This is a genomic window from Micromonospora phytophila (assembly GCF_023656545.1).
Lineage (GTDB): Bacteria > Actinomycetota > Actinomycetes > Mycobacteriales > Micromonosporaceae > Micromonospora > Micromonospora phytophila.
Genome location: NZ_JAMOKF010000001.1, coordinates 1 through 57,435 on the forward strand (window position 1 = coordinate 1; position 57,435 = coordinate 57,435).

Consider the following 57,435-nt stretch of genomic DNA (forward strand, 5'->3'; position numbering starts at 1 on the left):
CATCACCGGCGACACCGAGACCGCCGCGGCCGCCCTGGCGGGTGCGCTGGGTCCGCCCGGCACTCCGGCCCTGCCGGTGCACGTGGTTGCGGTCGAGGCCCTCGCCGACCTCGACGCGGTGCCAGCGTCAGCGGCCGACCGCCTCCGCGAGTTCCGCGACTCGGCCCGGCGGCTCGTCGGCACGGACGCCTGGCCGGTCGACGTCCCGCACCCGGACGAACGGCTCCGCGACGCCGCCCGGCGCGCGCTGCGCCAACGGTGAATCGCCCCGGCCGGCGGTGCGGTGCCGGCCGTGGCGCGGGGAGTCGAGGGAGCGGTCATGTCCGCCAGCGGTTGCGCTGGACGGAGGGCAGTCGCTCACGTACCCGCGACACCGTCGCACGCGCCCACCAGGCGGCCCGCTGGCCGCGGCATACCGCCGAGACCTCCACTGTGTCGGGGTGCCCGCCATCTGAGCGAATGCCGACGTGGGCTGCTAAGATCATTTGCTCGGATCTGCCGCTGACCGCGCGTCCGTCCGGTGACCTGATCTATTGAGTTGCGTGTGTAGAGCCGTGCTCATCGACCGAGTCCCGCTGCGCCGGGCAGCGCTCCAACGGGCGTCAGGCAATCCGCTCAGCACCGTACCCATTGCGCATCCGGAACTTCATCGGGTCGGTCCCGGTGGCCGTCACGTGCGCGATCAGCAATGACCTTAGTGACTCCGGAATCTCGGCGCGCTGCGAACGAGTCCACTCAAGGGACGTGAACAGTTCTGCGGCACCGTCGAGCTGGTCCGGCGTCAGGGACGCCGACGCCATAGCGTTGAAGATCGACTCAGTTGGCTCGGCCAGCAGCAACCGCTGGGGTGCCAGCTCATACCATGGCGTGCCACCCGTCGTGGTCGTGTGGCGAGGCGGGAAGCCAGCCCATGACGCGAGGGCTCGGATGCGTTCGAGGGCATCGGGGTATCGCCGGGCCACCAGGTCGGCGAGCCGTTCTTCGGCGCCAGTTTCTCGGCGCGACGCTGCCTTCGCAGCCCGGACAAGGGTCGGCGGCGCGGCCTTCACCCATTGGACACGGCGCTCCTCGTTTTCAACCGCTTGACGGGCCAGCATCTGCTGGACCTCGCGCGATCCGGTCAAGCCGTGCTCAGCCAACCAGCCGGTGAGGCCAGCGCCATCACGGAGCTCGGCGTCACAACTTCCGAGACCCCTTATCGCGGTCTGGTGGTGCAGGGTCCACCGGGCGAGCTCGCGGCCGGTTACGTCCAACACGAGGATCGTTGGCCAGCCCAGGCACAGGCAGCGGTCTGCGGTGCCGCCGTCTACGACAGCCAGTAGCCGGGCCAGCTCGGCGATCTCCTTGCCCGAGAGCACAATCCGTGCCGCGTCAGTTCGGTCGAGTTCGTCGCCGGATGCCTCGATGATCAGCACTTCAGCGGCCTTGGCGAGAACGCGTTCCACCAGCGCTGTACTGGGAGCCCCGTCGTCGCTGCGGGTTGTCGGCGCGCTAGTCACAGCGGCGAGCGTATCGTCCGCTCACCTGTCGGGAATGCCCCCAGCGCGGTATAGGCTCTCGCGCCGCAACGTCCTCCACTGGCTGACTACGCGCCGCATCATGAAGCCGGAATGAGGAGCCAGCGTGCGAAGCAGCTGTCGTCGTCCAGTTCGGTGTACCAGCGGATCTTGAATCGGTACACGCTGGCGGCGGTCTGGATCAGCATGCCGGGGTCCAGCTCTGGCGACGGGGGACCGTGAACGATCGGTACCGGCCCGGGCTGTGCCGGCGATAGTCGGGTCGAGTGTTCCCCTGCGCCGTCGACGGCTGCGCTGAAGACCGCCAGTTCACCACCGCCGACGAGGAGGTCGTCACCCTCGTTGTCCTCTGCATCCGGGTACCTCAGTGCTGCCGCGAGTACACCCGGATAGTCGGGCCCTGATGCCTGTACGAAGGCGAGGGCGCCGTCCTCGAAATGGAAGACCTCGATCCAACTGTCGTCACGGACAACACCGTCCCCGCCGACCAGAGCCGCGCTGCCGGCCGCGACGGAGATGCTGCTGTCCTCCGGCGCCAAGTTGACGACCCGTTCGAAGTCGTCGTCGCTGTAACCGCGCCAATCGCTCCGGCGTGTCGCGTCGATGGCGAGGAAGGGCTCGCCATTGGTCCATAACCGGCCGACATGAGCCCATGATCCCCGCACTGAACCAGTATCACCTCAGGGCCGGTTGTGCACGAACCAGGCGTCACCGGCGGTCAAGGCGACGGCGATCTCCCACCGGCTCAGGTCGAGGTTCGGGGCGAGCGCCTTGAGCTGGCCGGCCGCGGTCCATGCCTCGGCACCCGGTGCCGGGCGACGACCCACCTGGAACTGCAGCATGGTGCCCCACGACGCGACCAGGCGGGCGTCCCACCGGTGGCGCCACTGCGCCAACACCTCGGCGAGCGTCCACTGGTACTCCCGGGTGAGCGCACCGAAGAAGTCCACCCAGTACCCCGAGCTGCGGACGTCGCTGGTGGGCAGCAACATGAGCAGGACGCTGTCAGGCGTGTACCAGTAGTCGGTCTGCGTCACGAACCGCACGCTGTCAAGCACCCGAGCGTGTAGATCGGCGTCGGCGAGCAGCCGGTCGTACAGCGCCCGCTCCAGCGCTTGGCGCGGGGTCGGCAGCGCCACATCCGACACCAGGGCCGTCAGGTCGAGATCGACGCCGGCCATGCCACGCGCGTAGTACTCGACCTCGCCCTCGTCGACCTCGTCGTCCTCGCTGTAGTCGCAGTAGACCAGCCAGGGTTCGGAAGACTCCGCCGCCTCGGCGAACGCGCGCAGCTCCGACGCCGACGGACCCGGCTCGGGCTCGGGCCGGATTCTCAGCGTGTCGCCGAAGTCGTCGGTGACCATGACGGGCAGGCGTCCGATGACCGGCACCAGCGCGTCGGCAACCTGCCAGGCCTCGTGCAGGCGATCGGGGTCGATGCCGGCGACGAGGACAGTGCCCGACGGGCCGTGCCCGATCGGCAGGCCGGCCAGTGGCGTGCCGACGAACGCCGCTTCGATCTGGTCGAGGTCGTTTCGCACGGTGAAAGTGTCTCCGATCATCGACGCGACGCGACGTGGAGGTGGGTCCGGGTGCACATCAGTATCCGGCGAGCAACGCACGCAGCATCCGCCCAGGTCTGGTCGAGAGGTTCCTCGCCGTGGCCGGACAACTGTCTCCGCCCTGATGCCACCCGCAGAACCCACCTTGACCAGACCCTGACCCGTGAGGCTCGGTAATTCTCCGAGGTACCAACCAGCCGGTTGTCCCTGGGAGTACGGGAACGTCTACGACGAGGACGGCAACGCTCTGGGCTGGTGGACTGAACCATAGCGGGGTGAAGGCGTTCAAGCTCTTCGAGGAACATCCGCACATGGCACACAGCCGCTGGTCGGCTTTGGTCGGGCCGGCCCGTGCATCGTCATGCCGAGATGCGGATCCCAACGAGTTGCAGGTGGCCGATGTTGTTGAAGCGGACCAGCGTGGGGGCGGTCGGTTTCCCGTTGCACGATGGTGAGTCCGCAGTTGGCCTGGTGGAGACCGCTCCAGCTTGGGATCAGACCGCGGAGTCCGGACGGTGCGTGGCTCAGCCGCACGCCAAGCGCGTGGCGTGGCTCGTCTCCTCAGGCGCGACCTCACTGCGTCGGCTGATCCGTAGTTGCCACCGGGTGTGCGCGCCCTCCGGACCGGGCAGTTGACCACGGGACAGCGCCAGGTCGATGCGCTGCCGGACGGTGTCTTCCAGGTCCGGTTCGGCAGCGAACAGAATCCTCAGACGCACCTCGCCGCCGTCGCTCCGATCCGCACGGGTGTGGTGCGGTGCCAAGGGGCATGGCGGCTCGTGTTCCCAATGGCCGCACAACCCCACAGTGATCGCCGCACCGGGCGCCTGTGTGTCAGCGTCCGGCGCCATGAGGAGAACCGCTTCGTGCGCGAACGCCTGTCGCATGCGCTCAGTATGCCGGGTGCCATCGCGCAGCTGAGTTTTGCAATCAACGTCCTTTTCTGCCGCCGGCCGGGCGTTCAGTGGGGAAACGCGCGGGGGATGCGTGCGTTGAGGAGTTCGTCGCGGAAGGCTTGGATGCGGGTGATGACCTGTCGCCTGCCGATGGTGTTCTCGATGCGGTCGAGGTACAGGCATCGGGCGGCGAGTTTGTCGAGGTCGACGGTGAAATAGATCGCCATGAGCGGGTTGACGAACAGGTCGCCGTCGCCGGTGCGGCGGGTGAACTGCACGTCTCCGAACGCGCCGCTGGTGGCGGCGGCGATCTGTCCTTGGACGATGCTCGGCCGGTCTTGGGTGGCGGCTTGGGCGTTGGCGACGGCATCGCGGTACAGCGCGGCCTCCCGGCTGGAACCGGGGATGGACAGGGCGCCGAGGTAGCCGCCGTCGCGGTCGAGTGCGGCGAGGTTCTCCAGCACCTGGACGTGGTTGACGCCGTCGTAGGCGTCGATGCCGAAGCCGAGACTGGTCACCAGCTTGACCGGCACGTCCAGCGCGGCCACGGCGGCCAGGCTGGTGATGTCCTCCACCGGGGTGCCGAGATCGCTTTCGTCGCCGCGCAGCAGGACGTCGGTGCCGCCGTCGACCAGCACCACCGCATCGATGTGGAGTTGTTCGATGAGGTGCCGGTACGCCGCCCGTAACGGCTGGACACCGAGCGGCGGAAAGGCGTACACGGTCGACGGCAGCTCCTGAGCCGCCAGCCACCGGGCGAGCGTCCGTTCGGGGAAGTACCAGTCTGGGCTGCTGGTGTCCGGCTGCACCTCCGCGACGTGCTCCGCTACCCACGCGTCCCGGTCGGTCAACTCGAGCTCTGAGAAGGACAGGCTGGCCAGGTGCACCTGTGCCCCGCCGCGCCACAGGGCGAACGCCAAGGGCAGGCCGGCGTACACGTCGAACCCCCCGCCCGCTCCGGCGATGAGGATGCTGCGCGCCGGAGCCAGCGCGGCGAACAGCGGCGGAACGGCCAACGAGAAAACACCGGGAGCGGCCGGCAGCGCGGCAGGGTCCATCACCGCTCAATGATCACCCACGCCCATGCTTCCCAAGCCCCTCGTGGGCCACCGCGACGGGCAACAGCGATCCGTGTACGCACCTGCCGCTGTCCTGGGCCTCCAGTGGCGTCTGCTCCGCGAGCTCATGCCGCCCGCAGCCAGCAGGTATGGATGTCCTGGTAGCCGAGCGGGTCGACGGCGACCGGGTCATCGAGGAGCTCGACGCGGCGTCCAACGCCTACATGAGCGTCCCATCCTGCCAGTCCACGAAGACATCGACGTCGCCATTCGTCCAGAGCTGGCCATGCGCCTTGCCCGTCGCCATGGCGTCGACTTGCCTGCGGGTCCTCGACCGTGCGCGAGTCGCCGTCCGGGTTGGTGAACAGGTTGATCAGCCCATCGGGGCGTTGCGTGCCCAAGTCCCGGTCGGCTGCCAGGGCGTACAGCTTGCGAAGGGCTGGCTCTGCCGCCGCCGGCACTTGCAGCTTGCAGGTCCAGTCCGACCCCACGACGGCATGATGACGATCAGCTTCGGGCGGCGGCAAGCCGACTACGGAACGCGTCGCGGCCGGGCTCCGTCGCAGCGAGCAACGATCGCTCAGCACTCAACGGCATCCGCAATTTGCCGCAGGTCCGCTCCCATGCCTATCAGCTACCAGGGGCGCGTTGCGGAGGCCACCCGCGCAATGGACCGGCCGCTGCGGAGGTGCCGGCGGACATGCGGGACCCGTCCACCGGTTGCCGATCGGCGAGCCGCGTACCGTCCCGGTTTGGGCTCGGGCGGGTACAGCGGCTGCCCGCCGTGCTCCGGGCCGGTTGCGGCCCGTCGCCGCGGCAAGGGCCACGTCGGACCGCCCGCCTAGAGTCAGCCGCATGTACTTTGTGTGCCGCTGGCGAGAGGAATCGCCGCTCAGCAAGCGGGTGGTCACCCTGCCCGACGCGACCGTGCTGGACTGGTTCCGCCGCGGCTGGGAACACGACGACCCGGACGCATGGATCGACAGCGAGTTGGGCGGCAACGTCTACGGCTTGGAGTCGATCTTCGAGGAGGTCCGGAAGCGGAACCTGCCCCGGCCTGAGTCCTTTGACGAACTGGGCGCGCTGCTGAACGAACACCTGTGGGTGGAGGGTGACGACGAGGGCACCTTCGTCCGGCTCGGCGAGCACGCCCTGAGAGTGCGCACCGATGACGACGAGGTGGACCTCGCCTACTACTTCATCGACGACGAGGCCGCCGCCGCATCGCCCGACCGGCTTGCGTTCCTGCTGCACGACACCTGGCCCCTGCCCGCCAACACGGCCGCGCCTGGCGCGGTCTTCAGCCACGGCGTACCGGTTCGTACCGTCCGGCTGGTTCCGCCCGGGCCGGAGTCCGTCTTCTCGGTCCGCCTTTGCTGGCAATCGCCCGATACCTATCGGAACCTGGACCTGGCCGGCGCCATCGTCTTCCCCGGCCTGACCCTGCCGGACCTCGCCGCCCACCTGCGCGGCGTCGACGACCCCGACGCCCACCACTGGCCCCACGACGCTCGACTGCTGCGGGCCCTCGTCGCCCCCGGAGAGAACGACGTCGGCCTGGCGCTGGAACGCTACGCCCGGCTTCCCGGATACGCTCCGTCGCCCGCCGGCCTCGACCGAGTGCCCGCGCACGCCCCGAACCTCGGGGACATGCTGGAACTGCTGCCCGCGGAGCGGCCCACCGAGTCGCTGATCCAGCTAGACCCGCACACCGCGCAGGTCGCTCGGTACATCGACGGCTTCTTCGGGTTCGACCAATGGTTCCTGTTCGACACTCGGTGGGCGGCGGCCCACCCGGACCTGGCCCGCTCGCTGCTGCGCTACGACGCCCACTGGGACCCATACGAGACATAGAGCCCTTTTCATCGTGACCAGCACCGCCACGATGAGAAGGCTCATCGATGCAAGCCGCAAAAAGGCGCATCTGGAGTCATTCGCCGCCGCGAATCTGCACTTATCGCCGGTACCGGCGCCCAGCTTCGCGCGGGACGCCGGTAGCGGTCAGGTCAGGCCCGGCCGAGGTGGCGGGACAGGAACGTGTCGTCCACCCCGACCCACCGGACGCTGCGTTGGTCGCCCGGGTTCGCGTGCAACGTCTTCTCCGCTGAGGCGAACGCGTCGAACAACGCGAACCCGGACGAACGGGCGATGTGCTCGTCGTCCCACGGCAGCAGGAACTGGACCGGCACGGTGATCTGCCGCGCGGCCATGATCACCGGTTCGTCCACAAAGAACCCGCCGCCGAAGATCGCGGCGGTGATCCGGGGCTCGGCCGCGGTCAGCCGTACCCCGATCGCCGTGCCCATCGCGATGCCCCCGCCGTAGCCGACCGGCGCGTCCGGGCCGATCTGCGGCAACGCCTGCAGGGCGTCCAGCGTCGCCTGCCATTCCGCTACGGCCCGTTCCGCGAGCGAGGCAATGAAGCGGACGCTGGCCGCCGCGAACCGCGGGGTGTCACCCGCCGTCACGGCTTCCCGGATCTCCGTACGGGCCTGCTCGTCCTCGTCCGTACGCGGGCGGTCGCCGTGTCCCGGCGCGTCGATCGCGACGACATTGAACCCCCAGGTGGCCGCGGTGCGCAGGGCGCGGGCCCGGAGCCCCGGCGCCTTCTTGTGCATGCCGCCGTTGTGCCCCACGAGCACGATCGGGGCATGATCGGCGCCGGATACGGGTGCCCAGAGCACACCCGGGATCTCGCCGACGAGGAAGTCGCGTTCGACGACACCGTCGGACGAGGTCTCAGCGGTGAAACGTACAGAATGCATGGTTTGATGCCTTTCGGGAGTGCCATCTGATGGGCGCTCCCGGCGGCGGTTACGTCAGTCGCCCGTCCGTAACGGGAGGGAGCACCACGTGCGAACTGCGTTCACGGGTCTCACCTCCTCGGCCGGGTCACGGATCTGGGGGCACGCTATCAACCCGGCCGCACTGCCAGCCAGTCAATTACCCGTCGGCCACGCGTTCACGGTCCGGCTCGATCCGGAGAGCCGTCCCGAGGTCGTTGGCTAGACGGCCGGCCGCCGGCCCGGCGGGCAGGGAAGCCGTGGGAGGTTCGGTCTTGTCGATCCGGAAAAGCGTGATCGGCTTCCGTTGCCTGGGTCCGTGGACCAGGGAGGCAAGCAGGGCCAACACCCCGCCCGCGATCTGGCCGGTCGGCGTCGGTGCGGCCGACGCCGCACCCGAGGCGATGGTCAGGACCTGGCGATCGAACCCGGTGACGTGACCGCGCAGTTGTGTGGCGTAAATGCTGCAGATCCTCCGCCAACAGCTCGACGGCAGAGCCTCGCCGGCGTTCGATGCGCTGCAGATCGTCGAAGTAACGTCCGCCCAACTGACGGAGATGGACGGCGTCAGAGCCCATCCGCAAGATCGCACGGATCGACGGGAGGACCAGCTCGGTGGAAAGCAGCTTGTACACCAGGCCGGCCGCCGAAGACCTCACTCGGCAAGACGGCGCGCCGCGCCGTCAACGCTGTCCCCACCTCGCCCCGATCTGCCGCTGAGAACGCTCGAGCCGCTCACTGCAGTCAAGGCACTGTGAGCGGCGGGGGGTGTCGTGGGCGGTGCAGCAGCGCTGGTGGTGGCTCGGGTCCGGGGTGCCCCGGGTTGGCGTCGGGCGCCGACCAGGACCACCGGTCAGCGGCGGCCGGTGGCCAGGGCGACGAGGTACTGTCCGCCGCCTGCGTCGACGCTTGCGGTCACCGGCAGTCCAGGCACCAGCCGGGAGAACCGGTCAACCAGCCAGTCCGCCGCCTCCTGGGCGTCCTTCTTGCTCGGACAGCGGGCGACCAGCTCGCGGCCACCCTTGCGCTCGAGTCGCTCGGCGACGGTGATCAGCGGTGCGGGCTCCACCACGTGCAGACGGTCCGGCCAGGCGATGACCACCTTGACCGCGCCCTTGCGAGTGTTGCAGGCACGGTGCGCGAGTCGCTCGGCGACCTTGGCCTTCTTGTCGGCGGTGCGGCTGTCGACGCTGGGACCACGCGGGTCGTTCACCGACATGTCGGCGTCGACCGGCTCGTCGCACACCCAGCATCGCCAACTGTCACGCCTCGCGACGTCATCGAGGAGACTCATCCGAGCAAACTAGCCTGTCAGCCCCCGGCCAACGACAGCCCGGGCCGCGGCGAGCGCCGCCAGTCCGAAGAAAGGTTGCAAGGGATTCGCTCTCCTGTGCCGTCCGCCTTGACTCCTGGTGCGATATCGCACCGCCGATGGCAGCCGTGACTCCGGTTGGCAGTTTCGGCCAACGCACTTACCTATGCCACCGACCGTGCGCGCCGACAACCTGCGAGGTGTCCGGGCCTGGTGGGGGCAAGTGCGGACGCGGTGGCGAGACGTCGGCCGAGCCGGCGGGCTGACGGTCGCCGAAGCTGCGGGTTCGGCGACCGGGGTCCAGCTCGGGCCGGCCGACGCACGGTCGACCCAAGGTCGCTCTCCGTGGCCGTTCGCGGTGCGGGCAGTTGTCGTGGCGCGAACGAGCGCAGACTGGGATAGCCTTGGCGTATATGGCTACCTATCGCAGCGCCTCAGTGCTTCTCTCCTCGGACGGCACCAGGACCCCCGGCACCGCCGCGCTCTTCGCCGAGCCCGCCCGCAAGGGTGGGACCCCGCCGTGGGCAGGTGACTTCCGACCCGCCAACAGCGCCGGCAACGGCCCCAAAAACGCGGTGGGGAAGACCTTTACGTTGGAGCTGCCCGACGGCAGCACCGGCAAGGTCGTGGTCCAGAGCCTCAAGAGCGGGAAGGGAGGCGTCGTGCTGGCGTTGATGGGCGAGGACGCACCTCCCTTCTGATCAGGAAACTGATCGCCGCCGACGCCACCGGCTGGAGACGGCCGGTGTGCGACCCTGCCGATGCCAATGCGTTCGGATAGCTGCCGGGCGCATTGCCTCACCCGTGGCTGGGCGTCGACGAAGGTCAGGTGTAATGATCTGCCGCGAACAGCGCGTTCGTCGGTCACCTCGACCAAGCCTGGCCGGGCTGCGATCGTCCCACCAGTAGACAAGTAGCCGCCGACCGCGCTCGTTCGGCGCCGCCCTGTCGTACCGGTGACCGCGCGCGTCAACCCCGGGTTCCGCCGCAGGCTGTGGTGGACCACCCGGCCGCTCCCGGCCACGAGGGCCAGTGGCTCCGCCCGCCGTGCCGCTCACACGTGCGGCGGCACGGCGGACGTGTCAGACATGCGTGATCACGTTCTTGCCGTACGAGGTGAGGGTCTTTTCCCGGTCATCGTGCATGAGGTAGAGGGCGAAGTTGTGGACCCCGATCTCCTTGAGCTCCTGCAGCCGGTCGACGTGTGCCGACTCGGGTCCGAGCAGACAGAACCGGTCGACGATCTCGTCGGGGACGAAGTCAGCGGACGGATTACCGGCGCGGCCGTGGTGTGAATAGTCGTAGCCCTCGCGGCCCTTGATGTAGTCGGTGAGCGCCTTCGGTACGACCCCGGAGTCGCCGTAGCGGGCGACCAGGTCGGCCACGTGGTTGCCGACCATGCCGCCGAACCAGCGCAGCTGATCCCGTTGGTGCCCGAGGTTCGTGCCCACGTAGGCCGGCGCGGCCACGCACATCGTGATCGAGTCGGGATCTCGACCTGCTGCGGTGGCCGCATCGCGTACCGAGCCGATCGTCCAGCGGGCGATGTCGGGATCGGCCGTCTGCAGGATGAAGCCGTCGGCCTGCTCGCCGACCAGCCGCAGCGCTTTCGGGCCGTAGGCGGCCATCCAGATCTCCAGCCGGCCGTCCCGCACCCACGGGATGCGCACCGGCGTGCCGTGGTGTTCGACCTCGTTGCCTTCGGCCAACTCTTTGATCACGTGCATCGCTTCCTTCAGCGTGGCCAGGCTCGCCGGCGGCTGGCCGATGACCCGCCGGGCCGAGTCACCGCGGCCGATCCCGCACACCGTGCGGTTGCCGAACATGTCGTTGAGCGTGGCGAAGAGCGACGCGGTGACCGACCAGTCGCGGGTGCTCGGGTTGGTCACCATCGGCCCGACGATCAGGTGCTTGGTGGCGGCGAGGACCTGCGAGTAGATGACGAACGGCTCCTGCCACAGCACGCAGGAGTCGAACGTCCACCCGTAGCGAAACCCGTTGTCCTCGGCGGCGGTGAGGCCGGCCACGACGTCGCGAGCTGGCGGGTCGGTCTGCAGTACGACACCGAAGTCCACCGCTTCTCCTTTTCAGACCAGGTACTGACTGAGATCGCGCTTCAGGAACCTGCCGTGCCCGGCCGCGCCGTGGAAGGCGTTGTCATCGACCACGACCCGGCCACGGGACAGCACGGTGGAGACCTTTCCGGTCAGCTCCATGCCCTCGTACGCGGAATAGTCCACGTTCATGTGGTGCGTGCGGGCCGATATGGTCTGCCGGGCCGTCGGGTCGTACACCGTGATGTCCGCGTCGGCGCCCGGCGCGATGACGCCCTTGCGCGGGTAGAGCCCGAACATCCTGGCGGGCGTGGTCGAGCTGATCTCCACCCAGCGCGGCAGGGTGATCTCGCCCCTCACGACGCCCTGATAGAGCAGGTCCATCCGGTGCTCGACGCCGGGCATCCCGTTCGGGATCTTGGAGAAGTCTCCCCGGCCCAGCTCCTTCTGGTCCTTGAAGCAGAAGGGGCAGTGGTCGGTGGACACCAGCGACAGGTCGTTGGTGCGCAGGCCCCGCCACAGTTCCGCCTGGTGCTCCTTCGGGCGCAGCGGGGGAGAGGCGACGTACTTCGCGCCCTCGAAGTCGGGCCTGGCCAGATCCTCAAGCGACAGGAACAGGTACTGCGGGCAGGTCTCGGCGAACACGTTCTGCCCGGTGTCGCGGGCCTGGGTGACCGCGTCCAGGGCGTGCGCGGCGGACAGGTGCACGATGTACAGCGGCGAGCCGGTGACCTTGGCCAGCGCGATCGCCCGCGAGGTGGCCTCGCCCTCCAGCTCGGGCGGCCGGGTCAGGCCGTGCTGCACCGGGTCCGTCTGACCGTTGGCCAGCGCCTGGAGGACGAGCTGGTCGATGGCGATACCGTTCTCCGCGTGCATCATGATCATCGACCCGGTGTCCCGGGCCTTCTGCATCGCCCGCAGGATCTCCCCGTCCGTGGCGTAGAAGACCCCCGGATAGGCCATGAACATCTTGAACGTGTTGACGCCCGCCTCGATGCAGGCCTCCATCTCCTTCAGCGACGTGTCGTTCACGTCCGAAATGATCATGTGGAACCCGTAGTCGATCGCGCAGTTGCCGTCGGCCTTGCTGTGCCACTTGTCCAGCGCAGACAGCACGGACGTGCCCTTGCCCTGTACGGCGAAGTCCACGATGGTCGTCGTGCCGCCCCAGGCCGCCGCGATCGTCCCGGTCTCGAAATTGTCCGCCGAGAATGTCCCGCCGAACGGCATCTCCATGTGGGTGTGGCCGTCGATGCCGCCGGGCACCACGTACTTCCCGGCGGCATCGATCACGCGCTCGGCACCAGCCGCCCACTGCTCGGCCAGACCGGAGTCGGGCGCGGCGAGCGCCGCTATCCGCTCGCCCTCGACCAGCACGTCCGCCGGGTGCGCCCCGGTGGCGTTGACGACTGTTCCGTTCCGGATGACGATGCTCACGGCTTCACCAGCGATTCGTACGTGTCGGGCCGGCGGTCGCGGTAGAACGCCCACAGGTCACGGACCTCGGCCAGCTTGTCCATGTCCAGGTCGCGGACGACGACCTCGTCCTCGGTGTCCGACGCCGCGTCGCCGACCAGTTGCCCGCGCGGGTCGACGAAGTACGACTGGCCGTAGAAGTCGTTGTCGCCCAACGGTTCCACGCCGACCCGGTTGATCGCGCCGACGTAGTACTCGTTCGCCACCGCCGCCGCCGGCTGCTCCAGCCGCCACAGGTACTCCGACAGGCCGCGGCTGGTCGCCGACGGGTTGAAAACGATCTTCGCGCCGGCCAGGCCGAGCGCCCGCCAGCCCTCCGGGAAGTGCCGCTCGTAGCAGATGTAGACGCCGATCCGCCCCACGGCGGTGTCGAACACCGGATAGCCGAGGTTTCCCGGCCGGAAGTAGAACTTCTCCCAGAACCCCTTCACCTGCGGAATGTGGTTCTTCCGGTGCTTGCCGAGGTAGGTGCCGTCGGCGTCGATCACGGCGGCGGTGTTGTAGTAGACGCCCGGCTGCTCCTGCTCGTACATCGGCACGATCAGCACCACGCCGTGCTGCTCGGCGACCTCGCGCATCAGCGCGGTCGTCGGCCCGTCCGGGATGGCCTCCGTGTACGAGTAATAGTCCGCGTCCTGGATCTGGCAGAAGTACGGGCCGTAGAACAACTCCTGCAGGCAGACCACCTGGGCGCCCTGCGAGGCGGCGCTGCGGATGGCCTCGACCGCGTTGGCGATCATCGACTCCTTGTCGCCGGTCCACTTCTGCTGCACCAGCCCGGCTCGGATGATGTTGCTCATCAGGATCGCGGCGTGGAAACCCGGCCGTTTAGGGCCGGGAGGTAACGCCGCTCCCTCCCCTCGATGCTCGTCTTGCATGATGGGTGGATAGAATGTGAGGCGTGGGTGAGGTGGTGAAGCGGGCATACAAGTACCGCTTCTATCCGACCCCAGGGCAGGCCGATCAGCTCAACCGCACCTTCGGGTGCGTGCGAAAGGTCTACAACCTCGCCTTGGCGGCGCGCACCCGTGCGTGGGCCGTTGACCGGCAGCGCAGCACCTATGTGCAGTCCTCGGCGTGGCTGCCCGAGTGGAAGCGCACCGGGGAGCTGGCGTTCCTTAACGAGGTCAGCTCGGTGCCGTTGCAGCAGACGCTGCGGCACCTGCAAGCCGGGTTCGCCGCGTTCTGGGGCAAGCGGTCGCGCTACCCGCGTTTCAAGGCCAAGCGCAAGTCCCGGGCGTCGGCGGAATACACCCGCTCGGCGTTTCGCTGGCGTCACGGGCAACTCACCCTGGCCAAGATGGACGCCCCGCTGGGCATCGTGTGGTCGCGGCCCCTGCCCGAAGGGGCCGAACCGTCGACGGTCACGGTGTCCCGCGACGCGGCCGGTCGGTGGTTCGTGTCCCTGCTGGTCGACGACCCCACCGTCAAGCCACTGCCGCCGCTGTCCACGGCGGTCGGGGTGGACGTGGGCATCACGAGCCTGCTCACCTTGTCCACCGGGGAGAAGATCACCAACCCGCGTCATGAGCGCGCCGACCGGCGCAGGTTGGCCAAGGCGCAGCGGAACCTGTCCCGTAAGGGCAAGGACACCAAGAACCGGGCCAAAGCCCGGCTTGCCGTGGCCCGCATCCACTGTCGCATCGCCGACCGGCGGCGGGATCACCTGCACAAGCTGTCGACTCGACTCGTCCGCGAGAACCAAACGGTCGTGATCGAAGACCTCAGCGTGCGCAACATGCTGCGCAACCATTTCCTGGCCCGCGCCATCTCCGACGCGGCATGGACACACCTGCGCAGCATGATCGAGTACAAGGCCGCCTGGTACGGGCGGCAGGTGATCGCCGTCGACCGCTGGCATCCGAGCACGAAGACCTGCTCGGCGTGCGGGCGGATCAACACTGCGATGACCCTCGGCGTTCGCGCCTGGACGTGTCCCGGCTGTGATGCCGTGCACGACCGGGACGTCAACGCCGCGTGCAACATCCTCGCCGCCGGGCTGGCGGAGAGGTGAAACGCCTGTGGAGGGCCGATAAGACCCGACCCGCGAAAGCGGTGAAGGCGCGGCCCGGTGAAACAGGAACCCCCCCGGGTGACCGAGGGAATCCCCGCCCTTCAGGGCGGTGGAGGATGTCAATTCTCCCCCTTCGCGGTGCGCGGCATCGACAGCGCCAGGTAGACGAGGAACCCGCCGAGCAGCCCGACCACCCAGCTGTAGTCGTAGAGCGGCTTGAGGAACGGGATGAGCCCGTCGGACGGGAACGGCCCCTTGCCGGGCGCGGAGTAGGCGCCACCCACCGCGAGGACCGCGCCGACGACGGTGGCGACGATGGCGGCCCAGTTCCACCCGCCGGAGAACCAGTACCTTCCCTCGGGGCGGTAGAGGGCCGGCAGTTGGAGCCTGGTGCGGTGGCGGATCCAGTACCCGGCGATGAGTACGCCGGCGACCGCGCCGAGCAGGCCGCCGTAGAACCCGAGCCAGACGAAGATGTAGATGTTGGGGTCCTGCACCAGGCGCCACGGCTGGATCAGGATGCCGAGCACGCCGGTGATCAGGCCCCCGGTCCGGAAGCTCACCAGTCGGGGCGCGGCGTTGGAGAAGTCGTACGCCGGGCTGACCGTGTTCGCCGCGACGTTCACCGACAGCGTGGCGACCACGACGGTGAACAGGCCGAGCGCGACGACCAGTGGGTTCTCGAACTTCGCGGCCAGTTGAATGGGGTCCCAGATGGCCTCGCCGTAGATCACGGCCGTGCCCGAGGTGATCAGGATGGACAGGATGGCGAAGAACGACATCGTGGTCGGCAGGCCGAGGATCTGGCCGTACGCCTGCTGCCGCTGACTGCCGCCGAACCGGGTGAAGTCGGGGATGTTCAGCGACAGCGTCGCCCAGAAGGCGATCATCCCCATCAGTGACGGCGCGAACAGCTTCCAGAAGTCGGCGCCCCAGCCCAGCTTCGACGGCTCGGACAGGATCGGGCCGAGCCCGTTCGCCTCGACCAGCACCCAGATCAGCAGGGCGACGGCGACCACGATGACGAACGGTGCGGCCCAGTTCTCGAAGCGCCGCAGGGTGTCCATGCCCCGCCAGATGATCGCCATCTCGATCGCCCAGAACAGGAAGAACGAGGCCCACAGCGTCCACGGGTAGTCCATCACCGTCGCCGCGTCGACCCACCAGGAGCCGAGCAGCTTGCCGGCGATCGCGTAGATCGCCTCGCCGCCGATCCAGGTCTGGATGCCGAACCAGCCGCACGCGATGAAGGCGCGGAGCAGGGCCGGGAGGTTCGCGCCGCGGACTCCGTAGAACGCGCGGGCGAAGACCGGGAAGGGGATCCCGTACTTCGTGCCCGCGTGGCTGTTCAACAGCATCGGGATGAGGACGAGCAGATTGCCCAGCGTGATCGTGAGGAATGCCTGCAGCCAGTTCATGCCGAGCTGGATGAGCCCGGCGGCGAGCAGATAGGTGGGGATGTTGTGCGCCATGCCGATCCACAGCGCCGCGAAGTTGTACGTGGTCCAGGTGCGCTTCTCGATGGGGACCGGGGCGAGCTCTTCGTTGAAGTACGGGCTGTCGGCGATCGTGGAGAAGTCACGAAGCTCGACTCGGCCATCCGGATGGGTGATCTGTGTGCCCGGCTCGACCGCGGTGGTTTCGGCGGGGGGCAGGGGTTCAACGGCCATCGGTCACCTCCCTGTTGCGCTGCCGCAACAGTGGCCGGCCAGCCGGCGCGCGTGCTGCGGGTGGGGGCGGGATCAGCTCGATCTTTATCTCGGAATGGTGGGTGTCCCGGACCCGCCACGGCAGCGGCAAAGTGTCCACGCTTGCCGTAATCAGGGCACACTGTGTCCACCGCACGGTTGCACCGAGCTGTCAATCCGCGCGGTGGACCGATTAGCGGCTCCTGCTGGACCCTTGACCCGTCACGCCTCGTCGAGTTCGTGGACCAGGAGGGCCACGTACAGCGACAGCATCGACTCCGGGTCCTCCAGCGACACCCCGAGCACCTGCGCGATCCGCGACAGCTGCTGGTAGTAGGCCGTACGTGACAGGTGCGCGGCGGTGGCCGCCGCTGACTTGTTCCCGCCCTGCTCGCAGAAGCAGCGCAGCAGCTCCACGAGCCGGCTGCGCTGGGTGGCGTCCCGCGCCAGCAGCGGACCCAACTCGCGGTCCGCGAACGCCCGGACCCGCTCGTCCTCCCGCAACAGATGCAGCAGGCCGCGCAGGCGCACATTGTCCAGCTTGTGGTAGAGCTGCGTGCCGGGGGAGCGCAGCGCCGCCCCCGCCACGTGGGCGGCCTCGCCGAGGCTGCGGCGCACCTCGGCGACGTGCGACACGGTGGTACCGACCGCCACCAGCACCGGATCGGCTGCGGAACGGTGCACCTCCTTGGCCAACCGGCGCAGTACCGCGTCGACCCCGGCCTGCGCGGGCAGCGACAGCAGCGCGCGAACGCTGGTGTCGTCCACAACGCCCACCAGGGCGGGTATGGCCACCCGCCGCGCGGCCAACGCGGTGGCTTCCGCGAGGTCGCGCAACACCTCCTGGGTGGCCAGCGCAGGGGCTCGTGGCGTCACGGTCCCGGGCCGGATCGCCACCCCCACCAGCTGTCGCCGCTCGAGGCCGACGCCCAGCGCGGCGGCCCGGGCGGCCAGATCCGGGGGCGGTACCGCCTGCCCGAGCAGCTGCGCGAGCAACATCCGGTGCGTCTGCCGTTCCAGACTCTCCCGATCACGCGCCACCAACCGATGCACCGCCAGCGCCGACGCGGCCCGCTCGGCGACGACCACGTGCCGGTGCGGCGGAGGATCCGGCGAGAGCAGGACCAGGCGTCCCCAGTCGGCGCCCTGCGCGCCGACCATCGTGACCAACCAGCCGGCCTCCTCGTCGTGCGCCGTCCGTTCGGGCGCGGCCACGGACCGGGACCGCTGACCCCAGTCGGCCAGCAGCTGGGTGGGATCCTGCCCGGCCGCGTCGTACGCGAGCACGTCGTGCCCCAGCGTCTCCAGCACGACCGGCAGTCCGGAAATCCTGGCCACCTCGCGCAGCACCTCGGCCGGCTCCGCTCCGGCCACGGTGAGTGAGGTGAACGTCTCGTGCACCTGCTCGGCCGCCCGCAGCTCGGCGAGTTGCGCGTCGACGATCAGCGCCACCACCGCCTCGGTGACGGACACGAACGGCGTCTCCTGCGCGAGCGTGATCAGTGGGAGTCGGTGCCGGTCGGCCGCGGTCACCAGCGCCTCGGGTATGTCGTCACTCCACCGCCGGACCAGCTCGATCACCAGGCCCGCCGCACGGACCGCGGCCAGGTCGTCCACGTACCTGGTGAGCGCCGCCGCCTCGTCCGGCAGCGCGATTCCGGTGGTCAGCACCAGTTCGCCGCCGCGCAGCAGGTGCGCGATGTCGGCGACCTCCGCCACGTGGACCCAGCGGACCCGGCCCTGCATGCCGGCCGACCCGGCCACCACCTGCGGCTTCGCGCGGCGGATCACCGGCAGTGCGATGGCTTCTGCGACGGAGGGGTACATCGCGGCCTCTCCTGTGGCGGGATTGCACAGAACGTAATGCCAGTGCGCCCAGAGCGGCACAGGTTGTGCATAGCGGTTGGACAACGATTGCCGCCACACTCGCCCTAGGGACGAGATACGGAGGACGCGATGGCGCACCGCGAACTGCTGGACAGACACCGGTCCGTGATGCCGAGATGGCTGGCGCTGTACTACGAGCAGCCGATCGAGATGGCCAGCGCCCACGGTCGGCGGGTGACCGATCGCGAGGGGCGGACCTACCTCGACTTCTTCGCCGGCATCCTCACCAACGCGATCGGCTACGACGTGGCCGAGATCAGCGAGGCGGTGCGCTCGCAGCTCGACACCGGCGTGCTGCACTCCTCCACGCTGTACCTGATCACGTCGCAGGTCGAGCTCGCGGAGAAGATCGCGGCCCTGTCCGGCATCCCGGACGCCAAGGTGTTCTTCACCAACTCGGGCACCGAGGCGAACGAGACGGCGCTGATGCTCGCCACCCAGTACCGCCGCAGTGAGCAGGTGCTCGCGCTGCGCAACTCCTACCACGGCCGCGCCTTCGCCACCGTCGCCATCACCGGCAACCGCGGCTGGTCGGCCAGCGCGCTCAGCCCGATCAAGGTGAGCTGGGTGCACGGCGGCTACCGCTACCGCAGCCCGTTCCGGGATCTGTCCGACCCGGACTACATCAAGGCCTGCGTCGCCGACCTGCGTGAGGTCATCGAGACGACGACTGCGGGAGATGTCGCCTGCATGATCGTCGAGCCGATCCAGGGGGTCGGTGGCTTCACCACCCCACCGAACGGGTTGTTCGGCGAGTTCAAGAAGGTGCTCGACGAATACGGCATCCTCCTCGTCTCCGACGAGGTGCAGACCGGCTGGGGCCGTACCGGCGAGCACTTCTGGGGTATCCAGGCGCACGACGTCGTGCCCGATGCGATCACCTTCGCCAAGGGTCTGGGCAACGGTCTCGCGATCGGGGGCGTGGTCGCACGTGGCGACCTCATGGACTGCCTGGGCGCCAACTCGATCTCCACCTTCGGTGGCAACCCGGTCGCCACCACCGGCGCCCTGGCGTCGCTGAACTACCTGCTGGAGCACGACCTGCAGGCCAATGCCGCGAAGCTGGGCAGCCACCTGCTCGACGGTCTGCGCTCGGTCGCTGCGGCGCATCCCGTGGTCGGCGACGTCCGCGGCAAGGGCCTGATGATCGCGCTGGAGTTCGTCGGACCCGACGGCGCACCCAACCCGGCGGCCGCCGCCGCGCTGCTGGAGGAAACGCGTGAGCGTGGGTTGCTGGTCGGCAAGGGCGGCCTGTACGGCAACGTCATCCGCCTGGCGCCACCGATGACGCTGACCCAGGCCGAGGCGGAGGAGGCACTCGAGATCCTCACCCAGTCGATCGAGGCCGTGGCCAAGGAGGTGCAGCGATGAGGACCACGCACCGGATCGGCGGCAAGCCGTGGAACGGTGTCGCCGGGCGCACCGGTGACGTCTACGACCCCGCCACCGGCCAGGTCTCCGGACAGGTCGACTTCGCGACCGCCTCGGTCGTCGACGAGGCGGTGGCCGCCGCCGGCGAGGCGTTCTCCCGATGGCGTACGGCGTCCCTCGCGCAGCGGACGAGCGTGATGTTCTCATTCCGGGAGCTGCTCAACGCCCGCCGGTCCGACCTCGCCGAGATCGTCACGGCCGAGCACGGCAAGGTGCTGTCCGACGCGGCGGGGGAGATCCAGCGCGGGCTGGAAGCCGTCGAGTTCGCCTGCGGGATCCCGCAACTGCTGAAGGGCGGGTTCAGCGAGAACGCCTCGACGCAGGTGGACGTGTACTCCATCCGGCAGCCGCTCGGCGTGGTCGGGGTGATCTCGCCCTTCAACTTCCCGGCAATGGTGCCGCTGTGGTTCGTGCCGAACGCGATCGGGTGCGGCAACGCGGTGGTGCTCAAGCCGAGCGAGAAGGACCCGTCCGCGGCGAACTTCCTGGCGGAACTGTTCGCGGAGGCGGGGCTACCGGACGGTGTCCTCAACGTCGTGCACGGCGACAAGGAGGCGGTCGACCGGATTCTCGAGCATCCCGACGTCAAGGCCATCTCGTTCGTCGGCTCCACCCCGGTCGCCCGCTACGTGTATCAGACGGGCACCCAGCACGGGAAGCGCGTGCAGGCACTCGGCGGCGCGAAGAACCACATGGTCGTACTGCCCGACGCCGACCTCGACCTCGCCGCCGACGCGGCCGTCTCGGCCGGCTTCGGCTCGTCGGGTGAACGCTGCATGGCCATCTCCGTCGTCGTGGCCGTCGACCCGGTCGGTGACGAGCTGGTCGGCAAGATCAGCGAGCGGATCAGCGCACTACATGTCGGCGACGGCCGTCGCCCCGGCTGCGAGATGGGACCGCTGGTCACCGGTGCTCACCGCGACCGGGTGACGTCATACCTGGACGCTGGTCGGTCCGCCGGGGCGCATCTGGTGGTCGACGGGCGGAGCCACCCGATCGACGGTGAGCAGGGTGGCTTCTGGCTGGGGCCGACCCTCTTCGACCGGGTCGGCACCGACATGTCCATCTACACCGACGAGATCTTCGGACCGGTGCTCTCGGTGCTGCGGGTGCCCAGCTACGACGCCGCCGTCGAGCTGGTCAACGCCAACCGGTACGGCAACGGCACGGCGATCTTCACCAACGACGGCGGCGCCGCCCGGCGGTACCAGAACGAGATCGAGGTCGGCATGGTCGGGGTGAACGTCCCAATCCCGGTCCCGGTGTCGTACTACTCCTTCGGGGGCTGGAAGGACTCACTGTTCGGTGACGCTCACGCGTACGGGCCGGAGGGGGTGAACTTCTTCGTCAGATCCAAGGTGGTCACCAGTCGATGGCTCGACCCGTCCCACGGTGGAGTGAACCTCGGCTTCCCCCAGAACACCTGAGCACCGGAAGCGGAGCCGGTCTTGAACCCGCCGCCCGGGAGGTGTGGAACGCGCAGCGGCGTTCCGACGAGCCTTCTTTCGACGCCCTGCCTCCGAAGATTCGCAACATGGCGCGCCTGCCGCTGTACATGAGCCTCATCCGGGCTGCCAGGTCAACTGAGCCGCTCGGGCAACCCAACGCCTACCGGCTCGTGGAATTCTGCGTCGCCTCGATCTTGAGGGCAGCGGGCCTGGACGTCGACCATGCGACGGCGGACCTGACGGCAGTCGCGCGAAGGCAGCTCGCTGCGGCATGGGCGCACCATCTGCTTCCTGCGATCGAAGCCGACCCGCCAGGGAATATCGGCGACCTCACCGCTTCCCCGATCGCGAGACTCGTGCGGTCCGGCCTGTCCGGCAGCCTGACGTTCCATCACGACGTGATTCGTGAGTATCTCTTCGCACGGTGGCTCGCCCAGCTCATCGAGTCTCACGGTCGCTCGACGATCACCATCGAGCTGCTCAACGACCTTGCCGCTCGTACGAGCACATCAGGCGACTTGCGAGGCGTCCTGGAATTCCTACTGCAGGGTTTGGACGCGACGTCACCGGAGCTGCTGGCCGCCGTCGCTCAGTCGCCGTCGCTCAGCATCACCGAGACGTTGCCCCTGATGCTCGAACTCACCGGCGAAAGCCCAGCCTTCGCCACGGCTGAGGTGCTGCGCGTGTGCGCCTCTCGATGTCTGCACGACAATGGCCTGCAGCTCGCCAGAGCCCTCCTGCACACCAACGCAGCAGCTACCGCGCTGGGCGCGGAGTACCCCCGATGGATGCTGCGGGTGCTGCGCCGCTTCGGCCCGGCAGTCTGGTCCGACATCGTGGCGTGCGTCGAGAGGCAGCTGCCCATCGCGGCCGTCCAGGACTTCGTCCGTCTCGCGCAACTCGACACCGTAGAGGACGCGGTGTTCCTCGCCCGACACTTCTACGTCTTCCTCGCCGCTGACGACGGCAGTTCCCAGGAGCTGAAGGCACTCCTGGCTCACCCCGACTGGCGAGCCCGCGCCGCCCTCGCCGAGAGCATCCGAGCGGGCCACGCGATCCCACATCAGACGATGATCTCGATCATGGAGTCATTGGCCGCGGACCGCGACTACAAGGTCCGCGCCACCGTCGCCGACGCCGTCGGTCGGTCGACCGCACCCGGCCTGGAACACCTGGTCGCCACTCTCCTCGAAGACCGGAACTGGCACGTCCGCGAACGCCTCCTCCATGGGCTGTCCTTCAAGGTCGCAGACGACGACTCGGCCGCCGAACTGGTCATCCGGGGCCAAGGAGCATGGCGTGATGGCCCTCGAAACGTCCGAATCGCCGCGCAGCGGCTTCTACTGAAGTGCGGCAGGGAACCGCTCCAGGACGCGGATTCCTCTCTTAGCGCCCTGTTCGGCCTGCTCCGAGAAATCCGCACCGGCGCCCTGCGGCTACCCACGAACGTCCAGTCCGCCCTGATCAGCCAGGGCGTCGCCTCGACCGACTGGCTCGTTCGCACCGAAGCCAACCTGCTCGACCGACACGACATCGCCACGAGCGCAGCCGCAGGCATCAGCAAGGAGGCCTTCCGGCGCCTCCGAGGCGGACGCGCCCTTCAAGTCGCACTCGACATCCGCGACATCGACCACGCCATCGCCGTCGCCCAGGCCGCCGCCAGCGCTGGCGTGCAATTCATCGAGATCGGCGATCCGCTCATCAAGAGCGTCGGCGTCCAAGTCATCAGTGCCATCAAGCAGCGAACCACTGGTGCGTGGATCGTCGCCGAGATGATGTCCGCAGACTGGGGACGCGACCAGGTGGTCCTCGCGACCGAAGCCGGCGCCGACGTCGTACTGCTCATCGGACCCGCCAGCATCGCCAGCGTGTCCGCAGCGGCCGAAGCGAGCAGACGCCTGGGCGTCCCCATCATGATCGACGTGCCCGAGGGCAGGCTGATCCAGGGCTGGGTCCAGGACATGGAACGCGCGGGAGTCGACGGCTTCGCCATCACCACGAACATCGACCTGGGCGTGGCCGGCTTTCACCCCCTCGACCAGGCGCAACTCATCAGGTCGTGGACCAAGCTGCCGGTCGCGGTCTCCGGCGGCTTCGAACCCACCGACGTCGAAGCCAGCCGACGACGCTCATGGGACATCCTCGTCGTCGGTCGCGGAGTCACCGACTCCCTGGATCCCGCCGTCGCCGCCCGGGACCTCGCCGCGTCGATCGAACTCACCGAAGGACACCACTCATGATCATCGCGCCGCTCACGGTCGACCGGATTCCCGACCTCGAGAAACTGCTGGCGCTGGGAGAGCCGTACATCAGGCTGCGGGGCTCATCGGACTACTGGCTGTACGCCACGCTGTTCGCCAACACCTGCCCACTCGCCATCATCGACGGGCAGGTCGCCGGCAGCGTGATCGCCTTCCGAAGCCAGGTCGACCCATCACAGATCTACCTGCAAGACGTGATGACGCACCCCAGCCACCGCCGTCAAGGGGTCACGCGGGCGCTCGTGGAAGAGGTTCATCGCCAAGGGGCCCTCTGGGGATGCCGGCGCCTGTTCCTCACCTCGGAACCTGACAACCACGCCGCGCACAGCGCATGGCTCGGCTTGGGCTTCAGTAACCGCTCAGGAGACACCACCGAGCAAGGCGTGTCCGTGATCTACGACTACAAGGGGCCGGGAAAGCACCGCGCCGTGTATGAGCGACAGATCGGCAGCTAAATTCGGGCGCCACGCGGGCGGCGGCTGAACGTGCACGGCGGCGTGGACCCTCCGCGACGAGGATGGACAGCAGAGCTGTTGTGGCGTGAGCAGCAGCTCGCGCATTTCTACCGGTAGTCGGAAGACGTGCTCGGGTCCGCGTGACATCTCCGTCTGGGCGACGTACGCCAGTCGGTCTTCTCGCTTTACCGCTGTCGACGATGTCCTACCCGCGAGAGTTGGGACTGGCGGCCTCGGCTGCGCCCGCCCCAGGGCGGGGCGGGCGCAGGTCACGCGGCGCGTGGCGGTGCGGGTTGATGCAGGCGGAGTAGGCGGGCGAGTGTGGCGGCTTGGTCGACAGTAGGGAGGCCGGCTTCGGCGGCCAGTGCTTGGATCTCGGTCTCGGTGTCGGGGTCGGTCAGGTAGCGGGCCATCGACAGCGTCCCCGGCAGAACGGCAGGCTCGCGGTCGGGGTCGGGGTCGGGGTGTGCGGTCGGGGCCTCGCCGCCGGCTGCCCGCGTGGGCGGGGTCGGCGGCGACGGGTGTGGTGTGTTCGCGCGTGATGTCTGGTCACGGCGTGTGGCCATGTCCCTCCCAGGACGGCTCGTGGCGTGAGGCCGACGTTTCGGGCCATGGGCATCTCCTTGTCGTTGGTAGGGACTCGCTGAGGAATGATCGCCGCATTCCGCCAGCCGGAGTCGGCGGCGGCTCGACGAGCGGTGAGGGCCGTGGACGGTACACCGCGGAAGGAAGGTGTTCGCCACGCACAGCGACTCCCAGCGGCGTGCCTCTGTGGGCGGGCGCGGGGCGCCGCACGGCGCGGCTGACAGACTCTGACAGCTCCCGTTCGAGGCGAAGTCCGCTCCGGTCGCCTCGGTGCGCGCCCGTATGGGCGGGCGACGGCTACCGCCCCGGCGGCGTTGGCACGTGCGGGCGGGGTCGGCGGCGTGTGCGACCTTCAGGCCGCCGCACGCGCCATGAGTTCCGCTACCCCTCATCAGGCGGCCCGCTCCTCCGGGGTGGGCTGGTGATGGGTGGGGTATTGGTCGTCGTGGCGGGTGTCGGTGTAGGGCAGGTCGATGAGACGGTGACGGCCGGTACGGCCGGGCAGTTGCCAGACCTGGTGGGCGGGGCTGGCGGCGAGTGCGGTGCGCAGTTCGGCGGTAGTGGTGGCGATGACAGTGGTCAGGTCGGGGACGGCGGCGAGGCGGTGGTGCAGGTTCGCCTCTCTTCGTGCGGAGGGGAGGTGGAACAGCACCGGCCAGGCCCAGGTGCTCATGGTGTACAGCCGCTCGTACTTGATGACCTTGTCGATAAGGACCTGCAGGTGTTCCAGGCCCGTGTCGTACTCGAGGAGGAACGGCACCGACCGTCCGCGTTCGGTCCACACCCCGGCACCGTCCGGGCGGGGAAAGCCGGTCGCTCCGGCGATGATGATGTGCGGATCGCCGCCTTCGCGGTACAGGGTGCCGGGTTCGTGGTAGGCCGACGCGGGCTGCCAGCGGACCAGGTCGCCCTCGGGGTGGGTGCGGGCGTGGGCGGCGAGGTCGATGAAGACCTGGTTGCCGCCGAGCAGGTGCGGCAGGTCCGGTCGGTTGGTCAGGGAGTGTTTGCGGCGGCGGGCCTGGTCCCGGCGGCCTCGTGGAAGTCCGCGTTGGGCGTGGACGTGGTCGTAGCCGAGTTGGTCCAGGAGTAGTGGTAGGGATGGGAGCCGCCGTCAGCCTTGTTCGGCCGGAACCGGTCCACCGCCCGCAGGGCGGTGAGGCGGCGTAGCCGGCGTTGGGTGAAGTCCAGCGATGGGAACAGGGCGACGGCGATCTGGTCGGTGGTGAACACGCCGTGGTCGTAGAGCCAGCCCAGCAGCCGGTCGTCAAGGGCGGTGATGCTGGCCTGCAGGCGCAGCAGCGGGTCCGCGGTCGGTAGGTGTTTACCCATGGGCAGAAGCCCCTGGGGGGAGACCCGAGACTGGAGGGTCTGTCTGGAGCGGCCTCGCACCGCTGACAGCGGGGCTGACCTGGGCTGTGAGCGGCTGTGGGGGGTCAGGTTGGGGGTCAGCATCAAGACGGACGGTAGAACGGAGATCGGCACTGACTGCTGAACCGCCGGGCACAACGGTTGCCGGGCGACGGTGCCGTGAGAGTTTGCGTGCGTCCGGTCGGCGACGCCGGTGGAGGTCGTCGGGTTGGGTCGTCATCGTTGTTGCTCCAAGCGTCATCGTTGTTGCTCCAATATGTGGGTGGGTGTGCGGTGCGCGCCGACCGCTGCGGCGGGAACGCGCTGACAGGTCTGGTCCGGTTGTGTCAGCTGCCGCGCCTCAGGGGAGACGCGGGTCTGACAGCGGCGGCTCGATCTGACAGAAGCCGTGGGTCGAAGTTCTGTCACGCGGCCTCCGGCGGTGACAGATCCGGTGCGGGCGGGGTGGTCTCGGCTCGCAGGGCGCGCACGAGCGCGGAGGCGGTGGCGTTGGACAGCTGGTGCCCATCCGCGCGTAGCTGGTGAGCGAGGGCCTTGCGGGACAGCGGTGTCCCCTCGGCGGTGAGGGTGCGGGCGGCGGTCCGGGCGGCCGGCACCAGCGCGGCGACTTCCGGACCGTCCTCGTTTGTGGGGGCCTCGGTGTCCCGGCGGTCCGGGACCGCCGACGGTTGGTCCGTGACGGCGGGGACTGCGATCCTGGAGTCCGGGACCGCGGCGGCGGTGACGGGGACCGGAGGATGGATGTCCGGGACCGACGCGTCGACAGCGGACGTCGGTCCGTGCTTCGTCCGCTCGAGCTGAGTGGTCCGGCCGCCCTGTCGATCGTCTTCCTGCTGCTGACGTACTTCGCGCCGGGAATGTTCAAGACCGTGCTCACCGTGCGAACCGGCAACGCCTGGGTCCACGTCTGGGCCTACCACGCACTCGCGCCACATACCCTCGCCGACACACCACACATGGTCCACGTCTTCCACCTCAAGTAGAAGGCGAGCCAACGTCGGGACGGCTCTCCCAGGCCGTACGCCTCACAGGGCCGCCAATGCCTCTCGTTGCCTGCACGGGTGCAACAAGGCCTCCACGTCCCGGCGTTCAAACCCTTCCCCCTGGTCCTCTTCTTGAAAGGAATCCCATGGCGTTTCGCCACCCCGTGAGACAGGCCCCCGCCACGGCCACCACCGCCCGGCAGGCGACCGATGGCCGCTACCAGTTGCCCGTCCTGCCCAGTTGACGGGCGCTCGGGCGAACGACCACCGCGGCGATCAACACCGACCACACCGGTGAAGGCTTCGACGCCGGCGACGCCACGTCGGCGGTGAGGGCGGAGCCGACACGGCGACCGCCGCGCTGGCGCGGGAGGATCGTTCCGGCCCCGCGCTACCTTCCGCTGCTGAGACTCGGACTCGTACCGGTGCTCTGCGTGCTGCAGCACGCAGAGCACCGGCGACTCAGGGACCTGGCCCAGCGTCGGCCAGGCTGTTGGAACCGCAGACTCCGGCAAGGAGCCGATCAGCCACGACAGCACCTGCGCCGGTCCTCGACCAGGTCGGCTCCACGCCGTGATGCCCCGCGCGGCGGTCAGCCGGGCTGGTGGTCACTGCTGAAGTGACGCGATGACCTCGACGAGGACGTCGGGTGCCTCCCAGTTGAGCAGGTGTCCGGCGTCGGGCACGGTCACCAGCCGCGCTCCGGGCACACCGGCGGAGAGCCGGTGTGAGTGGCTCGGGGGCGTCGTGCGGTCCGCCGAGCCCACCACGACGACGGTCGGTACGGTGACCTCGCTCAGCCGGGGGTAATGGTCCTCCCGGCTGAAGGCCCGCACGATCGGGATGAGCGGCTGGTGGCTCTGACGGACGAAGACGTCCCGGAATACGGAGATCATGGCCGGCGACGGCCGGGTGCCGCACTGCGCGGCTCCGAACAGCACACCGCCGGTACGAGTACGCGCGAGCCGCTGCAGGACACCGGTTTCCAGCAGCGGAATCTGCAGCCGATTCTGCGGTGCCTGGTCGAGGATGCGGCCCGCCCAGGTAGCGAACAGCACCAGGCCGCGCAGGCGCCGGGCCAGCTCGGGGTGGTCGAGCACGGCACGGATCGCGATGAACCCGCCCATGGAGTGGCCGACCAGCACGGCGTCACGCACGTCGAAGTGCTCCAGAATGGCGGCGTAGTCCGCCGCCATGGGTTTCGAGCCGGTACCGGCGGAACCAAGCGTCGAGCGCTCGTGGCCGCGCTGGTCGAAGGCGATGACCCGGTGACCGCGGGCGACCAGGGTGTCCCACACCACGTTCCACTCCAACAGCGAGGCCCCATATCCGTGCGCGAGCACCACCGGCGGGCCGTCCCCGGCCACGATCGCGCGCAGCACCGTTCCGTCCGGACGCGGGACGAGCACCGCCTCGCCCTGCGGCTCCCGAGCGAGCCGGTCATACGGCAAGGGGTCCGGGTTGCGTTCGATCCTGGCGACCGCCGCCCGCGCCGCCCGCGCCGCCGCGATGGTGGCGGCACCGAGCAGCGCGACGGCCGTGCCGCCCACGATCCAGGCGCGGCGCATGCTCAACGCCGCCGGAAGTGAAGCGGCAGGCTCTCGGGTCCGTGGATGGCGGTGGGCGGACGCCAGGTCCCGGGGCCGGCTATCGACGGCGGCGCCAGTTGGCTGCTGAGCGCGATCAGCGACTCGGCCATCTCGACGCGGGCGGTCGGTGCCCCGATGCAGTAGTGCGCTCCACCGCCGAAGGTCAGGTGCGGCACCTGCCGGTGGATCGTGATGTCGAAACGGTCGCCGTCGTCGACGGCGCGCGGGTCGCGGCTGGCGGCGTGCGTGCCGAGCAGCAGGAAGGTGCCTGCCGGGACGTGGACACCGTGCAGGTCGAGGTCCTCGGCGGGGAACCGGAAGATCGTCGGTACCGCCGGCGCCCATCGCATGACCTCCTCCACGGCCTGTGGCGCGAGCTCCGGGCGCTCTGCGAGCAGCCGCCACTGGTCGGGGTACTCGCTGAACGTCGCCAGCGCCTGACCGAGCTGGTTACGGGTGGTGTCGTGCGCGGCGAACACGAGGGTCAGGGCGAGGTTGCGCAGTTCTTCGGTGCCGAGCCGGTCCCCGCTCTCCTCGGCGGCGATGAGCGCCGACAGGAGGTCGTCCCGCGGCTCGGCGCGGCGCTGCTCGATCAGTGAGTCGACGTACGCCCGCAGCCCCACGACGGCGTCCTCCACCCGCGTACGCAGCTGCGGCAGGGTGAAGCTGTAGACCAGTCCGACATCTGTCGACCAGCGGCGGAACAACTCGTAGTCGGTTGGTGGGACGCCGAGCAGCGCGCACATCACCCGCACCGGCATCGGGTCGGCGAAATCTGCCATGAACTCGCACTCGCCCCGCTGGGCGATCGCCGCGGTCAGACTCGTCGCGGTGTCACGCATGAATGGCCGCAGGCCCTCGATCATCCGTGGCGAGAATGCCTTGCTGACCAGTCGCCGCAGGCGCAGATGGTCAGCGCCTCGCTGGTGCAGGATCATCGGCACGAACCAGTCGTACAGCGGTCCGTCGGAAATGCCCATCAGCTCCAGGTAGCGCTCGCCGCTCTGCGCCAGCCGTGGGTCGCGGAGCAGTTGGTGCATCTCGGCATGGCGCAGCACGATGAGTCCCATCGGCGTCGTGGCACACCAGTTCGCCTCGCGTGCCGCGGCGACCGCGGGGGAGTCGAACCGAAAGTCCTGCGCGGTGATGTCGAGGAACGGAAGATCCACGGCGGGGGTCGTCGTCATCGTCACTCCTGACCGAATGATCTAGGTACATGAATCGATGCCGTGGTCACGGTAGCCACACCACCCCCCTGCGCGACACCCCCTGTAATCAACATCCCACGATGTGTCACCCCCGCTATTCGCACCGGATCACCGATCTTGCGCGCAACGGCTTGACGGGGCTTGCCGCTCGGCGACCTCTTCGGCGCCTCCTGAGGGGTCACGTCCTTGCCGCGCTCACACGCGGCCCTGCTCGGCTGGGGGCGGCGCAAAGGTCCTTGTTGTCGCCAAACTGGTCGTTTCAGAATGAGGACACCGCGTCACCCGAGGGCGTGCGGCCCGGCCGCGCGCCCGCCGTGTCGGCTGCGAAACTTGCTGTCCGGTTGTCGGAGACGGTGATAGACAGCCTGAGTGGAAGAGACTCTGGAGTTCCCCGTTCTGCTGCGGCTGATCGACCAACGGTCGACCGCCTTCCGCGCCGCGGTCGCCTCCGCGCCCAGCCTCGACGTGCAGGTTCCGACCTGCCCCGAGTGGACGCTGTTCGATCTGGTGCAGCACCTGGGCGAGGGGCGCCGCTCCTGGGCCGCCACCGTCGCCGCAGGGCCTACCGCCTCGGCCAGGTCCGCATCGGAGGGCCCGGCTGCGCCTCGGGAGCGCGAGGCCCTGCTGGCCTGGTTGGCCGCATCGACGCAGCAGCTACTGCACGCATTGCGGGAGGCCGGCCCGGATCGCGGTTGTTGGACGTGGTGGGGTACGTCGCAGTCGCCGCGGACCTGCGGTGCCGTCGCCCGACACCAGCTCCAGGAGATCGCGGTGCACACCTACGACGCCCAGGTCACCCTGGGCGCCCCGCAGCCGCTGCCGGACCAGGTCGCACTCGACGGTGTCGAGGAGTTCCTGTCCACCTGCTGCACAACGACGGCCGCCTGGCCGCACGAGCCCGCTGCCGTCGATTACCACGCCACCGAGGGCCGCTCCTGGCGCAACTGGCTCTCCGCCGACGGCGCACGGGCCGCCCGCCTGCCCACACCCGGCACAATGCCCGCCACCGCTGCCGTCGAGGACGCGGCCGACGCCTCCGCCCGAGGCACGGCCAGTGAGCTGGTCCTGGCCTTCTACGGCCGTGTTCCGGTGGACTCCCTGAAGCTCGACGGCGACCGACGTCTCTTCGACCTGCTCATAGCCTGGGAACCGGATGAGTAGGACGTGACGATGCGTGGCGCTTCAGCCCGGCGACGAGATGTAGATCTCACCCGTGGACGACGTCCCGGCCTCGGACGGCGCTTGCTTCCGTTGGGGTCCGAACGTAGCTTGACATGACATACCGACCGGTCGGTACGCCTAGCCCACGGGTGGCCACGTCGATCTGCGGTACGGGCTTGTCGCTGTGCACATTCAGGTTTCCGTCAACCGTGACAATCGAGGGACCGCCGAGATGAAGCGCATCAACCGTCAACTGCTCCTGGCTGCGCGTCCCATGGGGCTGCCCCGGTCAACCGACTGGGAGCTGCTCGAGGTGCCGGTCGACGAGCCGGGCGAGGATGAGTTCCTCGTGCAGGTGCTGTACCTCTCACTCGACCCGGCGATGCGCGGCTGGATGAACGCGGCCAGGTCGTACATTCGGCCGGTGGAGATCGGCGAGGTGATGCGCGCCGGTGCGGTGGGCCGGGTCATTTCCTCGCGGCACCCCGGGTTCGCGGTCGGCGACCACGTGTCCGGCGCGTTCGGCGTCCAGGAGTATTGCGTGTCGGACGGGCGCGACGTCACCATCGTGGACCCTGCGCTCGCACCGCTGCCGGTCTATCTCGGCGCCCTCGGCATGACCGGAATCACGGCCTACTTCGGCCTGCTCGACGTCGGCCGCCCGCAGCCTGGGCAGACCGTCGTGGTCTCCGCAGCGGCGGGCGCGGTCGGCAGTGTGGTCGGCCAGATCGCCAAGCTCCTGGGCTGTCGGGTCATCGGCATTGCCGGCGGCGAACACAAGTGCCGACTGGTGGTGGACGAGTTCGGGTTCGATGCGGCGATCGACTATCGGTCCGAGGATGTGCAGAAGGCCCTACGCCAGCACGCCCCGGACGGGGTGGACGTGTTCTTCGACAACGTCGGCGGCGACATCCTCGACGCGGTGCTGACCCGGCTGGCCCGAGGTGCGCGAATCGTCATCTGCGGTGCCATCTCCCAATACAACAACACCGAGCCGGTCAAGGGCCCGAGCAACTACATGTCGCTGCTTGTAAGCCGCGCCTCCATGACGGGGATGGTCGTTTTCGACTACGCCGACCGGTACTCCGAGGCCGTCGCGAAGCTGGCCGAGTGGTTGGCGGCCGGACAGCTGCGGTCGATGGAGGACGTGGTTCCCGGAGGGGTGAGCGCGTTTCCCGAGACGTTGCTCCGGCTGTTCCGCGGTGAGAACCTCGGCAAGCTGGTGCTCCAGGTCGCGGACGCGTAAGGGATGCCAGTCATGGAACTGAGCGATGCCGGTGTCGTCGTTACCGGAGCCGGATCGGGAATCGGCGCGGCGCTCGCCCGCCGATTCGCCACTGCGGGGGCCAGGGTCGTGGTCAATGACCTGGACGCCGAGGCTGCCGCGAGGGTCGCCAAGGAGGTCGGGGGCATTTCCGTGGCCGGCGACGCCAGCGCCGAGGAGAGCGTGGCCGCGCTGGTGACGGCCGCCCGGGCCCATCTCGGCGAGATCGACCTGTTCTGCGCGAACGCCGGGATCGAGCCGGGCGGCGGAGTGCACACCCCGGACGAGACGTGGGACCGGGTGTGGCAGGTGAACGTCATGGGGCACGTGCGGGCGGTTCGACACCTGCTCGGGCCCTGGCTGGCGCGGGGGCGGGGGCACCTGCTGGCCACCGTGTCCGCCGCCGGTCTGCTCACACACCTCGAGTCCGCGTCGTACTCGGTGACCAAGCACGGCGCGTTGGCCTTTGCCGAGTGGCTTTCGGCCAGCTACGGCGACAAGGGAGTGACGGTCCAAGTCATCTGCCCGCTGGGGGTGCGCACAGAGATGTACGAGCGTACCGACCCGGCCGCCAAGGCGGTCCTCGCCGGCGAGGTCCTGGAGCCGGAGCAGGTCGCCGACGTGGTCATGGCGGGACTCGCGGACGGGCGATTCCTCATCCTGCCCCACCCCGAGGTGCAGGACCACTACGCCTTTCGAGCGACCCAGACCGACCGGTGGCTCCATGCCATGGGCCGCCTTCGTCGGCGCATCGACGAGGCCGCCGGCACCGGGTGAACTGACCCGATCCCTCGTTGCCATCGGTGTTCGCAACCGCGTGAGGTGAACGCCAGCAAGCGATTGGGTGAGGCCGACAGGCAAGGCTCCGGCGGCGTGCGCCGCACCCGCTCGGGGAAGCGCTCGGGGGGTGACACCCACCCGCCGGGCGTGCCACCATACCGACCAGTCGGTATCCCACCGGAAGGGGCCTGCGATGGCGGCGACGACCGCGACGCGCACCGCGTACCGTACCTGTCCGCTCTGCGAGGCCACCTGCGGCCTGACCCTGACCATCACCGGTGATCGGGTCACCCACGCACGCGGCGACCGCGACCACGTCTTCAGCCACGGCTTCGTCTGCCCGAAGGGAGCCGCGTTCCCGCAGCTCCTCGCCGACCCGGACCGCCTGCGCCGGCCGCTGCTGCGCGTTGACGGCACGCTGCGGGAGGTCGGCTGGGACGAGGCGTTCGCCGCCGTCGAGGCCGGACTCGCCGCCGCCCGGTCGGGCGGCCGGGACGCCGTCGCCGTCTACCTCGGCAACCCCAACGTGCACACCATGGCCGGCGGACTCCATGTCGGTCCCCTCGTCCGGGCGCTCGGCACCCGCAACGTCTACTCCGCCAGCACCGTCGACCAGATGCCCAAGCATGTCTCCTCGGGTTATCTCTACGGCGACCCGAACGCCATCCCGGTGCCCGACCTCGACCGCACCGACCTGCTCGTGCTGCTTGGCGCCAACCCCTTCGAGTCCAACGGCAGCCTCTGCACCGCCCCCGACTTTCCCGGCCGGCTGCGGGCGTTGCAGGCCCGCGGCGGTCGGTTCGTCGTCGTCGACCCCCGGCGCACCCGCACGGCCACCGCCGCCGACGAGCACCTACCCATCCGGCCCGGCACCGACGCGCTGCTGCTCTTCGCCGTCGTGCACACCCTCTTCGAGGAGGACCTCGTACGGCTCGGCCGGCTGGCGGAGTATGTCACCGGCCTCGACGACGTCCGGGACCTGGCCGCGGCGTTCACCCCCGAGCGGGTGGCCGACCGGTGCGCGGTGTCCGCGCCGCGCATCCGCCAACTCGCCCACGAGCTTGCCGCCGCTTCCGCGGCCGCCGTCTACGGCCGCATCGGCACCTGCACCGTCGCGTTCGGCACGCTGACCAGCTGGCTGGTCGACGTGGTCAACGTGCTCACCGGTAACCTCGACCGGCCGGGCGGGGCGATGTTCCCCCTCGCCGCCCACCAGCGCACCCGCGCCGCCGGGCCCGGCAAGGGCTTCCGCACCGGACGTTGGACCAGCCGGGTGCGCCGCCTGCCGGAGGTCAAGAGCGAACTCCCGGTCGCCACGCTCGCCGACGAGATCGAGACACCGGGGGAGGGTCAGGTCCGGGCGTTGATCACCATCGCCGGCAACCCCGTTCTCTCCACCGCCAACAGCCGGCGGCTGGACGGCGCCCTCGCCTCGCTCGATTTCATGGTCAGCGTCGACCCGTACCTGAACGAGACCACCCGGCACGCCGACGTGGTCCTGCCGCCGTCCGATGCCGCCCGCACCGGCCACTACGACTTCGCGTTCCTCACCCTGGCCGTTCGCAACGTCGCCAGCTACTCGCCTCCCGCCCTGCCGCCGGAACCCGACAGCCTCGACGAGTGCGACATCCTCGCCCGGCTCACCCTGATCGCCGCCGGACGGGGCGCCGGTGCCGACCCGGCGGAACTGCACGAGCACCTGCTCGGCCAGACGCTCGCCGACGCGGCCGAGACGCTGGGCCGGCCGGTGGCACAGCTACGCGCCCTGGTCGCCGGGGACCGGCCGGCCGAGCGCCTGCTCGACGCGCGGCTGCGGCTCGGCGCCTACGGCGACCAGTTCGGAGCGCGACCGGACGGCCTGTCCCTGACCCGGCTCCTCGAGCACCCGCACGGCGTCGACCTCGGACCGCTGCAACCGCGGCTGCCGGAGGTGCTGCGCACGGCGAGCGGGACCATCGAGCTCTGCCCGCCGCCGATCGCCGCCGACGTGGCCCGGCTCCGCGAGGCGCGCGACGCGCCACCGGACGGATTCGTCCTCGTCGGCCGCCGGCACCTGCGGTCGAACAACAGCTGGATGCACAACGTGCCCGCGCTGGTGAAGGGGCGCGACCGCTGCACCCTGCAGGTGCACCCAGAGGACGCGACCAGACTCGGGCTCGCCCCCGGGGACGCCGCGCGGGTCTCCTCCCGGGTCGGGTCGGTCGTCGTCCCCGTCGAGCTGACCGCCGACACCATGCCGGGCGTGGTCAGCATGCCGCACGGGTGGGGACACGACGTCCCGGGCACCCGCCAGTCGGTGGCCCGCGCGCACGCCGGCGTCAACAGCAATGTGCTCACCGACGAGACGGCCGTCGACCCGCTGTCGGGCAACGTCGTGCTCAACGGCATCCCGGTACGTGTCGAGCCCGCCTGACGCGCGTACGCTTGCCCACCGGGCCGGCCGGCGGCCCGGAAGGGAAGGGCGACGGTGAGTCGTACGGTCGGCGGCGAGGCACTGCCGCAGCGGCTGCTGGCGGTCGCCACCCGGCTGTTCGCGGAGAAGGGCTTCGAGAAGACCTCGGTCCAGGAGATCGTCGAGGCGGCCGGGGTCACGAAGGGCGCGATGTACCACTACTTCGCCGCCAAGGACGACCTGCTCCAGGAGATCTACCAGCGGCTGCTGCGCATGCAGCGCGAACGCCTGGAGACCATCATGGCCAGCCCGCAGCCGGTGGCGCGGCGCCTGCACGCCGCCGCCGCCGACGTGGTGGTCACCGCGATCGCCAACCTCGACGACGCCACCATCTTCCTGCAGTCGATGCACCTGCTCACCGCCGACCGCCAGCGCGCGGTGCGGGCGGCCCGCCGCGAGTATCACGAGCGCTTCCGCTCGCTGGTCGAGAAGGGGCAGCGCGCCGGAACGTTCCGTCCCGACGTGCCGGCCGAGCTGGTGGTGGACTACTTCTTCGGCGCGGTGCACCACCTCGGCGCGTGGTTCCGCAGCGACGGCCGGCTCACCCCGGAGCAGGTCGGCGACCACTTCGCCGACCTGCTCCTGGCCTCGCTGCGTCCCGAACCGGCCCGCTGACCGGTGGTCGCCAGGTGACAGCCGGAGGCGTTACTGCATGGCGGCACGGTACGGCGTTTCCGGGGCATGCCACGCAGGCACAGATTCGTAGCTCGCCGTGACGGCCGACGGACACGCCGGTCGGTTCGTGAGCCGGGTCGAGCCGCGGCCTCGACCTCGTCGCTGTGGCGGAAGACCTCAGAAGAGCGCGGCGAGGAGCTTCGTCCGGGTGTCCGCGGGGTCGACCACGTCGTCGAGTTCGAAGCTCGCGGCGGCGGAGAGCGCCTTGCCGCGGGCGTAGGCGAGCGCCACCAGCTCGTCGTACCGGCGCTGGCGCTCGGCGTCGTCGGCGATGGCCGCCAGCTCCCGGCGGTGCGCCAGCCGCACCGCCCCCTCCAGACCCATCGCGCCGACCTCGGCGGTCGGCCAGGCGAGGGTGAGGCGGGACTCGTGGAAGCTTCCGCCGGCCATCGCCATGGCGCCGAGGCCGTACGCCTTACGCAGCACCACCGTCACCAGTGGGGTGCGCAGCGACGCGCCGGCAGTGAAGAGTTCCCCGACCGCCCGCACCAGCCCGGTTCGCTCCGCGTCCGGACCCACCATGATCCCCGGGGTGTCACAGAGGCTCACCAGGGGCAGGCCGAGGCGGTCGCAGAGCCGCAGGAAATGGGTCGCCTTGCCGGCGGCGGTGGCGTCGATCGCGCCGGCCCGGTGCAGCGGGTTGTTGGCGATCACGCCGATCGGATGCCCGTCGAGGCGGGCGAATGCGGTCACCAGGGACCGACCGTGCCGCTCCCGGAGTTCGAGCATCGAATCCACGTCGAACAGCAGGCGCATGACCCCGCGTACGTCGTAGGCGCGGCGCCGGTTCTCCGGCATGACGCGGCGCAGGCGGCGCTGGTCCTCGTGGCTTCCGTTCACCGGTTGCCGGTTCGCGTAGCCGAGCACTAGCCGGGCCAGGCGCACGGCGTCGGCGTCGTCCGCCGCGCGGATGTCCACGGCGCCGCTGGCCAGGTGCACCTCGAGCGGGCCGACGTCCTGCGGTGCGACCGTGCCCAGCCCGGCCGCCTCCACCATCGCCGGTCCGCCCATGCCGATGCTGGCGCCCGCGACGCCGATGGTGACGTCGCACGTGCCCAGCAGCGCCGCGTTGCCGGCGAAGCAGAAGCCGGCCGCGATCCCGACCCGCAGCGAGCGCAGCCGAGCCAGCGACGCGAAGGTCGTCAGCTCCAGGCCCGCCACGGTCGGATGGTCGGTGTCGCTGGGGCGGCCGCCGCCACCTTCGGTGAAGATGACGACGGGCAAGTCCTCCCGCGCGGCGATCTCGAAGAGCCGGTCGGTCTTGCGGTGACCGGTCAGCCCCTGGGTGCCGGCGAGCACGGTGTAGTCGTACGCGACCGCGCCGACGCGGGCACCGCCGACCCGGCCGACCCCGACGATCACGCCGTCGGCGGGGGTCGCCTCGGTGAGTTCCGCGAGCGGCCGGCGGGAGCGCTGCGCCGCCACGGCCAGGCCGCCGTACTCCAGCCAGGTGCCCTCGTCGAGCAGGTCGGCGAGGTTCTCCCGTACGGTGCGCCGCCCCGCCGCGTGTCGTCTCGCCGTCGCGTCGGCGCGGGCCGGGTCGAGCAGCCCGGCCCGGCGCTCCAGCACCTCGGCCAGCTCGGCCGGGACCGGGTCTCCGCCCGTGGGAACCTCCCCGGTGGACGGCTCGTCACCGCTCACGTCGCACACTCCCGTCGGCTCGCCTCATCGCGCGGGCCGACCGGATCGCCTGGCTGTCCCGAGAGTCCCGCGGCCGATGCAGGTACTCCACCTCGCGGGTTCGGTTCGAGGTCCCACACCTGTCTGCCCATTGACGCACATGCCGGCGGCTCGCTACCGTCGCCGGACGCAGAACATACCGACTGGTCGGTACGGCGTCCAGTGAACGTGACCGAGTGAACGTGAGGAGCCCGGGGGAGCCTCGTCATTCCGTGATGTCCACGGGCGCGGGGCGTCGACCGGCTCTCACGTCGCCCGATGTACCGCGACTCGCCGCCACAGGAGGAGCAGCATGAGCTTCAACCTCGCCACCATCCTCCGGGAGCCCCGCCGGGAGCACCCGGACAAGCCGCTCTGCCACGTCAACGACCTGACCTTCAGCTACGCCCAGGTCGACGAACTCTCCGGGCGGGTGGCGGCCAGCCTGCTGCGGCTCGGCCTGCGCCGCGGCGACAAGGTGGCGGTGCAACTGCCCAACCTGCCGCAGTTCCTCTTCACGTACTTCGGCATCCTCAAGGCCGGGCTGGTGATGGTCCCGCTGAACCCGCTGCTGCGCGCCGGCGAGGTGGCCTACCACCTGGCGGACTCCGACACGAAGGTGTTCGTCACCTTCGAACTCTTCGCCGAGGAGGCGGCCAAGGCAGCCGCCGAGGTCGAGGGCGTGACGACGTACGTGGTGAACCTGCCGGGCAGCGACCGGCGGCCCGAGGGGACCCGATCGTACGACGAGCTCTTCCGCGCCGAGGACACCGGTGACATCGAGCCGACCCAGTCCGACGACACCGCCGTGCTGCTCTACACCAGCGGCACGACCGGCCAGCCCAAGGGCGCCGAGCTGACCCACTTCCAGCTCTACATGAACTGCACCGTCGGCGGCGAGCTGTTCGGCTTCGCCGAGGACGACATCGGCGTGGCCGTCCTGCCGCTGTTCCACGTGTTCGGGCTCTCCAGCGTGCTCAACGTCTCGGTCCGGTACGGCGGGACCATCGTGCTCGTGCCCCGCTTCGAGGTCGAGCCGGTGGTCGACGCCATCGAGCGGCACCGCTGCACGATCTTCGCCGGGGTTCCCACCATGTACTTCGCGCTGCTGCAGGCCGACCTCACCGGCCGGGACCTCTCGTCGCTGCGGGTCGGTGTCTCCGGCGGCGCGGCGATCCCCGGCGAGGTCGTCCGGGCCTTCGAGGAGAAGTTCCCCGGAGTGGTGATCCTCGAGGGCTACGGCCTCTCCGAGACGGCCAGCACGACGACCTTCAACATCAGCGCCGAGCAGCGCAAGGTGCTCTCCATCGGCAAGCCGATCTGGGGCGTGGAGACCCGCATCGTCGACGATCTCGACCGGCCGCTGCCGCCCGGGCCCGAGCACGTCGGCGAGATCGTCGTGCGCGGACACAACGTCATGAAGGGCTACTACCAGAACCCCGAGGCGACCGCGGGGGCGTTCCGCGGCGGCTGGTTCCACACCGGAGACCTGGCGTACGCCGACGAGGACGGTTACCTCTTCATCGTCGACCGCAAAAAGGACCTGATCATCCGCGGTGGCTACAACGTCTACCCCCGTGAGGTCGAGGAGGTCCTGTACGCCCACCCGGCGGTCGCCGAGGCCGCGGTGATCGGGCGTCCCGACGACAAACTCGGCGAGGAGGTCGTGGCGGTGCTCAGCGTCAAGCCCGACGCCGAGGTGACGCCCGACGACCTGGTCGCCTACTGCAAGGAGCAGCTGGCGGCGTACAAGTACCCCCGGCAGGTCCGCATCGTCGAGGAACTGCCGAAGGGCCCGACCGGCAAGCTCCTCAAGCGCGAGATCAAGAAAGAGCTGTACGGATGACGCGGACACGGCACGCGTCCCGTCAACCCCCGTGAGGGCCCACTGCCAATCCCGCATCTCGTGTGCAGCAACCGCCGGTCGGGGTGGTGCGGTGACCGCGGCCGGTCCGCCCCTCCGGCGAGGAGCCCAACCGGCGCCACCGGACCACCATCTGCCCCGCCCAGCGTGACTGTCCTTCGCCCGATCCCATACCGCGCGTTCTCCCGACGCCGCGTCCTCTTCAGAGGTGAAGATGAGCCACCCACCATCCGGCACCCCCGGTGACGGCATCAACCTGGCGCTGCACCACGTCGGCGTGCGCTTCGGCGGGCTCGTCGCGCTCGACGACGTCTCCCTGCGGGTACCCGCCGGCCGGATCGTCGGCGTGATCGGCCCCAACGGCGCCGGGAAGACGACGTTGTTCAACGTGGTCTGCGGCTTCGTCGCGCCGACCAGCGGATCGCTCACCCTGGACGGCCGACCGTTCCGGCCGCGCCCGCACCGGTTGACCCGTTTCGGCATCGCCCGCACGCTCCAGAGCGTCGGCCTGTTCCCGGGCCTCACCGTCCTGGAGAACGTGATGGCCGGCGCGAGCCACGCCGCCCGCGCCGGCTTCGCCGCGGCCCTGTTCGGCCTCCCGAGGAGTGACCGCGACGAACGGCGGCTGCGGGAACGGGCCCTGGACCTGCTGGCCGAGCTGGGCGTCGCGCAGCACGCCGCCGCGGCCCCCGCCACCCTGCCGTACGCCGTGCGCAAACGCGTCGCCCTGGCCCGCGCCCTGATCGCCCGACCTCGCCTGCTCCTGCTCGACGAACCGGCCGGTGGGCTGGGCGCCGACGACATCGCCGAGCTCGGTGAGCTCATCACCGCGCTGCCGCGCCGCGCGGACGGCGCGTGCTCGATCATGCTCGTCGAGCACCACATGGACCTCGTCATGTCCGTCTGCGACGAGATCGTGGTGCTCGACTTCGGCAAGGTCATCGCCGCCGGGCCGCCCGGTCACGTGCGCGACGACCCGAAGGTGACCGAGGCCTATCTCGGCGCCGACGTCCCGGTCGAGGTGGCCGGGACCGCGCCGAGCCGGGGGGCCGGGTCATGAGCGCCGAACCCATCCTTCAGGTCGACGGGCTCAGCGCCGGCTACGGCGCGGTGCCGGTACTGCGGGAGGTCACGCTCAGCGTGCCTACCGGGACCATCGCCGCCGTGCTCGGGGCCAACGGCGCCGGCAAGACCACCCTGCTGCGCACGCTCTCCGGCCTGCTCCGACCCACCGGCGGCCGGGTCCTCTTCGACGGCGCCGACCTGCGCGTCGTCCGCGTCGAAGGCCTCGTGCGGCGCGGCCTGGCACACGTGCCCGAGGGGCGCGGCATCGTCGCCGAACTGACCGTCGACGAGAACCTGCGCCTCGGCGGGCTGTGGCGCCGGGACCGGGCCGACGCCCGGCGGGCGCAGGACGAGGTGTACCAGCTTTTCGAGCCACTGGCCCGGCGGCGCCGGCACGCGGGGCACCAGCTCTCTGGCGGAGAGCGGCAGATGCTCGCCCTCGGGCGGGCGCTGATCGGGCGCCCGAGGCTGCTGCTGCTCGACGAGCCGTCGCTCGGGCTCGCCCCCCGGGTGACCGCGCAGATCATGGCGCTGCTGCGTCAACTCTGCGACAGCAAGGGGCTGACCGTTCTGCTCGTCGAGCAGAACGTGCGCAGCGCCCTCTCCGTCGCCGACCAGGGGGTCGTCATGTCCCTGGGCCGGGTCGTCATGGCCACCGGGGCGGCGCAGTTGCGCGACGACGAGAAGCTCCGTCACGCGTACCTCGGGTTCTGACAAGCCCCTTTTAGGAAGGATTCCGCGGTTGGACCGGTTCTTGTTCCTCACCTTCGACGGCCTGTCCACCGGCGCCGTCTACGCGGCGTTCGCCCTCGCCCTGGTGCTCATCTGGCGGGCGGCACGCCTGGTCAACTTCGCGCAGGGTGCGATGGCGGTCGCAACAACCTACGTCGGCTACACCGTCGTCTCCGGGACCGGCTCGTACTGGCTGGGCCTCGGCGTGGCCGTCCTGGCCGGTCTGGCCCTGGGTGCGCTCGTGGAACGGGTGCTGATGCGTTTCGTCGGGCACGCCAATCCGCTGGGCGAGGTCATCGTCGCCCTCGGCCTGGTGCTGCTGATCCAGGCGGTGCTCGGCATGGTCTTCGGCAACGAGTACCGGCCGGCGACCGTACCGTTCGACACCGACGCCCTCTCGGTCGGCGGGATCACCGCCGTCTCCCCGTACGACCTGTGGGTGTTCGGTGCGGTCATGGTGGTCGTGGTGCTGCTCGCGCTGCTGTTCACCCGGACGTCGATCGGCCTGCGGATGCGGGCGTCCGCCTTCGCGCCCGAGGTGTCCCGGCTACTCGGCGTCAACGTGGGACGCATGCTCACGGTGGGCTGGGCCCTGGCCGCCGCGGTCGGCGCCCTCGCCGGGATGCTGGTCATCCCCACCGGGCTGGGACTGCACCCGCACGCGATGGACATGGTCTTCGTCGTCGCGTTCACCGCCGCCGTGGTCGGGGGCCTGGACAGTCCGGCCGGGGCCGTGGTCGGCGGGCTGCTGGTCGGTCTGATCCTGTCCTACGTCACCGGCTACCTCGGCCCCGACACCACACCGCTGGCCGTCCTCGTTCTGCTGCTGGCAGTCCTCCTGGTCCGCCCCGGTGGCCTCTTCTCCAGCGTGAAAGCGAGGCACGTGTGACCGCCACTCGGACCGGCCTGTCCACCGCAGATCGGCAGCCCACCCGGCCGTCGCCGCTACGCCGGTTGCTGCCCGGCCCGCCGGGGAGCCCCGGCCCGGGTGACTCCGCCCTGCTACGCCACCTGATCCTGGCCGGGCTCGCGGGCACCATCGTCGTGCTCGTGACCAACCAGCTCGAGCCGTACCAGAACCTCCAGGTGGCCCGGGTCTGCGCGTTCCTCTGCGTGACGGCCGGCTACACCGTGCTGGTCGGGCTCAACGGCCAGCTCTCCCTTGGGCACGGGGCGCTGATGGCGACCGGCGCGTACACCGTGGCGCTGACCCAGCAGGCCTTCGACGAACGGGCGGTGCAGGGCCGGTGGATCCTGCCGCTGTCGCTGCTGCTCGCCGTCGCGGTGACCGCGGTGGTGGGCCTGGTCATCGGGTTGGCCGCCGCCCGGCTGCGCGGGCCCTACCTGGCCGGTGTCACGCTCGCCGTCGCGACGCTGGTCCCGGCGATCACGACGATCTTCACCGAGGTCTTCAACGGGGAGCAGGGGTTGCGCTTCCCGTCGGAGACGCCGCCGGCGTTCCTCGGCGCGTACTTCCAGCCCGAGCGTTGGCTGGCCTGGATCGCGCTGGCCGCCGCGTTGCTGACGATGCTGCTCATGGCGAACCTGGTGCGCAGCCGGTTCGGCCGCTCGCTGCGGGCCGTCCGCGACGACGAGGTGGCCGCCGGGCTCTGCGGCATCCACGTCGCCGGTAGTCAGGTGCTCGCCTTCGTGGTGAGCGCCGCCTGCGCCGGCCTCGGCGGCGGCGTGTACGCCGTGCTGACGGCGACCGTCGCCCCGGGCAAGTTCGCGCTCGACCTCTCGCTGTTCCTGCTGATGGCCATCGTGATCGGGGGCCTGGGCAGCCTCGCCGGCGCGGTCTGGGGGGCGATCCTGCTGGTGGCGCTGCAGGAACTGCCGAGCCTGATCACCGAGACCTTCACCCTGCCCTCGGACCTGGCCCAGCGGCTGGAGGGCAACCTCGCCCTGGCCGTGTTCGGGCTGATCCTCATCGTCGTCATGATCGTGGCTCCCGCCGGCCTGCAGGGCGCTGCCCGCTCCCTGGCCGCGCGGCTCCGGCGACGAGCCTCCAGCCGCTGAGCCACCGGTTGCACCCACCCCGACCACCTCGCACAGGACAGGAGAACCATGTATTTCACCGCACGGCGCGGCCTAGCTGCTGCCACCGGCCTCGCGCTGCTTGTCGGCGCTTCGGCCTGCGCCAACGACGCCCAGCGGGCGGCCGAGAACGTCCCCGGTGTCACCGACAGCGAGATCGTGATCGGCACCCACCAACCGCTCACCGGCCCGGCCGCTCCCGGGTACTCCCGAATCTCCGCCGCCACCAAGGCGTACTTCGAGCACGTCAACAGCAAGGGCGGGGTGAACGGCCGGAAGATCGTCTACAGGGTGATGGACGACGGCTACAACCCTGCGAACACCGAGAACGTCGTCCGCAAGCTCGTCCTCGACGACAAGGTCTTCGCGCTCCTCGGCGGCCTGGGCACCCCCACCCACACCAACGTGCTGGAGTTCGTCAAGGCCCAGAAGGTGCCGGACCTCTTCGTCTCCTCCGGCAGCCGCGCCTGGAACCAGCCCGACAGGTACCCGACCACCTTTGGCTGGCAGCCGGACTACACGGTGGAGGGCAAGATCCTGGCCACGTTCGTGAAGAAGGAGTTCCCGAGCCGGAAGGTGTGCCACTTCGGGCAGAACGACGACTTCGGGCGCGACTCCCTCGCCGGCGTGGAGAAGATCCTCGGGCCGGTGGCGGCCAAGCAGACCTACACCACCACGAACCAGCAGGTCGGCCCGGCGATCGGCGCCCTGAAGGCAGCCGGCTGCGAGGTGGTCATCTCCGCGACCATTCCCGGCTTCACCGCGCTCGCCATGGGCCAGGCCGCCGCCCAGGGGTTCAAGGCTCAGTGGATCGTGTCCAACGTGGGCGCCGACTACACCACACTGTCGAAGCAGCTCGGCGACAAGAAGGTGATCCTGGAGGGCATGATCGCCGACAACTACCTGCCGATGGCCGGCGACGCGAACGACCCGTGGATCCGGGCGTTCCGGAAGATCCACGAGCACTACAACGCTGCCAACCCGCTCGACGGCAACGCCATCTACGGCTACTCGATGGCGTATACGTTCGTGCAGTCGCTGCTCACAGCCGGCACGGACCTCACCCGCGAGAAGCTGGTCGAGGCGGTGCAGAAGGACGGCTTCCGGGGGCCCGGCCTGACCCCGTTCCGGTACAGCAAGTTCGTCCACGCCGGCTACAGCGGCGTGCGGCTGACCAAGGTGCAGAACGGAGTGCAGGCCTACTTCGGTCCGACCTACATGACGGACGACGGCGAGGACCAGGTCAGGGAGTTCCCCGAGCCGCCGGTCGCACCGCCGGCCGACGCCATTCCGACATCCTGACCCCGACCGTCGGTCGCCAGGCCGGCGGAGCGACCGGAACGGGCCGCCACGGCGCTGTGGCGGCCCGTTTCCGTTGACGCTGCGCACATGCTGAGGCTCAGGAAGCCTCGTCGCCGGTCCCTCCGCGTCGCCCAGGAGCCGAGCCGGCGGCTTCAGAAGATCGGGCTGGGCGCTCGGTGTCGCCCAGCCGACACTGCCGCAGTCGGTGCGCGCGCTCGAAGGCGAACTCGGCGTCGACCTGTTCCACCGAGTCGCACACGGGTTGGTGCTGTCCTGCGCCGGCATCGGCAGGTTCGGCCCCGGCGCCGCCGGGCCGGGATGCCGCGACCGTCGGTCGTCGGCCCTACGCTGGACGCCATGCAGGACGCCGCCCTTCACGGTGCCGAGGTGCCCTCCCGCGAAGTGATCCTCGACGCCGCCGCGGCGCTGATGGCGCGGCTCGGCTACGCCGGTACCTCCATTTCGAAGATCTCCGCCGCCTCCGGTTCACCGGCCAGCTCGATCTACTGGCACTTCGGCAACAAGGACGGGATCTACCTCGCGGTGCTCCGCCGTGCCCGCGACAATCTCGTCGCCTCGCTCCCGGGGACTCCGGTCGGGGACACCGTGGGGGAGCGGCTCACCGCGTTCCTCGACGGCGCCGGCGCCGCGTTCGAGCGCCACCCGCACGACCTGCGGCTGCTGCTGGATCTCGGCATGCTGGAGCAGCGCGCCGGTGCCGCGGCAATCGCTGAGCTGGGGCAGTACCGGCTGGCCTTGCGCCAGTGGGCCACCGATTCACTCGGCCACGTCTTCGGCCTCGCCGACCGCCCGGGCGTCGCCGGCGAGCTCGCCCGCTTCATGCTCAGCGTGGTCGGCGGGACCGCGATCGCGCGCTGGTTTGACGGCCCGGTGACGTCGTTGCCCGTACAGCAGTTGCGCGTCGCCCTGGTGGCCCTCGCCCGCCATCACGGACTGCCGGTGGACGAGGACCCCCGCTAGGCCGACGGGCCCACTTTCGGCGTCGTGCAGGGGTGCTGCCAGGCCGGATCGTGCGAGGCGGGGCGCCCCGTGGGTGCGTCCTGTCGGCGCGGCCGGACCTGTACCGACGGCATCTGACCGAGTCGCTGGTCGGCCTCAACGGCGTGCGCAAGCATGCCGAGACATCCGACACGTCGTCGAACCGAACCAGTCTCGGTGGTCACTGGCTGATGGAGGACGGTGGGTGCGGCGGCACCGCTGCCGCGTCGGCTCCTGTCGGGTGGCCATGGTCACCTGGATCCGCGTGGTTTCGCCAGTGTGGGGAGATCCTCCCTCACGTTTCCTCCCGTGGCACCGAACGGTAACCAATCCATTGACATCCATCGCTTCGCTGGCCATCCTGGGTGAGTCAAGTTACTGAACGGTCACTATCCATATGCATCCGCATATGGGCGTTTTGGGACGTGAGCCCCAGCCAGTTAAGGAGGACATGGTGTCTCTGCGCAGACTGAACTTGGCGGTGGCCCTCGCGGTCGCCGTCGCCGGCACCGCGGTCGCCGGGATCCCGGTGGCCAGCGCCGCGGACAGCGGCGAGCAACAGCTCGCGACGACCGAGACGAGGACCATCCGGTACGGCCCGTGGACGATTCCCGCCGCCACCGGCCACACCCACGACGAGATGGGCGGCACCGGCAACCGAGTGGCGTTCAACATCGAGAAGCCCTGTACCAACTGCATGCTGACGGCGATCAAGCCGAACCTGGTGTACGAGGACGGCAGAAACGCCAACATCAACACCGGTCCGATGCTGCACCACGCCGTGATCGGCCAGTTCGGCGAGCCGGACCTGGTGTGCCGCCTCGGCGGACTGGGCCCGAAGCGCCTGTTCTCGTCGGGCAACGAGCGGACGCCGGTGACCCTGCCCGCCGGATTTGGGATGCGGATCGACTCAGGCGACCGCTGGAGCCTGGTGTACGACTTGATGAACCACGCCCACGCGGAGAGAACCGTCTACATCTCCATCGAGTACACCTACCTGACCGGCTCCGCCGCCCGGCGACTGACGCCGGTCACCCCGATGTGGTTGGACGTGGCCAGCTGCCTCAACCCGACCTTCGACGCTCCCGCCGGAGACACCACCCGAACCGCACGGTGGACGTCAACGGTGAGCGGTGAGGTCGTCTACATGAAGGGTCACCTGCACCACGGTGGTAAAACCATCACGGCCACCAACCTCACCACCGGTCAGCGAATCTGCGAGGTCGCCGTGGTCCAGGGCGGTTCGCCGGAGTTCATCGACGAGCACGGCAACGCCGAAATCTCCAGCGCACCCCCCTGCATCGGCTCTCCGATCCAGACCATCCGTCGCGGCGATGTCCTGGAGATCGCGGCCCGCTACGTCGCCGACCATCCGCACGAGGACGTCATGGGCATCATGACCGGTTGGATCGCCGAGCGCTGACGACACCACCGACGACGCGCCGTGGGCGGGCCGCAGCAGGACACGGCCCGCCCACGCCGTTCCGGCACCACCCACCACCGTTCCCCACGCACCCTTCGTCGATGACCGCCAGGCCGTGGGCCGGATCCCCAGCACTGCGGAGATTGCCATGACAGCTCTCGACGGCGTCCCTCGGCTGCGCCGCTCCCGACTCCGGCACCGGACCACCTCCTTGCTTGTGGCGCTGTCGCTGTTGGTCGCCTGGACGGCGATGTTCCTTGTCGCCCCACACGTAGGGGTGAGCGCGGGTGTCCGGCAGTTGGCGCTCTTCGCCCATCTGGCCGCGCTGGTGCTGGGCTTCGGCGCGGTGCTGACCCTGGACTGGTTCGCTCTGCTGTGGCTGCTGCGACGCCGAACCCTGGCGACCGTCATGCAGGTCGCACGCGGCGTCCACACACCGATCTGGCTCGGCCTGGGCGGACTGACGCTCAGCGGGGTGGTCCTCGCGCCCGACACATCCACGCCCTTGACCGTGGTCAAACTCGTCGCCGTGCTCGCCGTGGCGATCAACGGCCTCTGCGCGCGGCAGGTCCAGCGGCGGTTGGCCGAACTGAACCGGAAGAGCCCACCGCTCAGGCTCCTGCTGACCGCCGCCCTGGTCATGGTGATCTCTCAGGCCGGCTGGTGGACCGCCACCACCATCGGGTTTCTCAATGCGCAGCAGTAAAGGGACCCAACCCGAAGCTCAGCCATGGATCGAGGGGCCCGGACCGCAGCCGGAACGAAGGCAACTCAACCTCGGGTCTAAGCCGCCGGCGAGTAGGACGACGAGATCAGCTTCCTGCCCTCGACGGCGTTGCGTGCACCACGTGCCGCGTGAAGACTGAGTCACCACCTCGTGCGATTGGAGCGGAGGGCGCATGTCTGGCGAGCGGATGACCAGGCCGAAGCGAAAAGCCCTCGTCGCAGTCGCGGTCGCTGTGGTCCTCCTGATCAGTGTCTTCGCGGCGGTGACCGCCATGCGTCGTGCCCAGGAGTTCGAAGTGGCGGTGAACGCCTACAACGCACGCAGCGACCCCAAGGTCCTCGATGCACGCGTCGAGATGCATCCCGAATTTGAGATCGTGCGCACGGACGCTGACTACCAGGGCGATCGTGTGATCTTGCACGTAGTCGCGCGGCAGCCGACATTGTGGTGGTCGGGCGGCGATTACGCCGAGGTGCGATGGGTGCGGGTGAGGCTGACGAGCCGCTCGGCGACCGGCAGGTACTGGATGCTGTGAGCGGCAGCCCTGTGCCATGAGACTGATCCCTCGGTTACGGGCCGGTCCGACTGTCTGGCAGTCCGCAACAGGTCGGCGGACGGCGGGGGAGTGGTGTGAGATGTCGAGAGCTTTTCCACCGCGCCTGAAGTGCTCGCCCGCACGGAAGCGCACCGCACCCGGCCGCGCCTGGACACGGACCCGGTGGGAAGCGGTCTTGCCACCGGCCGGTGGCTCAATATGCGCCCGATGATCTCGGAGGCCCAGACGTGCATCGGAACGAAGGCACGGCCCACGTCCGGTGGAGCTGACGCTGAGGCTGATGCTGCGCCGTCAATACTTCAAACCGTCGACCGGCTCAGATGGCCTCGACAACCAAGGGCGTAGTCCACTACCAGGCCTTCCCGCGGATCGGAGGGACGTCGAGGTCGTGGTGCCCGCCGCGGCGCTCGGCGAGCAGTTGGCGGCGGATGGTGCGCCAGGTGACGCGCTCCTGGCGGTGGGCGAGCTTGCGGTACGACTGGAAGCTGCAGAGCTGGCAGCCGCACAGGTTCGGGGCCTGGGCCGACGGCTGCCGGGAGCAGCGGGTGCGGATCTGGCGGTGGGCGGCGAGAAAATCGTCGAGGTCGCACGGTCCGCGGCCGTGCTCGTGGACGTCAGTGAACCAGTGGCGCACCAGCGGGTCTCGCCGCTGCACGCGTTCGGGTCGGTGGATGTCGGTACGGGCCATGCGACGACCTGCCCTTCGGCCGCCCGCGCACCGTGCGCGGGGCTAACGCCTGCCTGACATGTCGATCACCTCCGGAGGGGGAAGCGGAATGAGTGGGTCCAGGGTAGGGGTTAGGTCCGACCGGCGTCGCATCGGTGCGCGATCCGCTTCAGAGGCGGTAACCACAGCTGCTTGCCGCGGCCGAGCCGGTAGGCGGGGGGCGGCGGCGCAGCGGCCGTGGTCGGCCGGCCGGCGCACCACTGACGGTGGAGACCGCGGCGACGGCTCAGGGCCCGCCTGAGCCGTCGCCGTGTTCCTCGGCGCCGGCCCCGTCGATGTCCATCTGCGGCCGTCTGCCGATCTTGCACGCTGGTGGGACGCGGTACGGCTAGCGGTAGTGGTAGCGCCGGACGTGCCAGGCGAAAGCCCAGTCCAACCCGGGGATCACCATGCGACCCAGTCGTACGTCTTCCGCGCGGCCGGCACGGTGGGCATTGCTGCGGGGTCCCTCAGAGCCTTGCCGTGGCGTGGTCAGTTCGGCTCCGTCGATGGTGGGCGGGTCCTGCCGCGCTTGCTTGACTTGTACGCGGCATCCATGGACGAGTATTTCGCCGCTCGGGCGATCATTCCGTGCTCGGTCTGGTCGGCGAGGTAGGCGAGGGCGCTTGCCTCTTCGGCCAGGTCGTCGTGCAGGTGGGCCGGCGCTGCAGGTAGGGCGTGGGAGAGGGCGTCCTGTGCCTGACGGATCTCGGCGAGTGCTGCTCTCCAGCAGTGGCAGCAGCCAGAGGAGGCGTTCTTGCGCTGACCTGACGCGTCTGGTCGTCACACCGCGTTACCGGATACCGGGTTGCCTGCTCCCCACACCTGCGACACCCTTCACCGCATGATCGAGACGCGTGTGCTCAGCGAGGACAATTGGAAGATGTGGCGAGAGCTGCGGCTCGCTGCGCTCGCGGAGGCGGCGTACGCGTTCGGTTCCCAGTTGGCGGACTGGCAGGGCGAGGGCAATCGTGAGGAACGCTGGCGCGGTCGGCTGGCCATCCCCGGCTCGTACAACATCATGGCGATGCTCGACGGGCAGCCCGTCGGGATGGCCAGCGGGGTGCCGACCGATCAGGACGGCGTCGTCGAGCTGATCTCGATGTACGTGGCGCCGGTGGGACGTGGCCGGAGCGTGGGCGACCACCTCGTGCGGGCGGTCGAGCAGTGGGCTCGGCTGGTGGGCGCGGAGACGCTGCGCCTGGCCGTGGTGGAGGGCAACAAGAACGCCTGGACGCTCTACCAGCGGAACGGCTTCCGTGACACGGGTGAGCTTGGCGACCTCATGCCCGACGGCGTGCGTCGGGAGCACACATTGACCAAGAGTCTCGTGGCTTAGCGGTCGGCCGTCGACCGAGGGACTCCGACCAAAGCTTCACAGTAGGTAGCCAGCGCGTCGGGGATCGCGTAACCCATCAAGCGGAGTCAACCGGAAGACGGGCAAAACAACGCCAGCGGGTCAAACCCCTAGCCTTGACCGGCCCCGCTCCTTCATGGATGGCAGATCAGTCTCGGGACGTGCGTGACACATCCGGCTAGACGATCATGTCCTTGACGCTTGTGCGGCTATCTCGTTGCCTGCTGAGTGGTCTGGTCAGGAATCGGTGCGGCGCAAATGTGGTTCGCGAGAGCGTTCTGGTAACGCGTCCACAGAGTCATGATCCATAGGTTGGAGCCGGGGGGTGGCTCCGACGTCATGAGGGGTGACGGGGCTGTTTCGATGAGGTGCAGCAGGGACCAGGCACCTCCGAAGCAGTCGTCATCTCCGAAGCATGTTGCCAGGAGTTGGGCCTCCTCGTCGGTGACGGGTGGGGCGATCGCGCGCAGGAGTTGCTGTCTCTCGTCAAGATCCGCGATCCCGTCCTCCGACAGGTCCTGCTCTGATGGCAGCGGGCCCTTCCGGTGAAACTCACGAACCTCGTCCCTGATTGTCATGGGCTCCTCCTCGCGCTAGATCATTGTGCACCGCCCGATCGTCGGCCAGCCCGCGGCGGTTCGGGTTTGCGGACTTTGAAGCGGGTGATGTCCCTGGCCGTGGCCGACGACCTCCGTCCGGGCAGAGCCGAGTGGGGTGGGGCCTGTCCGGTCAAGGTCGTTCAGCCGCTGGGTGCTCCACCTTGACCGGGCAGGCCCCACCCACTCCACGGTGTGCGGAGGAAGGCCGACGGGATGGCTAGGAGGCGCAGCGGGGGACTCGCCCAAAATCAGCTCTCCGCCGGAGCGGTGTCAATTTGGTGGCTCAGGCTGGCGTACTACGCGGAGAACGTCCGGGATACGGACGGCGTGTGCGCCGAGTTGAGATAACCAGGTCGAACCCTGCTTCAACCGGATCAAGCAGTGGCGTGACCTGGCCACCCGCTATGCAAAACGAGTCAGTTATCTACCGAGCGTGTCTGGTCCTGATCGCCACGCTTATGTGGCTCGCGTGACCGGCAGGACAGGGCCTACGCAACCCGATCTGCCTGAGCGGCCACCCACTGCTCGTGCGCGGCGCTCACCCGGGCCCACAGCCGGGCGCGCGCGTCCCGGTCCACGTCCGACAGCCGCAGCCCAAAAACGTCCGCGAGCACAGCGAACCACTCGCCCTGGCTGTCGAGGATCCTCGGGGTCCGCCCGGCCGCGTCGAGTCGCTCGAGCACCCGCCCGCGCAGCATGTCGACGCCGCGCTCGTCCTGCCGCCCGAATGTCAGCTTCCGCACGAACCCGGATGCGGGCGAGGTCGAAAGGTGCCGGTGTGCGGCGGCGAACGCCTCGATGCTCACCGGTTCCGGTGCGAACACCATCGACGAGAACACTCCGCGCACGTCGTGGACGAACCGCCAGCCTCCCGCTCGAGCCGCCCACGGCTCGAGCCGATAGGTGAACGGGCCCTGCTGGCTCACCCCTGCACGCAGCGGCATCGGCTCGTGCGGCGCGTCGACCAGGCCCGGGTCAACGAACCAGGTCTCGCCCTCGCAGCGCACCACCAGCACCTGATGGTTGATATCCAACCCGGGTGCGTCCTCGTCGGGGCCGGGCCCGCGCACGTCGCCGACATGCCGGGTCACGTCGTACCCGAGGCAGGCCAGCAGCGTGCCGAATGCGCCGTTGAGATGGAAGCAGTACCCGCCGCCACCACCGACGATCCGGGCGATCGACTCGACCGGATCCACGGTGGTCGGCCGTTCCAGATGGATCTCGAGGGTGTCGTAGGGGATGCACTCCCGGTGCGCACGGTGAGCGGCGAACAGCCACGCCACGTCGGGGCGCGCGGGCCGCTCAAGCCCGAGCCGGCCCAGATACCCGGCGACGTCCGCGCGTGGATCGGCAGGGACGGTCAGGGCCGGGATCGGGGTCGGGGAGATCACGGTCATGTGCCGAGGGTATATCAGCGCGCCGTTGACGCCCGCCGCCGCGGTACTGACCCGCGGGCCCTGCGCCGGGGACCTTCTGATCGCCTCAAAGGCAAGGGCAGCCTGCGGCCAAACAAGCGCTCCCCAAGGCTCGAACACAGCCTTCGCCTAGGGCGTGTCCTGCCGATCATGAGCTCCGTGGATCATCCGGGGCAGCGCCGACACCCAACCGGATGCCATAGTGCCGCGATGAAGGCAGACCTGCACAGTTACTTGAAGGGCGGCCGCGACGCGCTGCTGTGGAAGCTCGACGGGCTCAGCGAATACGATATTCGGCGTCCGTTGACCCGGACCGCAACCAACTTGCTCGGTCTGGTGAAGCACTCGGCGGCCATGGAGATCCTCTACTTCGGCGTCGTGTTCGGCCGGCCGTTCGAGCAGGAGCTGCCGTACGTCGGCGACGGAGCGGAGACCAATGCCGACATGTGGGCGACCGCGGATGAGACCCGCGAGGAGATCGTCGCACTGTACCGTCGCGCGATCGCCCACGCCGACACCACCATCGAGGCCCTTGCACTGGATGAGGTCGGCCGCGTGCCGTGGTGGGGCGATGCAGCGGTCACGTTGCACCACGTCCTGGTCCACGTCATCGCGGAAACACAACGGCACGCCGGCCACGCTGACATCGTGCGCGAACTCATCGACGGCGCGGCCGGGCTGCTGCCCAGGAACGACAACCTGCCCCCCGCCGACGAGTCATGGTGGCTGAACTACCGCCAGCGAGTGGAGCAGGCTGCCGTCGACGCCAGCAAACGCAGCAACTAGGTTTTCTGCCGATCATGGAAGCCAGATGACAGCGGCGATGAGGACGAGGCTGGCCCGGTAGAGGGATGCGCGTTTGGCGTAGCGGGTGGCCAGGTCTCGCCACTGCTTGAGGCGGTTGAAGCAGCGTTCCACCACGTTGCGCTTCTTGTAGACCGCCCCGGTCGAAGGCGGGTGGCCGCCCGCCGGCGCTGCCCTTGGCGGCCCGGCGGGCGACCTGGTCCGAGCGTTCCGGGATGACGTGCCGGATCCCGCGGTGCCGCAAAGCGCGGCGGGTGGACTCGTGGGCGTAGCCCTTGTCGGCGATCAGCACGTCGGGGCGTTTGCGGGGTCGGCCCGGTCCCGGCTCGTTGACGCAGATCGCGTCCAGCAGCACCAGCAGCTGGGGGTTGTCGCCGGCCTGACCTGGGGTGAGCAGAATCGACAACGGCCGGCCACGTCCGTCGACGGCGAGGTGGATCTTCGTGCTCAGCCCGCCTCGGGACCGGCCGATGGCCTCGCCATCTTGCGCACCAGGCGTCGCCGCACTGGTCGGGGAGCGAGGATCCGATCCCACGTCCCGTCGGCCGTCCACCGACGCAGCCGTTCGTGGCAAGACTTCCACGGCCCGAACCGTTCCGGCAGGTCACGCCACGGCGCACCCGTACGCAGCTTCCACAGGTTCCCATTGATGACCTGACGGTGATCCCGCCACCGCCCCCGCGCACCACTCGGCTCGGGCAGCAACGGCGCGATCACCGCCCACGCCTCATCGGTCAGCTCACCACGACGCACCACCGGCACATCGTCAACGACCAACCCCTACAAGATCGGCAGGACAGGCCCTAGTCCGCTGACATCAGCAGCTCTGTTGACAAGCTGCTCAGAGGCCAAGGGGCACTCGATGGCCGCCCCTGTCCACGACCTCACCGCGGCACCACAGCGATAACGTCGATCTCAATCAGCATCCCGTCCAGCGCCAGGGCGGGCACCGGGATCAGAGTCCATGCCGGTTTCCGGTCACCCCATACGCGATCGAACTCCTGTTTCACCACCCCAAACTTCTCCTCGTTGTGGTCAACGACGAGGAGGTTGAACTTCGCTACGTCCGACATCGTGGCGCCGGCGGCTGCAAGCACAGTTGCCGTGTTGGCCAGCGCTTGCCTGAGCTGCGTCCCGAAGTCCTCCGCCAGAGTGCCGTCCTCAGTCTCGCCGCCTTGTCCTGCCGGAAGGATCATCCGCCAGTCGGCCGGGAATACCGCAAGATGCGAGTAGGCGTTCGGCCGAGGATCGTAGAGACCCCTTGGGTTGATGAACGTCAGTTCGTCAACTTCTCCCGCGTGAACGTCATGGGCCACGTCGTTTTCCCCCTCTGCGCCTGCTGCGAGGACGCCTGCCCTCAAGTACCTAGGGTGGTCACGAAAGGTGCTTGTATCGTTACCCGCAGTCATCGCGAGTCTAGTGCTCCTGCCATGGCTGGCGGGGTCGGAGTCTGCGCAACCTGCTACTCGACCGCGCAACCGACGCGGGAGCCGGATGCGATCCGATCGTGACATTGGGCTGGGTTGTCCGGTGGCGCAGCGCGTCCCACGTGCGAGGGATTGCCTAGGCACTTCGACTCGGTGACCTTTTCGGTGGAATCCGAAGGCGTCGGCATTGCTGGCTCACGTTTGCCAGGCGTGCGACGTCCGCACATGCCACAAGTAGTGCAGTCGGTCATGCCGCTCGTCATCGTTGAGCCACTCGATGTCGGTACGGGTGGTGCGGTGTTCGCCGGCCCCTCGATCCAGGGCCTTTTCGCAGGCCGCCCCCTACGCCCGCACGTTCGTCACGTAGACACCCGACCCGCTGTGCGGGAGCCTTTGCACTCAGGTGGTGTGGAGTTGCACCCGCGGGTATCGGCCTGGTGCGTTGCGCACGAACTTCTCGAAGGCGGCCAGCGGCAGGGGCTTCGGTATGGGGTGGCGGTGCGGGATTGCGCGTATCGCACGCTGGTAGCTGAAGAACACTTGCGGGTCGTTGGGATACCGGTTGGGTGATACACCTGCGAAGACGCCGGCGATGCGGGCTCGCCGTAGCAGCTCACGCCATTGGTCGGCGCTGGCTATGCCCACCGAGTCGACACCGTGGCAGAACAACCCCAGGTGCAGGTAGTCGTATTGCTCGCCGCTGTTCAGATAGCGGTGCACAGCGTCGAGAGACGGTTGAACAGGGAAAGCGGTCCAGTAGGGCACGGCGCCGGTGCGTAGGGTCCACCACGGGTCCAGCAGCATGAACGAGTCGATCAGCAGCCGGTCACCCGGTAGGTCGCGTTGCCGGTACCACCAGCGGTACAGGTCCGCGATCAGCGGGCTGAGGTTCTCAGGCTCGTCGAACACCAGCCTGCTCAGCCGGTAGCCGTGGCGGTCGGCGAAGGCGGCGAGATCGTCGTGAAGCGCCGGCTCGAAGCCCCATTCCGCTTCCGGGCTCTCGCCGTCGGCTGGCGGCGCCTGCCACTTGCTGACCGGGGCGCCGTAGCGGTGAAGATATCCCGCGACCCGCGGCCCTCCGTCGCGGTACTCCTGCGGTGACATGCCGCCGACGGCACCGAACTGGAACAGATGCCGCTCACCAATGCGGCTCGTGGGCCACCGCTGGCCGCATTCGGCCGTCAGGATGACGCCGCCTGGTTCGAGAACCTCGGCGAGGAACTTCTCGTACGCGCGACCCAGCCGGATGCGTTTGACCCGAAAGTACGCCATTCGGCGCAGCGTGAGCCGATCCTGGCTCGGATCATGCATGTGATGCAGCACCAGATCGGGGTTGCGATCGAGCATCGCGCGGGCGGTGGAGTCGAACGCGTGCGCGGCCAGCACCGGATCGTCGGGCGGAACCCCACGCTGGCGTACGGGCAACAGCAGCGTCTGCGGCAGCCAGGGCACACCCAGCGCGGCGCAGAGATGGATCAGCGCACCATCGGAGGACCCGATCACCACCGCGGGGTAGCGGCGGCGCGGATACAACCCGGCAATCGATCCCGCCACGGCGTCGATGTCGATCTTGGCAATATCCGGCTCGGGACGTCCCTCGGCGCCGCTGAACACGCTGTAGATCCACTCACGGGTGCGCAGCGGCAGCCTCGCGGCAACCATCGCGGCCGGCCGCAACACCCGCAGGGCGGGTTTGCCCAGCGGCGGCGTGTCCCGCCCGTGCAGGAACCGGGCCAACGCAACGACCATCGCGGACGCGGAGTCGAAACCGGCGATCTCACGCGGCAACTTCATGAGCACCTCCGGCCGAATCATGCCCGCCCGCACGGGTATCAAGCAGGCCATGCCCAAGTTCCCGCGCGATGTGACCACGTCGTACCACGACGGGATCCTGGGTCGGATGCGCAGCCGCGCGATCGGTGCGCCACGACCTGGCGTCCCGGAGGTCGTGCTCGTGCAGGGCATGGCCGTGGCCGACTATCTGCTACCAGGCCTGGCCGCGTTCGCCCAGTGGACCCGCGCGCACCTGGTGGAACTGCCCGGATTCGCCGGCAGCGGCGATCCGCCGCACGAGTTGTCGGTGCCGGAGTTCGGCCACGCCGTGGCCGACTGGCTAACCAAGCGCGATCTTGGCCCTGTTGTCCTGGCGGGGCATTCCAGCGGCACCCAGGTAGCAGCCGAGGCCGCCGTGATCCACTCCGGCGTCGCCGGGCTGGTACTGGCCAGTCCCACCGTCGACCCCGTCGCCCGCGGCCCGCTGCGTCTGCTTGTGCGTTGGCAGCTCGACGGCCGGCACGAACCGCCGGGCCTGACCGAGTCGCATCGGCCGGAGTGGAAACGCGCCGGCCTGCGTCGACTGGTCCACCTGGTGCGGGCTCATCTGCGCCATGTCATGGAGGAACCATTGGCGCGACTGACCGTGCCGCTGCTGGTCCTGCGCGGCGAGGAGGACCGGCTGAGCACGCCGCAGTGGGGGCGGCGACTGACCGGTATCGTCGCGGACGGCCGGTACCGCGAATTTCCGGGCGCTCACACGTTTCCCTGGCTGGACCCGCAGGCGTGGTCGGAACCGGTGCGCGCATTCGCCCAGACGGTGCGGCCGTAGGACAACCGTGCCCGCGCCACGGTTCGCCGGGCGCCAGGTCGATCAAGCTACTTGCCGCGGGCCTTGCAGGTGCTGCTGTTGTTGGCCTCGCGGGTGGCGTTGACCAGGTCGGTCTTGTTCATCCCCGGCCACGAATGTCGAGCTTCTTCGCCACGTCCATCAGGTGCTGCTTGCTGGCGTTGGCGTCGACCCCGCCGGCGGTCTTGCCGGAGGAGCCGCGGCCGCCGGCAGCCTTCTTGTCGCTCGGCCCT

Annotated in this window: 50 protein-coding genes and 4 pseudogenes; 31 read left to right on the forward strand and 23 right to left on the reverse strand. The window is 69.4% G+C overall.

Features of this window, described 5'->3' with window-relative positions:
* Positions 1–262: hypothetical protein (locus NCC78_RS00005; RefSeq protein ID WP_250790922.1), on the forward strand; the 262-nt coding region annotated here is incomplete at its 5' end.
* A 340-nt stretch (positions 263–602) separates the two neighbouring features.
* Here the strand turns inward: NCC78_RS00005 and NCC78_RS00010 are convergent.
* From NCC78_RS00010 to NCC78_RS00020, 3 genes are all read right to left on the reverse strand, one after another.
* Positions 603–1,445: a hypothetical protein gene (locus NCC78_RS00010; RefSeq protein ID WP_250790923.1), complete on the reverse strand. Its 843-nt coding sequence runs from the start codon at positions 1,443–1,445 to the stop codon at positions 603–605.
* A 152-nt stretch (positions 1,446–1,597) separates the two neighbouring features.
* Entirely contained in the window at positions 1,598–2,182 is a 585-nt protein-coding gene (locus NCC78_RS00015) for a hypothetical protein (RefSeq protein WP_250790924.1), read from the reverse strand.
* A gap of 15 nt (positions 2,183–2,197) precedes the next feature.
* Positions 2,198–3,079: a DUF4253 domain-containing protein gene (locus tag NCC78_RS00020; protein ID WP_250790925.1), complete on the reverse strand. Its 882-nt coding sequence runs from the start codon at positions 3,077–3,079 to the stop codon at positions 2,198–2,200.
* A gap of 275 nt (positions 3,080–3,354) precedes the next feature.
* Between NCC78_RS00020 and NCC78_RS00025 the strand changes: the two genes are divergently transcribed.
* Positions 3,355–3,534, forward strand: a complete 180-nt coding sequence (locus NCC78_RS00025) for a hypothetical protein (RefSeq protein WP_250790927.1) — start codon at positions 3,355–3,357, stop codon at positions 3,532–3,534.
* 69 nt (positions 3,535–3,603) lie between these two features.
* Here the strand turns inward: NCC78_RS00025 and NCC78_RS00030 are convergent, their stop codons facing one another.
* The 3 genes from NCC78_RS00030 to NCC78_RS00040 all read right to left on the reverse strand — a co-directional run bounded on the left by NCC78_RS00030 (position 3,604) and on the right by NCC78_RS00040 (position 5,524).
* On the reverse strand, positions 3,604–3,966 hold the full coding sequence (locus NCC78_RS00030) for a hypothetical protein (protein ID WP_250790928.1): 363 nt from the start codon (positions 3,964–3,966) through the stop codon (positions 3,604–3,606).
* Positions 3,967–4,040: 74 nt separating this feature from the next.
* On the reverse strand, positions 4,041–5,033 hold the full coding sequence (locus tag NCC78_RS00035; RefSeq protein ID WP_250791002.1) for a DUF1152 domain-containing protein: 993 nt from the start codon (positions 5,031–5,033) through the stop codon (positions 4,041–4,043).
* A 125-nt stretch (positions 5,034–5,158) separates the two neighbouring features.
* Positions 5,159–5,524 (reverse strand): hypothetical protein, encoded by a 366-nt coding sequence (locus NCC78_RS00040; RefSeq protein WP_250790929.1) that lies wholly within the window; start codon positions 5,522–5,524, stop codon positions 5,159–5,161.
* A 364-nt stretch (positions 5,525–5,888) separates the two neighbouring features.
* Between NCC78_RS00040 and NCC78_RS00045 the strand changes: the two genes are divergently transcribed.
* Positions 5,889–6,887: a hypothetical protein gene (locus NCC78_RS00045; protein WP_250790930.1), complete on the forward strand. Its 999-nt coding sequence runs from the start codon at positions 5,889–5,891 to the stop codon at positions 6,885–6,887.
* Positions 6,888–7,039: 152 nt separating this feature from the next.
* On the opposite strand, the gene NCC78_RS00050 is transcribed toward NCC78_RS00045, so the two are convergent.
* Complete coding sequence (locus NCC78_RS00050; protein ID WP_250790932.1) at positions 7,040–7,798, reverse strand: dienelactone hydrolase family protein; 759 nt, start codon at positions 7,796–7,798, stop codon at positions 7,040–7,042.
* Positions 7,799–8,277: 479 nt separating this feature from the next.
* Here NCC78_RS00050 and NCC78_RS00055 point away from each other — a divergent pair, with 479 nt between their 5' ends.
* Positions 8,278–8,574 carry a hypothetical protein gene (locus NCC78_RS00055; protein WP_250790933.1) on the forward strand — a complete coding sequence of 99 codons (297 nt, stop codon included), beginning with the start codon at positions 8,278–8,280 and terminating at the stop codon, positions 8,572–8,574.
* Between the two features lie 95 nt (positions 8,575–8,669).
* Here NCC78_RS00055 and NCC78_RS00060 read toward each other — a convergent pair whose 3' ends face one another.
* On the reverse strand, positions 8,670–9,110 hold the full coding sequence (locus NCC78_RS00060; protein WP_250790935.1) for a hypothetical protein: 441 nt from the start codon (positions 9,108–9,110) through the stop codon (positions 8,670–8,672).
* 431 nt (positions 9,111–9,541) lie between these two features.
* On the opposite strand from NCC78_RS00060, the gene NCC78_RS00065 reads away from it, so the two are divergent.
* On the forward strand, positions 9,542–9,829 hold the full coding sequence (locus NCC78_RS00065) for a hypothetical protein (RefSeq protein ID WP_074310625.1): 288 nt from the start codon (positions 9,542–9,544) through the stop codon (positions 9,827–9,829).
* A gap of 381 nt (positions 9,830–10,210) precedes the next feature.
* Here NCC78_RS00065 and NCC78_RS00070 read toward each other — a convergent pair whose 3' ends face one another.
* Genes NCC78_RS00070 through NCC78_RS00080 form a run of 3 tightly spaced genes read right to left on the reverse strand, consistent with a single transcriptional unit; the run spans position 10,211 to position 13,458 of the window.
* Positions 10,211–11,203 carry a TIGR03842 family LLM class F420-dependent oxidoreductase gene (locus NCC78_RS00070; protein WP_250790936.1) on the reverse strand — a complete coding sequence of 331 codons (993 nt, stop codon included), beginning with the start codon at positions 11,201–11,203 and terminating at the stop codon, positions 10,211–10,213.
* Positions 11,204–11,215: 12 nt separating this feature from the next.
* The gene (hydA, locus tag NCC78_RS00075; protein WP_250790938.1) at positions 11,216–12,619 is read right to left on the reverse strand and encodes a dihydropyrimidinase; all 1,404 of its coding nucleotides are present in this window, start codon (positions 12,617–12,619) and stop codon (positions 11,216–11,218) included.
* Entirely contained in the window at positions 12,616–13,458 is an 843-nt protein-coding gene (locus NCC78_RS00080) for a nitrilase-related carbon-nitrogen hydrolase (protein WP_154936700.1), read from the reverse strand. Before NCC78_RS00080 ends, hydA begins: the two co-directional genes overlap by 4 nt.
* Positions 13,459–13,559: 101 nt before the next feature.
* On the opposite strand from NCC78_RS00080, the gene NCC78_RS00085 reads away from it, so the two are divergent.
* A complete protein-coding gene (locus NCC78_RS00085; RefSeq protein WP_250790939.1) occupies positions 13,560–14,672 on the forward strand; it encodes an RNA-guided endonuclease InsQ/TnpB family protein in 1,113 nt (370 codons plus the stop codon).
* Positions 14,673–14,791: 119 nt separating this feature from the next.
* Here the strand turns inward: NCC78_RS00085 and NCC78_RS00090 are convergent, their stop codons facing one another.
* Both NCC78_RS00090 and NCC78_RS00095 read right to left on the reverse strand, forming a co-directional pair.
* Entirely contained in the window at positions 14,792–16,342 is a 1,551-nt protein-coding gene (locus NCC78_RS00090; protein ID WP_250790940.1) for an NCS1 family nucleobase:cation symporter-1, read from the reverse strand.
* A gap of 240 nt (positions 16,343–16,582) precedes the next feature.
* Positions 16,583–18,187, reverse strand: coding sequence for a PucR family transcriptional regulator (locus NCC78_RS00095; protein ID WP_250790941.1), 1,605 nt, complete (start codon positions 18,185–18,187; stop codon positions 16,583–16,585).
* A 129-nt stretch (positions 18,188–18,316) separates the two neighbouring features.
* Between NCC78_RS00095 and NCC78_RS00100 the strand changes: the two genes are divergently transcribed.
* Genes NCC78_RS00100 through NCC78_RS00115 form a run of 4 tightly spaced genes read left to right on the forward strand, consistent with a single transcriptional unit; the run spans position 18,317 to position 23,842 of the window.
* On the forward strand, positions 18,317–19,618 hold the full coding sequence (locus NCC78_RS00100; RefSeq protein WP_250790942.1) for an aspartate aminotransferase family protein: 1,302 nt from the start codon (positions 18,317–18,319) through the stop codon (positions 19,616–19,618).
* Positions 19,615–21,105, forward strand: a complete 1,491-nt coding sequence (locus NCC78_RS00105; protein ID WP_250790944.1) for a CoA-acylating methylmalonate-semialdehyde dehydrogenase — start codon at positions 19,615–19,617, stop codon at positions 21,103–21,105. The genes NCC78_RS00100 and NCC78_RS00105 overlap by 4 nt, the downstream gene beginning before the upstream one ends.
* Before the next feature lie 41 nt (positions 21,106–21,146).
* Positions 21,147–23,366, forward strand: coding sequence for an orotidine 5'-phosphate decarboxylase / HUMPS family protein (locus tag NCC78_RS00110; RefSeq protein WP_250790945.1), 2,220 nt, complete (start codon positions 21,147–21,149; stop codon positions 23,364–23,366).
* On the forward strand, positions 23,363–23,842 hold the full coding sequence (locus tag NCC78_RS00115; protein ID WP_250790946.1) for a GNAT family N-acetyltransferase: 480 nt from the start codon (positions 23,363–23,365) through the stop codon (positions 23,840–23,842). Before NCC78_RS00110 ends, NCC78_RS00115 begins: the two co-directional genes overlap by 4 nt.
* A gap of 976 nt (positions 23,843–24,818) precedes the next feature.
* Here NCC78_RS00115 and NCC78_RS00120 read toward each other — a convergent pair.
* Positions 24,819–25,756: pseudogene (locus tag NCC78_RS00120) on the reverse strand (replication-relaxation family protein).
* A gap of 443 nt (positions 25,757–26,199) precedes the next feature.
* Positions 26,200–26,391, reverse strand: coding sequence for a hypothetical protein (locus tag NCC78_RS32300; protein WP_372495016.1), 192 nt, complete (start codon positions 26,389–26,391; stop codon positions 26,200–26,202).
* Positions 26,392–26,574: 183 nt separating this feature from the next.
* Between NCC78_RS32300 and NCC78_RS00135 the strand changes: the two genes are divergently transcribed.
* Positions 26,575–26,778, forward strand: a complete 204-nt coding sequence (locus tag NCC78_RS00135) for a hypothetical protein (RefSeq protein ID WP_250791008.1) — start codon at positions 26,575–26,577, stop codon at positions 26,776–26,778.
* A 608-nt stretch (positions 26,779–27,386) separates the two neighbouring features.
* On the opposite strand, the gene NCC78_RS00140 is transcribed toward NCC78_RS00135, so the two are convergent.
* Both NCC78_RS00140 and NCC78_RS00145 read right to left on the reverse strand, forming a co-directional pair.
* A complete protein-coding gene (locus NCC78_RS00140) occupies positions 27,387–28,346 on the reverse strand; it encodes an alpha/beta fold hydrolase (RefSeq protein ID WP_250791004.1) in 960 nt (319 codons plus the stop codon).
* 2 nt (positions 28,347–28,348) lie between these two features.
* Positions 28,349–29,554 (reverse strand): cytochrome P450, encoded by a 1,206-nt coding sequence (locus NCC78_RS00145; protein WP_250790949.1) that lies wholly within the window; start codon positions 29,552–29,554, stop codon positions 28,349–28,351.
* 390 nt (positions 29,555–29,944) lie between these two features.
* Between NCC78_RS00145 and NCC78_RS00150 the strand changes: the two genes are divergently transcribed.
* From NCC78_RS00150 to NCC78_RS31895, 5 genes are all read left to right on the forward strand, one after another.
* The gene (locus tag NCC78_RS00150; protein ID WP_250790950.1) at positions 29,945–30,736 is read left to right on the forward strand and encodes a maleylpyruvate isomerase family mycothiol-dependent enzyme; all 792 of its coding nucleotides are present in this window, start codon (positions 29,945–29,947) and stop codon (positions 30,734–30,736) included.
* 232 nt (positions 30,737–30,968) lie between these two features.
* Positions 30,969–31,982, forward strand: coding sequence for an NADP-dependent oxidoreductase (locus tag NCC78_RS00155; protein ID WP_250790951.1), 1,014 nt, complete (start codon positions 30,969–30,971; stop codon positions 31,980–31,982).
* A gap of 12 nt (positions 31,983–31,994) precedes the next feature.
* The gene (locus tag NCC78_RS00160) at positions 31,995–32,777 is read left to right on the forward strand and encodes an SDR family oxidoreductase (RefSeq protein ID WP_250790952.1); all 783 of its coding nucleotides are present in this window, start codon (positions 31,995–31,997) and stop codon (positions 32,775–32,777) included.
* 196 nt (positions 32,778–32,973) lie between these two features.
* Positions 32,974–35,193: a molybdopterin-dependent oxidoreductase gene (locus tag NCC78_RS00165; protein WP_250790953.1), complete on the forward strand. Its 2,220-nt coding sequence runs from the start codon at positions 32,974–32,976 to the stop codon at positions 35,191–35,193.
* Between the two features lie 54 nt (positions 35,194–35,247).
* Positions 35,248–35,847: a TetR/AcrR family transcriptional regulator gene (locus tag NCC78_RS31895; protein ID WP_284706188.1), complete on the forward strand. Its 600-nt coding sequence runs from the start codon at positions 35,248–35,250 to the stop codon at positions 35,845–35,847.
* A gap of 177 nt (positions 35,848–36,024) precedes the next feature.
* Here the strand turns inward: NCC78_RS31895 and NCC78_RS00180 are convergent, their stop codons facing one another.
* Positions 36,025–37,548 (reverse strand): acyl-CoA carboxylase subunit beta, encoded by a 1,524-nt coding sequence (locus NCC78_RS00180; RefSeq protein ID WP_250790955.1) that lies wholly within the window; start codon positions 37,546–37,548, stop codon positions 36,025–36,027.
* A 331-nt stretch (positions 37,549–37,879) separates the two neighbouring features.
* Between NCC78_RS00180 and NCC78_RS00185 the strand changes: the two genes are divergently transcribed.
* The 11 genes and pseudogenes from NCC78_RS00185 to NCC78_RS00230 all read left to right on the forward strand — a co-directional run bounded on the left by NCC78_RS00185 (position 37,880) and on the right by NCC78_RS00230 (position 48,250).
* Positions 37,880–39,412, forward strand: a complete 1,533-nt coding sequence (locus tag NCC78_RS00185) for a long-chain-fatty-acid--CoA ligase (protein ID WP_250790956.1) — start codon at positions 37,880–37,882, stop codon at positions 39,410–39,412.
* 232 nt (positions 39,413–39,644) lie between these two features.
* Complete coding sequence (locus NCC78_RS00190) at positions 39,645–40,490, forward strand: ABC transporter ATP-binding protein (protein ID WP_250790957.1); 846 nt, start codon at positions 39,645–39,647, stop codon at positions 40,488–40,490.
* The gene (locus tag NCC78_RS00195; protein WP_250790958.1) at positions 40,487–41,209 is read left to right on the forward strand and encodes an ABC transporter ATP-binding protein; all 723 of its coding nucleotides are present in this window, start codon (positions 40,487–40,489) and stop codon (positions 41,207–41,209) included. The genes NCC78_RS00190 and NCC78_RS00195 overlap by 4 nt, the downstream gene beginning before the upstream one ends.
* Before the next feature lie 28 nt (positions 41,210–41,237).
* Positions 41,238–42,116, forward strand: a complete 879-nt coding sequence (locus NCC78_RS00200; RefSeq protein ID WP_250790960.1) for a branched-chain amino acid ABC transporter permease — start codon at positions 41,238–41,240, stop codon at positions 42,114–42,116.
* Entirely contained in the window at positions 42,113–43,246 is a 1,134-nt protein-coding gene (locus NCC78_RS00205; protein ID WP_250790961.1) for a branched-chain amino acid ABC transporter permease, read from the forward strand. The genes NCC78_RS00200 and NCC78_RS00205 overlap by 4 nt, the downstream gene beginning before the upstream one ends.
* A 48-nt stretch (positions 43,247–43,294) precedes the next feature.
* Entirely contained in the window at positions 43,295–44,566 is a 1,272-nt protein-coding gene (locus NCC78_RS00210) for an ABC transporter substrate-binding protein (RefSeq protein ID WP_250790962.1), read from the forward strand.
* Between the two features lie 151 nt (positions 44,567–44,717).
* Positions 44,718–44,972 (forward strand): annotated as a pseudogene (locus tag NCC78_RS32305) (helix-turn-helix domain-containing protein); the annotation flags it as partial.
* Positions 44,924–45,547 (forward strand): TetR/AcrR family transcriptional regulator, encoded by a 624-nt coding sequence (locus tag NCC78_RS00215; RefSeq protein ID WP_250790963.1) that lies wholly within the window; start codon positions 44,924–44,926, stop codon positions 45,545–45,547. The pseudogene NCC78_RS32305 and the gene NCC78_RS00215, both read left to right, overlap by 49 nt.
* Before the next feature lie 472 nt (positions 45,548–46,019).
* A complete protein-coding gene (locus NCC78_RS00220) occupies positions 46,020–46,988 on the forward strand; it encodes a hypothetical protein (protein ID WP_250790964.1) in 969 nt (322 codons plus the stop codon).
* Between the two features lie 217 nt (positions 46,989–47,205).
* The gene (locus NCC78_RS00225) at positions 47,206–47,694 is read left to right on the forward strand and encodes a hypothetical protein (RefSeq protein ID WP_250790965.1); all 489 of its coding nucleotides are present in this window, start codon (positions 47,206–47,208) and stop codon (positions 47,692–47,694) included.
* Positions 47,695–47,887: 193 nt separating this feature from the next.
* Complete coding sequence (locus NCC78_RS00230) at positions 47,888–48,250, forward strand: hypothetical protein (protein ID WP_250790967.1); 363 nt, start codon at positions 47,888–47,890, stop codon at positions 48,248–48,250.
* A gap of 370 nt (positions 48,251–48,620) precedes the next feature.
* Here the strand turns inward: NCC78_RS00230 and NCC78_RS00235 are convergent, their stop codons facing one another.
* Positions 48,621–48,959, reverse strand: a complete 339-nt coding sequence (locus NCC78_RS00235; RefSeq protein WP_250790968.1) for a hypothetical protein — start codon at positions 48,957–48,959, stop codon at positions 48,621–48,623.
* A gap of 862 nt (positions 48,960–49,821) precedes the next feature.
* Between NCC78_RS00235 and NCC78_RS00240 the strand changes: the two genes are divergently transcribed.
* The gene (locus NCC78_RS00240; protein WP_250790969.1) at positions 49,822–50,316 is read left to right on the forward strand and encodes a GNAT family N-acetyltransferase; all 495 of its coding nucleotides are present in this window, start codon (positions 49,822–49,824) and stop codon (positions 50,314–50,316) included.
* 963 nt (positions 50,317–51,279) lie between these two features.
* A pseudogene (locus NCC78_RS00245) lies at positions 51,280–51,406 on the forward strand (IS5/IS1182 family transposase); the annotation flags it as partial.
* A gap of 15 nt (positions 51,407–51,421) precedes the next feature.
* On the opposite strand, the gene NCC78_RS00250 reads toward NCC78_RS00245, so the two are convergent.
* Positions 51,422–52,468, reverse strand: a complete 1,047-nt coding sequence (locus NCC78_RS00250; RefSeq protein ID WP_250790970.1) for an arylamine N-acetyltransferase family protein — start codon at positions 52,466–52,468, stop codon at positions 51,422–51,424.
* Positions 52,469–52,558: 90 nt separating this feature from the next.
* Here NCC78_RS00250 and NCC78_RS00255 point away from each other — a divergent pair, with 90 nt between their 5' ends.
* Positions 52,559–53,134 (forward strand): DinB family protein, encoded by a 576-nt coding sequence (locus tag NCC78_RS00255; protein WP_250790971.1) that lies wholly within the window; start codon positions 52,559–52,561, stop codon positions 53,132–53,134.
* A gap of 12 nt (positions 53,135–53,146) precedes the next feature.
* Here the strand turns inward: NCC78_RS00255 and NCC78_RS00260 are convergent.
* The 3 genes and pseudogenes from NCC78_RS00260 to NCC78_RS00270 form a co-directional block, all read right to left on the reverse strand.
* Positions 53,147–53,905 (reverse strand): annotated as a pseudogene (locus tag NCC78_RS00260) (IS5 family transposase).
* A gap of 131 nt (positions 53,906–54,036) precedes the next feature.
* On the reverse strand, positions 54,037–54,513 hold the full coding sequence (locus NCC78_RS00265; RefSeq protein ID WP_250790972.1) for a RidA family protein: 477 nt from the start codon (positions 54,511–54,513) through the stop codon (positions 54,037–54,039).
* A 465-nt stretch (positions 54,514–54,978) separates the two neighbouring features.
* The gene (locus tag NCC78_RS00270; RefSeq protein ID WP_250790973.1) at positions 54,979–56,379 is read right to left on the reverse strand and encodes a hypothetical protein; all 1,401 of its coding nucleotides are present in this window, start codon (positions 56,377–56,379) and stop codon (positions 54,979–54,981) included.
* Here NCC78_RS00270 and NCC78_RS00275 point away from each other — a divergent pair.
* Complete coding sequence (locus NCC78_RS00275; RefSeq protein WP_250790974.1) at positions 56,372–57,184, forward strand: alpha/beta fold hydrolase; 813 nt, start codon at positions 56,372–56,374, stop codon at positions 57,182–57,184. The genes NCC78_RS00270 and NCC78_RS00275 overlap by 8 nt on opposite strands.
* Positions 57,185–57,435 lie beyond the last annotated feature (251 nt).

Bases quoted from the DNA above. Each gene is read 5' to 3' on its own strand.
- NCC78_RS00020 (WP_250790925.1), bottom strand. From the start codon at position 3,079: ATGATCGGAGACACTTTCACCGTGCGAAACGACCTCGACCAGATCGAA.
- NCC78_RS00030 (WP_250790928.1), bottom strand. From the start codon at position 3,966: ATGCGACAGGCGTTCGCGCACGAAGCGGTTCTCCTCATGGCGCCGGAC.
- NCC78_RS00035 (WP_250791002.1), bottom strand. From the start codon at position 5,033: ATGGACCCTGCCGCGCTGCCGGCCGCTCCCGGTGTTTTCTCGTTGGCC.
- NCC78_RS00045 (WP_250790930.1), top strand. From the start codon at position 5,889: ATGTACTTTGTGTGCCGCTGGCGAGAGGAATCGCCGCTCAGCAAGCGG.
- NCC78_RS00050 (WP_250790932.1), bottom strand. From the start codon at position 7,798: ATGCATTCTGTACGTTTCACCGCTGAGACCTCGTCCGACGGTGTCGTC.
- NCC78_RS00055 (WP_250790933.1), top strand. From the start codon at position 8,278: ATGCTGCAGATCCTCCGCCAACAGCTCGACGGCAGAGCCTCGCCGGCG.
- NCC78_RS00060 (WP_250790935.1), bottom strand. From the start codon at position 9,110: ATGAGTCTCCTCGATGACGTCGCGAGGCGTGACAGTTGGCGATGCTGG.
- NCC78_RS00065 (WP_074310625.1), top strand. From the start codon at position 9,542: ATGGCTACCTATCGCAGCGCCTCAGTGCTTCTCTCCTCGGACGGCACC.
- NCC78_RS00080 (WP_154936700.1), bottom strand. From the start codon at position 13,458: ATGAGCAACATCATCCGAGCCGGGCTGGTGCAGCAGAAGTGGACCGGC.
- NCC78_RS00090 (WP_250790940.1), bottom strand. From the start codon at position 16,342: ATGGCCGTTGAACCCCTGCCCCCCGCCGAAACCACCGCGGTCGAGCCG.
- NCC78_RS00095 (WP_250790941.1), bottom strand. From the start codon at position 18,187: ATGTACCCCTCCGTCGCAGAAGCCATCGCACTGCCGGTGATCCGCCGC.
- NCC78_RS00100 (WP_250790942.1), top strand. From the start codon at position 18,317: ATGGCGCACCGCGAACTGCTGGACAGACACCGGTCCGTGATGCCGAGA.
- NCC78_RS00105 (WP_250790944.1), top strand. From the start codon at position 19,615: ATGAGGACCACGCACCGGATCGGCGGCAAGCCGTGGAACGGTGTCGCC.
- NCC78_RS00115 (WP_250790946.1), top strand. From the start codon at position 23,363: ATGATCATCGCGCCGCTCACGGTCGACCGGATTCCCGACCTCGAGAAA.
- NCC78_RS00140 (WP_250791004.1), bottom strand. From the start codon at position 28,346: ATGCGCCGCGCCTGGATCGTGGGCGGCACGGCCGTCGCGCTGCTCGGT.
- NCC78_RS00145 (WP_250790949.1), bottom strand. From the start codon at position 29,554: ATGACGACGACCCCCGCCGTGGATCTTCCGTTCCTCGACATCACCGCG.
- NCC78_RS00155 (WP_250790951.1), top strand. From the start codon at position 30,969: ATGAAGCGCATCAACCGTCAACTGCTCCTGGCTGCGCGTCCCATGGGG.
- NCC78_RS00160 (WP_250790952.1), top strand. From the start codon at position 31,995: ATGGAACTGAGCGATGCCGGTGTCGTCGTTACCGGAGCCGGATCGGGA.
- NCC78_RS00165 (WP_250790953.1), top strand. From the start codon at position 32,974: ATGGCGGCGACGACCGCGACGCGCACCGCGTACCGTACCTGTCCGCTC.
- NCC78_RS00185 (WP_250790956.1), top strand. From the start codon at position 37,880: ATGAGCTTCAACCTCGCCACCATCCTCCGGGAGCCCCGCCGGGAGCAC.
- NCC78_RS00190 (WP_250790957.1), top strand. From the start codon at position 39,645: ATGAGCCACCCACCATCCGGCACCCCCGGTGACGGCATCAACCTGGCG.
- NCC78_RS00195 (WP_250790958.1), top strand. From the start codon at position 40,487: ATGAGCGCCGAACCCATCCTTCAGGTCGACGGGCTCAGCGCCGGCTAC.
- NCC78_RS00210 (WP_250790962.1), top strand. From the start codon at position 43,295: ATGTATTTCACCGCACGGCGCGGCCTAGCTGCTGCCACCGGCCTCGCG.
- NCC78_RS00215 (WP_250790963.1), top strand. From the start codon at position 44,924: ATGCAGGACGCCGCCCTTCACGGTGCCGAGGTGCCCTCCCGCGAAGTG.
- NCC78_RS00230 (WP_250790967.1), top strand. From the start codon at position 47,888: ATGTCTGGCGAGCGGATGACCAGGCCGAAGCGAAAAGCCCTCGTCGCA.
- NCC78_RS00235 (WP_250790968.1), bottom strand. From the start codon at position 48,959: ATGGCCCGTACCGACATCCACCGACCCGAACGCGTGCAGCGGCGAGAC.
- NCC78_RS00240 (WP_250790969.1), top strand. From the start codon at position 49,822: ATGATCGAGACGCGTGTGCTCAGCGAGGACAATTGGAAGATGTGGCGA.
- NCC78_RS00255 (WP_250790971.1), top strand. From the start codon at position 52,559: ATGAAGGCAGACCTGCACAGTTACTTGAAGGGCGGCCGCGACGCGCTG.
- NCC78_RS00275 (WP_250790974.1), top strand. From the start codon at position 56,372: ATGAGCACCTCCGGCCGAATCATGCCCGCCCGCACGGGTATCAAGCAG.